Source organism: Phocaeicola paurosaccharolyticus JCM 15092 (assembly GCF_000613805.1).
Lineage (GTDB): Bacteria > Bacteroidota > Bacteroidia > Bacteroidales > Bacteroidaceae > Phocaeicola > Phocaeicola paurosaccharolyticus.
In genome coordinates, this window is record NZ_BAJR01000002.1 from 1 (window position 1) to 57,671 (window position 57,671).

The following is a 57,671-nucleotide window of genomic DNA, read 5'->3' on the forward strand; positions in this document are numbered from 1 at the left end:
TTCCGGAGGATTTTTTGTTTATATACCCTTCCTGAGAACACTGATAAATTCCATAATCATACCATTTTTATATTCAACCAAATGGAATCAAAAATCAGCCTCACCAAATAATTGGCAAGGCTGGACTTTTTATGATTGATAAAGGATAATCTATATTATTCCTTTTCTCCAAATGCTAGATCACCTGCATCACCTAATCCAGGAATGATATATGAGTGTGCATTGATTTCCGGATCAATTGCAGCGCACCATATTGTAGTAATATCTTCAGGAAAGGATGATTTGATGTAATCAACAGCTTTTTGACTTGCTATAATAGAAACCACATGAATTCTTGAAGGTTTCCCTTTTGTAAGCATTGCTTGGTAGCTTAGCTCCATAGAACCACCTGTAGCAAGCATAGGGTCTGTCATAATAAGAATCTTGTTATCAATTCTAGGAGAAGCAATATATTCGATATTAATATCAAATTTAAGTGTGTCCTTGTACTTTCTATAAGCGGATACAAATGCATTTTCAGCTTTATCCAGATAGTTTAGGAATCCTTGGTGAAATGGTAGTCCAGCTCTAAGGATTGTTGCAATTACTGGCTGTTCTGAAGGTACTGATTCGGTAGCTGTCCCAAGTGGTGTTGTAACCTCTATATTATTGTATGGGAAAGTCTTACTTACTTCGTATGCCATTATTTCACCGATTCTTTCAATGTTTTTTCTGAATCTAAGTCTGTCTTTTTGAATATTAATATCTCTGATCTCAGCGATATATTGATTAAGAATGGTGTTATTCTTGCTCAGGTTAATTATTTCCATAAAGTTTTGATTAAATTTACTTTCGGGGTACAAAGAAACAAATAAAAAATCAGATTTGTAATCTGCGAATTACAAAAATGTTATACAAATATAAAACTTTATTTATTAAGGAAATATTTCTCTAATCTGTTCTTTTATTTGAAATAAACCATTAATTTTGTATCGCCATATACAAGGCGATGTTGAACAACATCTTTTTCGGAAAAAACTAATAATAGAAATATTATATTCAATAACTCAATTAAATCATTTACAAATGGCAAAATTAGATTTAAGCAAGTACGGTATTACAGGTACTACAGAGATTATCCATAATCCGTCTTATGAACAATTGTTCGCTGAGGAAACAAAACCAGAACTTCAAGGTTTTGAAAAAGGACAAGATACAGAACTCAGTGCTGTTAACGTAATGACAGGTATCTATACAGGTCGTTCTCCTAAAGATAAATTCCTTGTAAAAGATGCTACAAGCGAAAATACAGTATGGTGGACTTCTGAAGAATATAAGAACGATAACAAACCAGTGACTGAAGGAACTTGGAAAGTTTTGAAAGATTTAGCTACTAAAGAATTGTCAAACAAGAAACTTTTTGTTGTTGATGGTTACTGCGGTGCTAACGCTGCAACTTGTCTTAAAGTACGTTTCATCATGGAAGTTGCTTGGCAGGCTCATTTCGTAACTAATATGTTTATCCGCCCATCTGAGGAAGAACTTGCAAGTTTCGAACCTGATTTCATCGTTTACAACGCTTCTAAAGCTAAAGTTGAAAACTTCAAAGAACTTGGCTTGAATTCAGAAACTGCAGCTGTATTCAACTTGACTTCTAAAGAACAAGTAATTCTTAACACATGGTATGGTGGTGAGATGAAGAAGGGTATCTTCTCTATGATGAACTACTTCAACCCACTTCGTGGTATCGCTTCTATGCACTGTTCTGCTAACACTAACATGGAAGAGACTAGCTCAGCTATCTTCTTCGGTTTGTCAGGTACAGGTAAGACTACTTTGTCAACAGATCCAAAACGTAAACTTATCGGTGACGATGAGCACGGATGGGATGACGAAGGTGTATTCAACTACGAAGGTGGTTGCTATGCTAAGGTTATCAACCTTGACAAAGAGAGTGAACCAGACATCTTCAACGCTATCAAACGTGATGCTCTTCTTGAGAACGTTACTGTTGATGCAAATGGTAAGATCGACTTCGCTGATAAGAGCGTAACTGAAAACACTCGTGTTTCTTACCCAATCAACCACATTACTAACATTGTTAAGCCAGTTTCTAAGGGACCTCACGCTAAACAAGTTATCTTCTTGTCAGCTGATGCATTCGGAGTATTGCCTCCTGTATCTATCTTGAGCCCAGAACAAGCTCAGTACTACTTCCTTTCTGGATTTACAGCAAAATTGGCTGGTACAGAACGTGGTATCACTGAACCAACTCCAACATTCTCTTCTTGCTTCGGTGCTGCATTTCTTTCATTGCACCCAACAAAATATGCTGAAGAGTTAGTTAAGAAGATGGAAAAGACTGGTGCTAAAGCATACTTGGTTAACACAGGCTGGAACGGAACAGGAAAACGTATCTCTATCCGCGATACTCGTGGTATTATCGATGCTATCCTTGACGGTTCTATCGAAACTGCAGAGACTAAGACTATCCCTTACTTCAACTTTGTTGTTCCAACTGCATTGCCAGGAGTTGATCCTAAGATCTTAGATCCACGTGATACTTATGCTGATGCTGCACAGTGGAATGAGAAAGCTCAGGATTTGGCTGGTCGTTTCATTAAGAATTTCACTAAGTTCACTGGAACTCAGACTGGTAAGGATTTGGTTGAGGCTGGTCCAAAATTGTAATCTATCAATTTCAGATAATAAAAAAGGTCTGTCCGATATCCCGGATGGACCTTTTTATTTATGGTATTTATACATAAATGTCAGAGCACCTTCAGTTAATAATAATAAATGAGATCATATAAAAGTTGATAATAAACCGACTAGATTAATCATTATCATAATTATTGAAGTCTAATAATTTTAGAATAGCATAAAATAATGACTTCTGGAAGCTAGTTGCCTCTCTTTATTTTGTTTACTAGAAGTCCCGTTAAGTGTATAGTAATGCTCACTCCTTAACTTTGGAGATTTAACAAATTCTATTTCTTTATGATTAATAATATTATCTTCGCTTCATGCAAAGAAAAGAGAGGATCAATTATTTTCATTGTTTAGAAAATTAATAAAACCGATCATGATTCATTGATTAACCGATCATGATTCATTGATCAATTGATCATGATCTATTCATAAACCAATCATGACAGGTTTTTCGAAACAGATAATAGCCGGTTAATGTACATAAACAGATAAAGGGTCTAACCAATGTCGGTGCTGAATCATCTAATGCAAAACTAAAATTTTTCAGGGTTGCATTCAGAGGAGTTGATGCAAAGTTATACTAATTAAGGGTTTCTAAACCGTATTCTTAGTTTGTTAAATTAATAAGAATAGTAACTGAGCCACAAATAATAAGGGCTGCCCTGAGGCAGCCCTTATTATTTATATGAAGATATTATTATCTGTTAGCTCTCTTTCTTTCAGTTTCGTCAAGTATAACTTTACGCATACGCATACTCTTAGGAGTTACTTCAACATATTCGTCTTCCTTGATATACTCTAATGCCTCTTCAAGTGAGAATACTACAGGAGGAATGATACGTGCTTTATCATCAGAACCTGATGCACGCATGTTAGTAAGCTTCTTAGACTTAGTTACGTTAACAACTAAATCATTATCGTGTACATGCTCACCTACAACCTGGCCAGCATAAACCTCATCCTGTGGGTAGATAAAGAATCTTCCTCTATCCTGTAACTTATCGATGGCATAAGCAAATGCAGTACCGCCTTCCATGGCAATAATAGAACCATTTGAGCGTCTTTCAATATCACCTTTATATGGTTGATACTCTTTGAAGATATGTGACATTATAGCCTCTCCTTGAGATGCTGTAAGGACGTTTGTACGAAGACCAATGATACCTCTTGAAGGCATGTTGAATTCTATGTTTACACGATCAGCCTGGCTCTCCATAGATACCAGTTCACCTTTACGTCTTGTAACCATATCAATCATCTTGCTTGAGAACTCTTCAGGAACGCTTATTGTAAGTTCCTCAATAGGTTCGCATTTCACACCGTCAATTTCTTTGAAAATAACCTGTGGCTGACCAACCTGTAGTTCATAGCCTTCACGGCGCATTGTCTCAATCAATACAGAAAGGTGCAATACACCACGTCCTGACACAATCCATTTGCCATCTTCAGAATCTGTTTTGCGAACTCTAAGAGCAAGGTTCTTATCAAGTTCTTTCATAAGACGGTCGTGTATGTGGCGAGAAGTAACGAACTTACCCTCTTTACCGAAGAAAGGTGAGTCGTTTATAGTGAAGAGCATACTCATTGTAGGCTCATCGATAGCGATAGGAGTAAGTGGTTCAGGGTTTTCGAAATCGCATATTGTATCTCCGATTTCAAAACCTTCAACACCTACGATAGCACAGATATCACCAGAAGATACTTTTTCAGCTTTCTTTCTACCTAATCCTTCAAAAGTATATAATTCCTTAATCTTTGATTTGATGAGACGGCCATCACGCTTAGAAAGAGTGACGTTCATACCCTCAGAAAGAGTTCCTCTGTGAACACGTCCAACGGCGATACGTCCTGTATAAGATGAATAATCCAGAGATGTAATCAACATCTGTGGAGTTCCTTCCAACTGAGTTGGAGCAGGGATGTACTTCACTATAGCATCAAGTAGAGGCAAAATACTATCTGTTGGAGCCTTCCAGTCTTCTCCCATCCAGTTGTTCTTCGCAGAACCATATATCACTGGGAAATCAAGTTGGTCTTCTGTTGCCTTAAGGCTGAACATAAGATCAAATACCATTTCGTAAACCTCCTCAGGGCGGCAATTAGGTTTATCAACCTTGTTTACCACTACAATAGGTTTTAATCCTATCTTTAATGCCTTCTGAAGAACAAATCGAGTCTGTGGCATAGGACCTTCAAATGCATCAACTAAAAGGATACATCCGTCAGCCATATTTAGGACACGTTCAACTTCACCTCCGAAATCGGCATGTCCCGGAGTATCGATAATATTAATTTTTATTCCGTTGTAATTTATAGATACGTTCTTTGAAAGGATTGTTATACCTCTTTCACGTTCTAAGTCATTGTTATCCAGGACCAAATCACCAGTTGCTTGGTCGTTACGGAACAGGTGTCCCGCTAACATCATTTTGTCCACCAGAGTAGTTTTTCCATGATCGACATGGGCAATGATGGCAATGTTTCTAATATCTTGCATATTAACCTATTATATTTGGCTGCAAAGGTACGATTTTCTATTGTATAATGTATTTATTATTAACTATTATTTTGTAGAGTCATATTATCTTTATGCTAATTTGAGTCAAAATAATATGCAAAAAACGTATAAAAGCTGCTTTAGCAATTACATTTGTATACTCTAATAATTGGTGGAATTCTTGCAAAACGAAAAATAATAATAAATAATAATCTCATATTCATTGTATTATAAATAATAATCAATATCTTTGCATCCGCTATATAAAAGATAACATATAAAATTTTTAGAATTATGTATTTAGACGCAGCTAAAAAACAAGAAATCTTTGAAAAGTACGGAAAGTCTAACACTGATACTGGCTCACCAGAAGCTCAGATTGCATTGTTCTCATACCGTATTTCTCACCTGACTGAGCACCTTAAGCTCAACAGAAAAGATTATAGTACAGAAAGATCTTTGACAACATTGGTAGGAAAGCGTCGTGCTTTACTTAACTACCTTAAAGATCGTGATATCAACAGATATCGTGAGATCGTTAAAGAACTTGGCTTACGTAAGTAATTACGAGCTAGCAAGAAAACAAAAAAGGGTATCATTACGATACCCTTTTTTATTGCCTATCGATATCTTAATTATGCAGGATAATTAAGATTCTTGTCTGTAATCTGTTCAAGCACCTCATGGAGGTATTTTGCAGCCTCAAATTTAGCCATAGGAAGGTCATTTAACAGGTAGTTACCGCAGTCTTTTGGAGAAGCTCCTGGAATGTCTCCTTCAAATTCAGCAATGAATCTGAAAGTATCTTTCATAAGTTCTACAATATCTTTTGATTCCAGATCACCCTTCATCAATAGATAATTGCCAGTAAGGCATCCCATAGGCCCCCAATATATAATTTTGTCTGCCCACTTTTCGTTGTTGCGAAGATATGTTGCAGCAAGATGTTCTATTGTGTGCAGAGCACCCTGACCCAATGCCGGTTCACGGTTTGGCTCTTTCATTCTTACGTCGAATGTAGTAACAACATCTCCACCTACACTATCTTTTCTTGATACATAGATCCCTCTTAAAAGATTTAAATGATCTATTGTAAAACTTGGTATTGTCTTCATATTATAAATGTAATTATAGTTTATTTGGGATGGCAGATAAGAATAACTCAGTAACTTTGAAAGAAGTATCTGCAATAGTATCCCAGAAGTTAGTATACTGATCCCAATGGTTATCAGCTCCTGGTGTGTCGCTGATAATTCTAAAACTGATGAATGGAATATCAAATATATGGCATACTTGGGCTATCGCTCCGGATTCCATATCAACAGCAAGTCCTTCAGGGAAGTCTGACTTTATCTTATCCAACTCCTCACGGCTTGTTATGAACTTGTCGCCTGTGCATATCAGCCCGGCATGAATAGCAGTAGGTGAATCAATGCTCATGGCAGTTTGCAGAAGAGTGTCGTTTGCATTAAATAGTAGTGGCAAGCCTTGTACCTGACCATATTTATTCCCCTCTCCACACCATACGTCATGATAAACAATATTGCTGCTTGCAACAACATCCATAACTTTAAGACATTTGTCAATTCCTCCAGCTACTCCTGTACTAATGATACAATCCGGAGAGAATTTATGTATAATGTCTGTTGTACCAGATGCAGCATTTACCTTTCCAATGCCACATTTCATCAGAATGATAGTATTGTTATTGATTTTTCCTTCAATATACTTGAAAGGTCCATCATTAAATTCTTTTTTATCTTCAAGTAAGAGAGCAATTTGCTTATGCTCCAAACTCATTGCAGTAATTACGCCTATTTTCATACAGAGATTATTTTCAAATGCAAATGTACATATTTTATAAGAGTTATAGTATATTTGCAACATTAATAAACATCTTATAGTTATGAACTTACTAAAAAAGATTCTACCCGATGTCGTAGCAATTCTTTTGTTTGCATTAATTTCGTTTGTATATTTTTATCCGGCTGTGCCAGAGGGTAGGATACTCTCTCAGCATGATTCTGTTGCAGGTATAGGTTCCGGAGAAGAGGCGAAAGAGTATTTGCAGAGGACAGGCGAGAGGACTCGTTGGACAAATTCCATATTCGGAGGTATGCCGACATACCAAATGTCCCCAAGTTACAAATCAACTGACACACTGAAAAGTGTTGAGAATCTTTATCATCTATATCTACCACAATATGTTTGGTACGTATTTGTAATGCTTCTAGGATTTTATATTCTATTAAGAGCATTTGATTTTTCAGTATGGCTGTCATCACTTGGTGCCATAATATGGGCATTTTCATCATATTTCTTTATTATTATTGCAGCCGGACATATATGGAAGTTTATCACTTTGGCATATATTCCACCTACCATTGCAGGTATGGTTCTTGCGTATAAGGGTAAATATATTCGGGGAGCGCTCCTTACAGCAATATTTGTAGCTTTCCAAATTATGTCTAACCATGTTCAGATGAGCTACTACTTCCTTTTTGTTATGCTGTTTATGGTTATTGCATATGGCGTATCTGCTTATCAGAAGAAAGAATTGCCGAAATTCTTTAAGGCTACTGCTATTATAGCCATTGCCGGTATATTAGGTGTATGTGTCAATCTCTCTAATCTATATCATACATATGAGTATAGCAAGGAGACTATGCGTGGCAAGAGTGAGCTGGTAAAACCAAATAATGATAATCAGACAAAAGGTGGGCTTGAACGTGATTACATAACTCAGTGGAGCTATGGAATCGGAGAGACGTTCTCACTGCTTGTCCCAAATGTAAAAGGAGGAGCCTCTGTACCATTATCTGCCAATGAGAAGGCTATGGAAAAAGCTGATCCAATGTATGGAGGGATCTATTCTCAGATAGGACAATATTGGGGAGAACAGCCTGGTACATCAGGCCCTGTATATGTAGGTGCATTTGTTATGTTCCTGTTTGTCTTAGGAATGTTTATTGTTAAGGGGCCAATGAAGTGGGCACTTGTTGCTGCTACTTTACTATCTATACTATTATCTTGGGGTAGGAATTTCATGGGATTTACAGATCTATTCCTCGATTATATTCCTCTTTACGATAAGTTCCGAGCAGTATCTTCAATTCTTGTTATAGCAGAGTTTACTATTCCTTTGCTGGCAATGCTGGCACTTAAGGAGGTTCTTTATAAACCTGAGATTATAAGAGAGAAGAAACGTGAGTTTATAGCAAGTTTTGTACTTACAGGAGGTATTGCACTGCTATTTGCAGTTGCCCCTCGTCTTTTCTTCTCTTCATTTGTCTCTACAATGGAGATGGCTGCATTCCAAGACGGAATTCCTCAGGACCAACTTGTTGCATTCCTTACAAATCTTGAGGATATAAGAGTAAGCATATTAACGAGTGATGCCTGGAGGAGCTTCTTTATAGTTCTTGTTGGCGTTGCTATATTGTTTTTCTATTCAAGAAAGAAGATTAATGGTAAGTTGACAGTAATTGCTCTTGTAACTTTGTCACTTATTGATATGTGGAGTGTGAACAAGAGATATCTGTATGATGATCAGTTTGTAGATAAGTCAAAGCAAGAGATAACATTCAACCCTACAGAGACAGATAAATACATTCTTCAGGACAGGACTTTAGATTACAGAGTGCTTAATATGGCATCAAGTACCTTTAATGAGAATAATACTTCTTATTGGCATAAGAGTATAGGAGGTTATCATGCTGCAAAACTCAGAAGATATCAGGAGATGATTGAGTATCATATCTCTCCAGAAATAAATGCACTATTCAAGGAGGTATCCGATGCTTCTGGTGATATAACAAAGGTTGATCCTACTAAATTTTCTGTTATTAACATGCTTAACACACGCTATTTTATTTTCCCTTTACAAGGGGGTAAAACAGTTCCACTGAAAAATCCTTATACTTTTGGCAATGCGTGGTTTGTGAAAGATGTTAAGTATGTCGAGAATGCTAATCAGGAGATAGAGTCAATAAAGGGTGTTGATCTTCAAAAGAGCGCTATTGTAGATAAGAAGTTTGCAGAAGCAATCAAGCCGGTGGATGTTGATCCTATGTCAACCATAAAACTTATAAGTTATGAACCAAATAAGTTGGAGTATGATGTTGATTCTAAAACAGGTGGAGCAGTAGTATTCTCAGAAATATATTATCCGGGATGGAAGTCATTTATCGATGGCAAAGAGGTTGCTCATGGTCGTGCCAACTATATTCTTCGTGCAATGAATGTCCCTTCTGGAAAGCACACGATAACATTCACTTTTGATCCTGACTCTATACATGTAACCGAGACAATTGCTTTTTTAGCTATCGCATTAATTGTTATAATGTGTTTTGCATATATATCTTATATTATATTCAGGAGAGTTAAGAAAAAATAGATAATTATTTATTACTTGGATACCATTGCACTAAGGCTAAGTTAAAGGATAAGAGACTATTATAGACATAAAAGATTGCATTTCGAATAGGAATGCAATCTTTTTTCTTTATATTTATCACTATAACTGTTTTAAACCAGAAGTCCATGAAAACACAAAATTATCCAATCTTTTTATTTTTAATTCTCCTGTTATTGTCAGGAGGTTGCTCATCTAATAAGAGCGAGCTATTTACTCGTAATAATGAGCTTGTATTAAACGATTCAAACTATTTTGAGACTGAGGGATTGAACTACTTTGTATTTAGTAATAAATATGATGCCATGTTCGATGACTCAAAAGTAAGTGCTGTTGAAATTATTCAACATGGAATACGTACGGCTACTAATGGTGATGTACGATTGAACCCTACTCCTGGACAATGGGACAGGATGCCTAAGTTTATTGATCGTATTGTAAACAAAGAGAAAAAAAGTATTGATGTCAAGTTGGAGTATCCCCAGTATGGTTTCAAATATACTCTAAGAGGAGAAGCACGTGATGGTGGTTTCTACTTAAGTATAACAACAGACAAGGCTCTTCCAGATTCATTGGCAGGTGTTGCAGGACTTAATATTGAGTTCTTTCCACCTTTACTATTTGAGCATTCATATCTTATGGATGGAAAGCCAGGCTTTTTCCCAACTTCTTCTGCCGATAATATGACTGTTATAAATGGCATAGTAGAACCTAAGCCATTGTGTACTGGTAAAGAGTTGGAAATTGCTCCTGATGCCCCATTGCAACATATATCTATACAAAATAAGATTGAAGGTAGTGAACTTATGCTTTTTGATGGAAGAGATAAACAACAGAATGGAACATTCGTTGTACGTACTCTCTTACCTGCTAACAAAACCGGCAAGATTGCAGAATGGTTTATCCAGCTACAACTCAGAAAGGTTGGTTGCGCTCTCCAAATATATGCTACTCTCAGGTGGGATATCACCCCTCACAGAGTAAGATGGCTGTAGTTGAACTTGATAAGAATGACCCTGAAGTTTCAAAGATGACTCTTTACAAAGTTGGCAATGATGGGTCCCTTAAAGATGTACTTTCCGGTAAGCCTGAGAGTTGGGGTATCTATACTCGCTATAAATATGTTAGATTCGACTTCTCATCAGTAAATGAATCTGGTATATATAAGTTAGCTTATGGTGATCAGCTATCAGGACCATTCACAATTGACAAAGCAGTATACGACAGAGCATGGTTCCCAACTCTGGATGTATTTATGCCTGTCCAGATGGACCATATGTTTGTACGTGAAGCATATCGTGTATGGCATGGTGCTGCACATATTGATGATGCAAGCCAAGCTCCTCTAAATTACTCTCATTGGGATGGTTGGACGCAGGGTTCTACTACGGATAGCAAATATAAGCCGGGTCAGCATATACCAGGACTAAATGTAGGAGGATGGTTCGATGCAGGTGATTTTGATATCCAAACTCCTTCCCAGCAGGAGGTAGTTAAATCTCTTGTTGAAGTATGGGATGAGTTTGCTCTCAACCATGATGAGACTACTGTAGATCAGAAAGCAAGATATACTGAGATACATCTTCCTGATGGTAAGCCGGACATCTTGCAACAAGTAGAGCAGGGTGCTTTGCAGCTGGTTGCTCAGGTGAAAGCTATAGGTCATGCTATTCCTGGTATAAATGAGTCACATCTATACCAGTACAGACATTTAGGTGATGCACTTACTAAATCAGATGGTATTCCTGGAAATGAAGACGACAGAATGGCATTTACTACTCGTTCATCTTCTTTAAACTATAACTCTGCGGCCTCTTTAGCTGCTGCTTCACGTGTATTGCCGATAATAAATCCTCAACTTGCAAAGGAGTCCTTGCAGATGGCCAAATATATTTGGGATGATGAGCACAAAAACCAGTACAAACAGGATGATGTCCCATTTTTTGTTAGATCAGATTTTAAAGAGAGAGAAGAGAGCAGTGCAGCTTTTGAACTTTGGAGAGCTACTGGAAAAGAGGTTTATAAGTTAAGGTTGGATGAGATATGGCCTAAGTTGATAGAGAAATTTAATATGAATGCTATTTTCCTTATTCAGATAGCTCCATATATGGATAATTCATTCAGAGAGCAGATTAAACCTTTGGTAAAAAGTTATGTTGATGCTCAGATTAAGGCAGAGACACTTAATCCATTTGGTATTAGTATAAGTCTGCATAGTTGGGCAGGTAATGGAATGATACTTCGCCGTGGTATAGTGGGATATCAGATACACAAGATTTATCCTGACCTGGTAGATCCAGAATCTATATATAGCAGTTTGAACTATATATATGGATGTCATCCATATCATAACCGCTCATTTGTTTCAGGTGTAGGAGTTCAGCCTAAAAAAATAGCTTATGGAAATAATAGGGCTGACCATTCTTTTATACCAGGAGGTATTGTTCCAGGAGTACGTCTTTTGAACCCCGATTTCCCAGAGAACAGAGATGATTATCAATTCCACTGGAGCGAGAATGAGTATGTTATCCCATTGGCCCCACAATATATATACTTGGTTAATGCTGTAAAGACTTTGCTTGATAAGCAGATGGAAACAGAAAAGTAGATAGAAGAATATATACTAAAAAAGCCGTATTATTATAATATGACCCACAAAAGTTGGATGGTTAATATTGATTAAGAGGCTCTTATAAATTGAATAAAGCTCGGCGTTTTGATCTGACCCCCAAAAGTTGGACTGATTAATAAAGATATTAAGTGTATAGAGTTCTGTATTGTACCGGACTCTATATACTTATTTTGAGTTTAATTCTATCGTTATTATAGTATTCAATATAATGTCAACTTTTTATTATACAAATCATTAGGATTTTGTTGCAAGTTTGGATTAATAGAAGTTGTATAGTACTTTCCGTTTGGAGCAATTTGGATACTCTCAGGATTATTTGCATACTGATTTTTAATGTCTGAAGTAAAGTCATCTACACTATCCCAATAAACAGTAGTCAGTGGGGTCAAACAAAAGTGTTGGAGCAAGCATAGAACCATAAGCACTCTTATGGCTGATGCTTCCTGATGACCATATCTCAATAGATGTGTTTGTTCCAACCTTTAACCATTTGTATAACTGATAGTCTGCATTAAAAGCTCTGCATGGTATGTCTCCTACAGAATACTTAAAGAAGCATTCATAACAATAAAAAGAGGCCATACTAAAATCTCTTTCAGTATGGCCCTCATGAACTTTACCTAATAATACCTCTTATTATTAGGTATCGTTCTGATTAAATTATGAATATTGTTTTTATTATTTTGCCCAACCGCGTACTTGATGCATTTGGTCGTTGATTTCGATTACATTTTGTGGGAGTGGCCAGTATTCGTTCTTGCCCTCAACAAATTTAAGTGTAATACCAGCTTCGGCAAATGGGTGACGTACGACATACACAAGCTTGTGAGGTTTTGTACCATTTGAGGTCCAATATTCATCAGTTTGATAAGGAATGTTATCAAGCACCTTATCATAGCATTGCTTAGCAATACCCCAACGAACGATGTCGTTCCAACGGCAACCTTCAAACCAAAGTTCATATTCCTTTTCGTCTTGAAGCACTTTTAGGTCAACAGTTTCAGATACAGTTTTTGAACCTGCACGTTCTTGAATCTTATTGATATACTTCTTAGCTTCAGCGGGATTAGTAGAGAGACATGCTTCTGCATAAATCAGATAAGCTTCACCCAAACGAGCAATACAGAGGTTTGTATTGTTACAGTTGTCACCTACAGAGAGGTCAGCGTCGTTAGGATGCATCATCATCTTCACTTCCATCACGTCACTACGAGAGAATGAACCAGTAGTCTTGGTGATACCACGGTCTGGGTCAAATTCTTTTTGTGCGCGAGTAGTGAGAGTAGCATCGCTTTTCCAACCGCAGAGTTTTTCATCGTATAAGAATTCGTCGGAAGTCAAGAAAGTAGCTTTACGACGATAGCTGTCACCATCGTTTGCTAACATTTTGTGAGCAAACTCATGATTGATAGAGCCACCACCCCAACCACCGGTTGAGCAGATTTTTGGGCCCGTACCACCACCTTTAATATCATCACCACGCCAGTTGATTACGTTAGCAACCATCCAACGGCCACGATTATTACCACCTCTCCATGCCTCTGCACCACCTGCAGCTGCTGTATTAGTGATATAGTTGAATTCGAAAATCTTTTCTTCACAACCATCACCTTCTACGTGGAACAAGTCGCGGAAACGTTCACCCGGAACGAGGGCATAGTTTTGAGACTCTACAAGGGGTTTCATTACGCTAATCACCTTAGCATTATCACCTGCAAAAAGAGCAGACTTACCGGCTACGAATTGAGCGAAACCTTTAGTTACAACCCATGCACCTTCTTTATCATTCTTACCATTACGCTCTGGCAAGTTAGGAAGAGCTTCTTCACATTCTTTCACGCACCAGTCAAAGATAGCCTTTTGTGATTCAGCATTAACCGGTTTTTCATTGGTGATGAGGTGGTCAATCAAAGGAGGTTGATAATACACCTGTGCAGCCAACATGTGTGCCCAAGCACGCATAACCTTAGCTTCGGCAACAGCTTGTTTCTTAATAGGAGTATCGGCTGTTTCACCGAAATAGTTAATTACCAAGTTGGCAGAATATATTGCCTTATATATGTGATTATAAAGTGTACCGATAGGGCTAGAGCTAGCATCATAACGGAACTCATTAAGGATACGGAAATCTGCGTGGTCGTTAATGTCACCACCAGCTGCAAATACGTCGTCGGCAGAGTAGTTAAGACCCATGATATATGCATTCCAGATACCTTCAGTGGCACCAATTTCTCCGATGAAAGTAGCGTACATGGCTGTCAACGCAGATTTGGCATCCGCATCAGTCTTGTAGAAGCTATCAGTATTGCTGGTTGCTTTCTGTTCAACATCAAGCATGTCATTGCACGCAGTGAACATCATACTTGAAAGCAAAGCGATTGATAAAAATATTTTTTTCATATCTCTTTCGAATAATTAAATTAGAATGTAACACTTACGCCAAATACCATCTTGCTCATGTTAGGATATGCACCCTTGTCGAGACCCGGACAGTTGTATTCATTAGTACAAGTTTCAGGATCGAGACCCGGATACTTGGTGAATGTGAAGAAGTCGTCCAATGATACGTAAACACGTGCATTTTCAATGAACGCTAGCTTGGTGATATTCTTAGGCAATGTGTAACCAAGTTGAATTTGCTTAATCTTGAAGAACGATCCATCGTAAACCATGGCAGATGAACGCCAGAATGTACCACTACCTGCTACAGAAGCTGCCTTAGGAAGTTTGCCAGACTTGAAGTCTTTATAAACATCTTCTGAGATGTTGTTGTAGCCTGTACGATAGAGACCGTAGTAGATATCGTTACCGGTAGCACCAGTACCGAACAAAGTGAAGTCGAATCCCTTGTATTCAGCATTCAAGGTAATACCGTAAGTCAAAGTAGGAAGACCGGAACCTATGTTAGTCATGTCTTCGGCTTGTGGGTCGTTAGTCAATTGACCATCTTTGGTGTAGTATTGTGCAGTACCGTCATCAGCAACTCCTGCATACTTATAACCGCGCATGTACCATACAGGTTCGCCTTGTTCGAAGTAGCAACGAACAACTTCAGGAGATGCACCTTCAACAGTTGCACCAGAGATACGTTCGATAGATGGATCGAGGTAAGTCACTTCGTTGTGAAGAGTTGCCATGTTAGCAGATATGCCATATTTGAAGTCACCGATATTGTCTTTCCAATTAAGTTCTACTTCGAAACCGCTGTTTTCAATCTCACCAGCGTTAATAGTCATAGAAGAAACACCTGATTCAGGCAAAGTTGGAGCACTTACAAGCAAGTCCTTAGTTTTCTTCTTGTACCAGTCGAGACCAACGGTCAATCTATCGTTCAAGAAACGGAAGTCAGCACCCAAGTCGATTTGTTCTGAAGTTTCCCAAGTCAAGTTAGGGTTGGCAATACCACTAGGCATTGAACCTAAAGTAACGTCTTTTGTTTGACCATAGTTATAGAATTGTGAGTTTGTACTAATACCAGCTATGTATGCATAGTTGTTCAATACATTTACGTTACCATTCTGTCCCCAAGATGCACGGAGCTTACCGTATGACATGATGCTTGGATTGATGTTATCTTTGAAGAAGTTTTCGTTTGAGAATGTCCAACCTGCAGATGCAGAGAAGAACTTACCCCAACGGTTATCTTTCGAAAGTTTAGAAGAATCGAATGCATCGGCACGGAAGTTAGCCTGAACGCTATAGCGGTTGTCGTAGCTATAAGTCAAACGACCGAAGTAAGAGAGTGCACGAGTTGTATTTGGTACGCCGCTGAAGCTCTTTACTGTTTTAGCATCACCATTTACACAATCGAGGTAGATGAAGTTAGGAGAATAAGCTTTAAGGATGTCCGGACCAGAAGCATTAGCGCTAACACCATTTGAATCGCTTTGGCGATATGACATACCGGCCATAGCACCTACAGCGTGTTTGTCAGCGAAAATATCGTTATAGTTAGCGAAGTTTTCCCATTGATACCAAGTAGAGTTGTTGCTACCACCTGAGATTGTGTAGTTGTCACCTTTGCTTTGACCATTGAGGTAGTATGGGTATTGCCAGTCAGAGCTATTGCTGAATGAGAGACGATAACCCAAACGAGAAGTTAAAGTCAATTGCTTGATAGGAGTAACGTTCATGTAAGCAGTACCATTAACGTTTACACCACTGTTGCGTGCTTCAGAACGATCGCGTTGTGAAAATGGGTTACCACCGGCAAGACGTTGGTTGAAGTATGAAGTAGCATAGTAGCCATTTTCATCACCAAAGAGAGTGTAGTTAGAGTTACCTGCCTGAATTTTGTCGTAGTAGCTACGATATTCACCCAACATTTGTTCTGGTTTTGTCCAATAGAGCGGAGTCAACGGGTCAATCAAAAGAAGCATTTCGAATGAAGAACCATAACCTTGTTCAGATATGCCACGAGAGCTCCATTTTTCAATAGAGGTGTTGGTACCTACTTTCAACCAATCCTTAATCTTATAATCGGCATTGAGTTGAGCAGTAAGACGTTCGTACTTATCTTTGCTACCCTTAACGATACCGTCTTGGTTAACATAGTTAACGCTCATGAAGTATGAACCACGGTCGTTACCACCTTGTAAAGTAAGGTTGTGTTGTTGAGCCCAAGTATCTTCGAAATAAGCATCCATCCAGTCAGTATCTGTATTAGGGTCCCATCCGTATTGAGTTTGAGCATCAGCCAAAGTGCCATTAACTGTTTCAGCACCAAGCTGCATGGTCATCCAATCTTTGAATTTGGTACCGTTAAGAAGGGTGGGCACGTTACCGAGTGATTGGTTAGTCCACTTAGCGCTATAAGTAATAGATCCTTGTCCTTTCTTACCTGATTTAGTAGTGATAAGAACAACACCGTTACCGGCTTCAGCACCATAGATAGCAGCCGAAGCAGCATCCTTCAATACTTCCATTGATTCAATCATAGAAGGATCGAGGTATTGGATAGAGCTAACTTGCAAACCATCAACAATCAACAAAGGACCGATGTTGCTTGAGTTTGAAGAATAACCACGAACGCGGATTGATGCGCCTTGACCTGGTTTACCAGAACCATTCAAAATTTGTACACCTGATGCCTTACCTTGCAAAGCAGCAGCAGCATCGGTGGTTGACAAACCTTTCAGTTCATCAGCCTTTACAGAAGCTACCGAACCGGTAAGGTCACTCTTCTTCTGGATACCATAACCTATAACGACAACTTCGTCGATAAGCTTAGTGTCTTCTTCCATACGGATGTTAATTACGTTACGACCATTGACTTTAATAGTCTGTGTCTTGTATCCTACATAGGATACTACAAGGGAAGCATTGTTATTCTTTACTTCAATAGAGAAGTTACCATCAAGATCGCTGATACGACCATTGTTAGTTCCCTGTTCAAGAATAGCAACACCAATCATTGACTCAGAATCTTTGTCTGAGACAATAGTACCCTTGATCTGGATTTGTGCTAATGCTGTTGTGCAGCAAAATGCTACAAAACTTAGCAAAAACAAAATTCTTGTTTTCATAAGCATAGATTGGTAATGTTAAATAAATAATGTAATAATAATAAATGTAATAATGAATAAAATGTAATAATGTAATTTTTGATAGTGGTCTCCAGTGTATACACTAGACAACTTGTTTAATGTGGTTTAATCTTTCTAATTTTTTTCATATAGAAATTATTAATGTTAACAAAGTGAACTATAAATGCTCAATATGCTTGTCTGGTTAATACAAGTTTATTGGCAATTATTTTTAGATTATAAGGTGCTTGTTTTTCGGTTTCAAATTTGAGTATTATAAAATCTATACGCTAAGGTTTATGTTACATATATTAGACTATATGTTACAAGTTTTTAGCAATAGTAGGATATTTTCACATTTGTCGATATTGAATTATCTGTAATATAGTCTTTTAGTCTTTTTGTATACCTTTTTTAACCAAAAAGGGCAATATCTTAAATTGAAAATATCGGATTGTATGCTATGTGAGATACAAAATTATGAAAGAAGTATAGAGTCTTTTTTTACAAAACTCTTTATTGAAGCTAGATTTTGAGTATGTATAAAATTTATTGCCTCTGTTTTAGACAATAATAATCAATGTATGATTGTTCATTTCACTAGGGGATTGAATATTATACTGGTAAAAGATTTTGAGAATTATATATATATATTGTTATATATGCTATTTCTTTATTATTGCCCTCACGAAAAACCAAATATGATATAGCGAAGTAGATAGAATTCCATAGTGTTTGCACATAATTCTGAATCTCTCTTTAAGAGAAGCTCTATGGTTCTGAGTTGTCATACCTTCGTTAAGGTAATCTATTATAGTAACATTAGTGTTGTGAAGAGTTTCAGACTTTTTCATAACGCGTATGCACCAGTCGAAGTCAGCTGAGAACCTGTACTTCAGATTATAAGGTTCTGTAATAGCTATCTCTCTTTTCGCAAAGAAAGCCTGATGACAAACTAACATACCATTTTTGAAACTCTTCCAATTCAACTTCTCTGGTGTGGAGAGCCTTCTCATGTGTAAAAAATGCCTTTCACTATTTACAATAGCTGTCTCACCATATAGTACATCAGGCAAATAATTCTTATTTACACTTTTGACCATCAGAGCTAATGTCTCATCTTCGTGAAGACAATCTCCAGCATTCAGGAAGCATACGTAATCGCCAGTGGCAAGTTTAAACCCTTTATTCATAGCATCATACAGACCATTATCAGGTTCACTGATAACCTTAGAGATAAGATTTTTATACTTATCAATTATGTTTAGTGTATTGTCTTTAGATCCGCCGTCAATAATTATATACTCTACATTTTTATAAGTCTGATTTATAATACTCTGTATAGTATCTTCAATAACCTTCCCTGCATTATAGGTTACTGTGATTATTGAGAATCGTGGGTGTATGTGAGTTCCGTTATGCATGTTTTCCTGTTACATTATTGTAAACTTCAATATATTTTCTAGCTATAGTGTTCATTGAGTATGAAGATACAGCCTTTCTATATGCGATTTCACTAAGATTTTTGTAGTTCTCTTTTTTAAGAGTCCACTCTATTCCGTTTGCAAAATCTTCTGAAGATTTATATTGAGCCACATATCCGTTATGAAGATGGTCAATCATTTCAGGTATTCCTCCTGTATTGAATCCTACACATGGTATTCCACAAGCCATTGCTTCAACAATAGTATTAGGAAGATTGTCCTGGAGCGATGGAGTGACATATAGATCTACAGCATTGTAAACATCTACAAGTTTCTTCTCACTATTTATATATTCAAGAGAGTAGATAGGGAAAGGAAAAAGAGATGAGTAGCTGTCAGCTTCCTTGCCAAACACTACAATACCAAGTTCATTACATAATTCAGGATTTTTCTCTTTCAATATTTTGCATGCTTCTACAAGGTAGTCCATACCTTTGCGCTTATCTGTTATCTTCAATGAACCAAAGAGAAGAAGCTTTTTATCAAGAGGGAGTCTGAATTTATCTCTTGCCTCTTTTTTATCCCTTGGTTTGAAGAGATTGGTATTTATTGCATTACAGATGGATGTAATTTTCTGTCCTTTAAGAAGTGTACTCTCTTTAGCTTTGTTTTCAAGCCACTTACTACAAGCTACGAAATAGATTCTAGCATTATTGAGAAGTTTCTCTTTTTTATTGTAAGTACGATATGAGAGATCCTTTGCACTGCCTTTAAAGAGTAATGGGCAACTATTACAATGAGTTTTATAAAGATCACAATCTCCTGAATAGTGGCATATTCCTGTAAAAGGCCACATATCATGCATTGTCCATACAATTGGTTTTCCTGCTTCAGCTATTTTCTTTATGTCATTAAGCGATAACATTCCTTGATTTATCCAGTGAAGATGAACAACATCTGCTTGGATGAACTCAGGAAGTGATGTTATATCTGTACCGGTATTGGCAATATCTACGGCAAACAGATCATTTTTCTTGAAACTGTTTGCCCCCCATATTACTACTCTTTCCCAAATGAACTGCCATACTTTCCACCATGATTTCTTCAACTCAACTACACTCAAACTATCGGTTTGTCTGTCGCGTACCAGCATCATTGCTTTTATTCCATTATCTTTAAGGGCTTCCATAAGTCTGTTAGCTGCAATGGCTGCACCACCAATTCGTTCGGATGTGTTGATAATAAGTACTCTCATAATGATATAAGTTTATACAAAGTTAAATCTTTTCAGGCAAAGGTAATTTATATCTTTAACCCTTTATTTATTATAAACTGGTTTCTTTTCTGAAAAATATTGCCTCGTCTAGCTCTTTTTTGCTATCTCCAGAAGAGACTCAGCTATTTCATGAGCGAAAATTTTAAGGTTGAATCTCTCTTCTGCAAGTTTCCTAGCTCTTTTCCCCATCTCTCTTGCCTCTTCAGGGTGAGATTTTATATAGTTTATAGCTTTTTTCCAACCGCTTACATCACCATACTCCACGGTAATACCTATTCCTTCTTTGTCAATATCTATCTGGAAATTGGGATTTCTGGAACAAATAAACGGCATTCCAAGTGCAAAAGCTTCAACAAGAGTAGTAAGTCCTACTGTATATGGGAATTCAAGGCAGCATATAACAATACATTCCTTTGATGCTACTTTTCTAGCTAGTTCAAGAGGGATAACTCCATCAGTATATGTTACAGATATATTTCCCCCAGGATTAGACGATGAAATTCTCTCTTCATAGTTTATGCTGCCACACTCTTTAGATATATAGATATCAAGATTATTATCTGACTGATTAAAAGCATTAACCAATGTGACAACATCTCTGTTTTCCTTACCAGTTGAGATAAATCCATCTCTATGGCTCTCAGGAATTGATGCTGCTATATGATCGTAGAACTCTATGTCTGGTCCCCAATGTACAAGCTTTAGTTTGGAAGGGTTGACTTTCTCAGATTTCATGGAATCCTCTATCAACTTATCGCTGAATAGAAACATCCGGTCTATACCTTTATAGAAGAGGCGGGATATTGCCTCTTTTATCTTATTTGAGTTTTTTGTTATTGCAGTGTGATGCCAAATAACTATAGGTTTTCTGAAAAGACCGATTGCTCGTAGAAATATAATTAATTCAATACCACGAAAAGATGTTCCATACAGCACATTGAACTTTCTATAGTTGCGCAGAATCTCTTTTGTGGCATACATCATCAGTTGCAATCTCTTTGGGAAGAACTTATAGTTGTGCATTACACATTCTATTCCATCTTTCTCAAATAGAGGCATCCCATAAAGAAGATGACCAGGGAATTTATACTCTTTCCACTCCTGATAACTCTGCTCGGTAACTCTAGTATGATAAAAATATATTCTTGTTGGCATTATTTATGCTGATTCATTTTTAACCATTTCTTTATCCTGTTCATAATAGCACTCTTGATGGTACCAAAGTTACCATACCTCAAATTCAGGAAGAGCTCTTCAAAGGATCGTCCTATTTTAATCCACGGATGTCCCCAGCACATAATTCTATATACGGAATTCTTGTACTCAACATTCTCTATCACATAGCGTGGATGTTTTATTGGGAACTCCATTTCATATCTTTTCATTGTAAAGATACGCCTGTAACCTTTTGGGAGAGTATTCAGTGAGCCACCGAAATGTGTTGAGTCAGCTGTAGCACCTAGATTATTTATCATGTTGCGAGCAGGTATTATCGCTAGACCGGAGTTGAAAAGCATTGATGCATGGAAGATTGTCTCATAGAATGCCTTACCACTATTCTTATGATCCCTGCACATCTTTATAAAATCTTTTCTGTACCTTCTCTCCTTTATCAGCTTCTCAAGCTGCATCATATTTACCTTATCTTCAAGGAATGTGTAGTATTCATCCCATTGGTCAACTACTCTCTTCCAACTTGCCATCCCCATATAGAAAATGTTGAGGCAAAGAAGTAATCATAAGGAATATCTTTTGTGACCTCTTCGTTATTGAATCCGGCGATCATTGTTATTCGATTGTCATTCTCGTATCTGTCGAGCATCTCTTTACAGAATGTGAAGAAAGAGATTGATGGCACATCATCATCTTCAAGAACAATACATTTATCGACGTTCGAGAAGGCCCATTTCTGTGAGATGAATTCAGATGGATCGCATCCGAAGTTCTTCTCCTGATATAGAGTATGTACATCGCATTCCCAGTCTATGTCTTCTATAATCTTTCTGCAATCCTCTATTCCGGGTATATCCTTTTCACCTCTTGGTCCGTCCTGATATAGGAATAGTTTTGAGGGCCTGGCTATTTTTACCTGCTCAAACACCTGAGATAGTTGTTTGGGACGGTTAAAAAATAGTATGAGTACTGCTACATCGACTAGTGCCGGTTTCATAATCATTTAATTAGTTCTGGGTTAATATATATAGCATGGATTTTCTGTTTTTCTTTTGGAGGAATATCCATGTAGTTGCGATAAAGATCTTTCAGGTAAGCATCAGGGTTATGAGGTGCTTTGAACATTTTTCCCTCAAATCCAATCTCAGATATAGGATATACAGATCCTTACGGTGCATTATGCCATATCCATTATTTATTAGTATGTTAGAAAGGTATGTATCCTTTTTATATATCATGCATAGCACTCCCCATATTGCTTTTAAAGCCCAATATTTCGCACCGAAGTAGAAAAACTCTGCAAATGAACGCATCGAGTAATAGTGTTGTGAATTGAGTATAGAGTAGCTTTTTGATATTTCCTTTGTTATCTTCTTTACCCATGTTTTAGGAACACTTGGGTAGTCAATGAATGGGAATATATCAACAAATAGACCTTTCTGGTAGTCTGCGCTGAAATTATCACCCATCTCAATATACATAGAGTTCAAGTCACGTATCTTGATAATTGGCTCTTTGCTTGACGGATCACTCTGAGGAGTCTGTAGGAAAAGTCCTTCAGGCAGTTCAGACTGAGCTATCTCCATGAATTTTTTCAGATCCTCAAGTGGCATGCCTAAGTCGATATCATCATCCATGGGATAAAACCTCCGTGGCGAACAGCACCAAGGATAGAACCTCCATCGAGCCAATAAGTCAGATTATGCTTCTCGCATATTCTGTCTATCTCTTCAAGTATTGAGAGTTGCTTAAGCTGGCAGGCTCTAAGATTTTTTGCTACATATTGTGATAAGTGCTCGTTTTTCATTCATTATCTCTTTTTACGTCTATAACTTGTCCTGTAAATTCTGAGGTAAGTGACTGTACAGTTATTGTAGCCACCTTATCGGCAGAGAGAAGTGAGTCGTCAGGCTCAATACCAAAGTTCTTCACACGCATAGGTGTCTTTGTTCTCTCTGGGTTAATGCAGTTCACTGCAATACTAAATGGTTCCCACTCCTGTGCTATAGCTTGAACGAAGTTTACTATAGCAGCTTTTGTTGATGAATAGATGCTATAGAACGCACGCCCACGAGTATATGAACTTGATGTGAAGAATATAAGTTTACCTTTACTCTCCTTCAGATATTGGAATGAACTCATTGCTACATTCACCGTACCGAGGTAATTTGTGTTTATTGCATTCTGGATAGTCTGATAGTCAGAGCTCATAAGTGGCTCTTTGTTGAGCAGACCTGCGGTAGTTATAACATAGTCTATTCTGTGACTCTTGTCGAATACACTTTTTAGTGCTCTCTCAACATCATCTTTGTTGCCTACATCTACTTTGTTCATGCTTCTGGAGAAGCAGTATACTTCTACCTTTTTCTCTTTAAGCAATTCTGCAATGTTCTCACCAATGCCATAGCTGCCACCGAAGATAACTGCCACTTTCCCATTTAGCATTTCTTCGTCGATAGGTATGTCATTAAGTTCACTCTTGCGTAGTTGGAAGAACTTGTCAAGCAGGTATGTATCCTCTTTGTATGTAAGCTTCATATTGCTCTCTTCACCGTTAACTACAAAAACAGGTACTTCAGGAAGGTATTTTACAACCACACCACAGTCGTCAGTTACCTTGAAGTTCTCATCTTTTAGCGCTATATCGTAAGCTTTGGCAATAGTATCAATATGGAAAGCTTGTGGAGTCTGTCCACGTTTTAGCTTAGAGCGGTCGGGTATATTATTTATAAAGTCTCCTTTAACTTCAATAATTGTATCAGTAGCCGGCATAGCCACATCTATTGCATCGTAGTTCTTCAGAGCATCTATAACATCATTCAATATTCTCTGACTTACTAACGGGCGTACAGCATCATGGAAAATAAGATTCACATCGCTACCTTCGTAAGCTTTTATTGCAGATAGACTGGAGTCGTATCTCTCTTTTCCTCCTTTTAGGATTTTCTTAACCTTCTTCCATCCGTTTTTAATGATTATTGATTCAAAATCGGAAATGAAGAAAGGGTTTGAGACAATGGCAATCTCGTCTATATGTGGGTTACTCTCGAATGTATCGATAGTATGTTCCACTACCATCTTGCCTGCTACTTTGAAGAATTGTTTAGGTGTAGATAGTCCCAAACGGCTGCCTACTCCTCCTGCCAGAATAATTGCTATATTTTTTCTCATCTCTTATATATTCATGAGTATATGCAAAAGTAGTAATAAATTAGTATTTTTTCTCTGCGTTGCTTATTTTTGCCATAAAATATAGAAATACGATGAGTAGAATAACATTTATTCCGGTAGGAGGATTGGCAAACAGGATGAGGGCGATAGCTTCTGCTTTTGATTTGGCAATAAAAACAGAGAGCTCGCTTAATGTAGTCTGGATAAAAGATTGGGCGCTTAACTCTCCTTTTCATGAACTTTTTCAGCCGATTAACGAGGATGTTATCACTCTGAGAGACGCTTCTGTTATTAACAAACTAATGTTAGACAGACCTAGAAGGAAAAATCTCTATTTGCCACACATATACCAGAAACTTTACTTTCAATCGTCACTATATGAACGTTCTATAACTCCTTTGTGCAGAGAAGAATTTGATTTTGTGAATTGGGCAAAAGGTGATAAAGAGCTATATTTTGCATCGTATACAAACTTCATGAATTATGATTTTTCTTTCATCAGCAGACTCTTTGTGCCTGTAGAAGATGTTGAAAAGATGATTGAGAGCTACACATCAAGATTCTCAGAGGAGACTATCGGACTTCATATACGTAGGACAGACAACCTTGATTCAATCAAACAGAGTCCTATAGAACTGTTCTTTAATAAGATAGACAGTGAGATAGAGAATAATGATAAGGTTAATTTCTTCCTTGCTACTGACTCCGAAGAGGTAAAAGTGCAGATGAATGAACGCTATGGTGATAGGGTGTTATTCTCTGAGCAGGTAGCAGATAGAGACTCTATTGAGGGTATCAAGGGTGGTGTAGCTGAGATGTTCATTCTCTCGCGTACAAAGAAGATATATGGTTCTTTCCTGAGTTCCTACTCTGATATGGCATCTCAGATATCTGGAATACCTCTTGAGATTCTTAAGCTATAATAAGTTCTTTCCAAACTTATTCTCTGCTATAGCACATGCTCTATTTACTAGCTTATCAAAAAGAAGTCTTCTGAGAGATTCAATTGCCAAAGTAATAATGATGATAATTGCAGTTCCAGCTAACAGATAGATTATGAAGATATCTTGTTCGGAATTGCTGCGGAAATATGGTGAGAATATTCTTAGGCAGATATCCTGAAGCATATATATTGGGAAGACGAATCCTGCCATATAGTTTATTATAGAGGACTCGAACTTGTAATTCAGAAATTTATAGAATATTGTTACTGCTGCTATAATGATGAAAAAAGAGTTGTCGCGGGCTAACGGCAACATCGCTCCTCCCTTTGCCCAAGATAACAGGTAATTTATAAGAAAGATTATAGCTAGGGATGTTGTGAGGATGAAGGTGCTTCGTTTAACTATAATCTCTGGGAAGCCATAAACCTTAATATACTGACCTATAAGATAAGCAAGTAGGAAATTAATAACTCCTTTTCCACCATCCTGCATAATCTCAAACTTCAATATAGTTGGTGAGATGACAAACAATATAAACATCAATATAAGTAACTTGGTATAATCTCTTCTTGACAATGAAGTAATGATTCGGTTTAGGAAAGGTGCGAAACAGAAGAGGACCATATAACATGTCATAAACCAATATTTTCTGGATAGAATAGGAAAGATAGCTTTTTCAATTCCCTGCAGGGTTATGCCATCGCCTAAATAGAATACGCCAATAAAATAGGATAGGATTGAGTAAAACCAAATTACAGCCATCATCTTTAGAAACTTGCTTATAGTAGGATGAATGCCGAAATATCCGGAAATAAGAATGAACATTGTAACGCCTGTGTTACCTATAGTGTTTATTATAAAGAGCAGGTTATAATTTATCATGTTATCTGTATGATAAGCATTTCCCATTATATGCATCATTATAATCATTAATATGGATATAATCCTTAATGACTCAATACTTGATAGGCGTTTAATACTCATTTTCTTTTAAATATATAGTTGATGCTCTCTCTGAATGTTACCGAGCGGCTTATCCACATAATGAATATATATAGAATTGCAGCGATAATAATCTTACTTGCAATAAGCAGATACATGTTACTAATAGACTCTGTTACAAAATATGTAACCACCATTGTAAATATAGCTGCTGCAGCGAAGAATGATATATCCTTTAAGGCCATAAAAAATGAAATCCTTATCTCTTTCCACACGAAATAGTGCCATATTAACAGCCACAACATATTTATGGTTACATAGATGGACAACATTACGTTGATACCATAGCTATGCAAGCAGGTCATCATGATAATCTGTAATAATCCAAGCGCTATTGTATTCCACATATATATATTCGATTTCCCTTTACTTATGATCAAGTTTGAGTATAGATTTGTAATAGGAATGAATGATGCACCTATGCATAGAATCTGAAGTATTGTAACACTTGGCAACCATTTTGCTTTTATGGTGATGACTATCAGTTCCGGAGCAATGAGTGAAAGCCCTAACATAGCAGGGAAGGCTACAAAAGCAGTGAAGCGGAGCATCTTGCGGAAAACGCGCAGCTGTCTCTCACTGTCATCACTCACACTCAATAACACAGGTTGCGCCACACTGTTTACCATACCCGATACAAGTGAGTGACCCATGTAGTTCCACTTGTTCGCCTGAGTGAAATATCCTACAGTCTTTTCAGTAAAGAACTTACCAAGTATAACGGTAAGTATGTTATTGTTAATATGGTTGAATATGTTAGTTACCAAAAGCTTACTGCTGAATGAAATCATTCCTTTCAGAGGTGAAAAATCGAATGATAGGGTAGGTCTCCATTTAGAAAAATACCAATAGCATATGTCTATTGTTGCAACATACACTATGCTTTGTGTTGCTATTCCCCAATAGGCAAATCCATTGTATGCCATAAAGACACCTATACATCCGGAGATGATAAGTGCTATTATCAGCGAGATAGATTTCTGCTTAACCATAAGGTTGCGGAATAGATAAGCATTCTGCGCTATACCAAGGCTGGCAATAAAGAAACCGAGGAATGAATATCTTGCCAATGCGGTAAGCTCAGGCTTTTCATAGAAATCTGCTATTAATGGTGCACAAAAGAACAGAATTATATAAAGAAATGCACTTAGGAAGGTGCTGAACCAGAAGACAGCGTTGTAGTCCTTATGTGTTATTGCTCGTTTGTTGGCAAGGGCAGCAGTGAAGCCGCTCTCTTGTAAAGATCCGGCAATAAGTGAGAATATGGAGAGCATGCCTACCATACCATAATCCTCTGAATTAAGAATTCGTGCGAGGAATATTCCAAAGAAGAGATTTAGCAGTTGTTGTACTCCGTTGCTGAGTCCACCCCACAACAGACCTTTTGCTGTTTTGTCTTTTAAATTTTCCTCTGCCATATATTAGTTCATTCTATGATATGTAAACAGTGACAAATTTAATCTTATATGGATGATAAATAAAATAAAACGATTGTTTATTTATTGTGAAGCATCTTTGTGATAAAAAATATGGTGACGCTTCTTACGGAGCATCACCATCTTTATGTATTAAATTGATATTTGCTTATTTTACTTCGCTACCAGGCTTAACCTCATTAAGTAAAGAGGTTACAGCTAGTGCACCGTCGTAGTTCTCGGCACTTAGTATCATTCCTTCGCTTACTAGTCCATTCTTAAACTGACGTGGAGCAAGGTTTGCAATGAAGAGTATCTGTTTTCCAACAAGCTCTTCAGGCTTATAGTGCTGGGCAATGCCACTTACAATAGTACGGTTTTCAAGTCCGTCGGCTATATTGAACTTAAGAAGCTTTTTCATCTTAGGAACAACTTCACACTCAAGGATAGTACCTACACGAATATCAAGTTTTTCAAAATCTTCGAATGATACAACAGGCTTGATAGGATTAGCCTTATAGTTGGCTGCTTCATTTGCCTTCTTTGTTGCAAGAAGTTTATCTACCTGCGCTTGAATGACATCATCCTCAATCTTTTCGAAGAGAAGTTCAGCATTGTTAAGCTGATGTCCCTCTTTCAGAAGATCGGTACGTCCCAACTGTTCCCATTCAAAAGATTCCATGTTAAGCATCTTACGAAGTTTATCGCTGCTGAAAGGAAGGAATGGTTCGAAAGCAATGGCTAGGTTGGCTACAAGTTGAAGTGCAATGTTCAATATGGTAGAAACTCTATCCATATCTGTCTTTGCAATCTTCCAAGGCTCTGTGTCTGCTAGGTATTTGTTACCGATTCGTGCAAGGTTCATAGCCTCTTTCTGTGCATCACGGAACTTGAATACATCGAGCAACTTCTCAACTTCAGCTTTTACATCTGCAAACTCTTTAAGAGTCTCTTTATCATAGTCTGTAAGTTCACCGCAAGCAGGAACTTTTCCATCAAAGTATTTCTGTGTGAGAACCAATGCACGGTTTACGAAGTTTCCATAAACAGCTACAAGCTCGTTGTTGTTACGTGCCTGAAAATCTTTCCATGTAAAATCATTGTCCTTAGTCTCAGGAGCATTTGCTGTTAGTACATATCTCAATACATCCTGTTTCCCAGGAAAATCCTGCAGATATTCATGTAACCATACAGCCCAGTTACGTGATGTAGAGATCTTGTCTCCCTCAAGGTTAAGGAACTCATTACTTGGTACATTGTCAGGAAGTATATAGCTACCCTCTGCCTTAAGCATTGCAGGGAATACTATGCAGTGGAATACTATATTATCTTTTCCGATAAAGTGAACAAGGCGAGTCTCTGGATCTTTCCACCAAGTCTCCCAAGTATCAGGAAGAAGTTCTTTCGTGTTTGATATATAGCCGATAGGAGCATCGAACCATACATAAAGTACTTTACCCTCTGCACCTTCTACTGGAACAGGGATACCCCATTCTAGGTCACGACTTACGGCACGAGGTTGAAGTCCCATATCGAGCCAGCTCTTACACTGTCCATAAACATTAGGACGCCACTCTTTGTGATTTTCTAATATCCATTTACGTAACCACTCCTCATGCTTGTCTAGAGGAAGGAACCAATGTTTTGTGCTACGCATTACAGGTTTACTTCCTGAGATAGCACTTTTTGGATTGATAAGATCTGTAGGTGACAGAGAAGTTCCGCACTTCTCGCATTGGTCACCATAAGCACCCTCTGCGTGGCAGTGAGGACATTCACCTGTTATATATCTGTCGGCAAGGAACTGATGTGCCTCTTCATCATAATACTGTTCAGAAGTCTTCTCAATGAACTCTCCCTTATCATAAAGAGTTTTGAAGAAGTTAGAAGCAAGTTCGTGATGAGTCTTTGAGGTAGTACGTGAGTATATATCGAATGATATGCCGAAATCTTTGAATGATTCTTTTATAAGATTATGATAGCGGTCTACTACGTCCTGAGGAGTGATACCCTCTTTCTTTGCACGTATAGTGATGGGAACTCCATGCTCATCAGAACCCCCAATAAAGAGTACATCCTCTTTCTTTAGGCGAAGATAGCGCACATATATATCTGCTGGAATATAAACTCCTGCAAGGTGTCCTATATGTACCGGTCCGTTGGCATAAGGGAGTGCCGAAGTGACTGTAGTACGTTTAAATTTCTTTTCCATATATATTGTCTCTTATTTTTATCCTTAATTAATGCAAAGGTAGCTATTTTTAGAAAGTATATAAAAAAATGAGACGATTTCTTATCGTTGATACTTATCTTTGCGAGTAAAAATACAGCGTCTTTATGAAAATTCTTTGGCTCGATATAAACTCTTCGTATTCACACGCTTCGCTAGCATTGCCTGCACTCCATGCTCAGATTATTGGTACCCCTCTTGATAAGGGTAACTCATGGAATGTGGTACGTGGCTCGACAAAGAGTGATATGGACGAGATTATTGGACAAGTTGAACAAGAGGAGCCGGAAATCTTATTTGCAACACTATGGCTTTTCACCCATGAATTTGTCATTAATATTCTCTCCAGAATAAAAGCGCTGAGGCCCGGAGTGATGATAGTCCTTGGTGGTCCGGAGTTCTTGGGTGAGAATGAAGAGTTCCTAAGACGAAATATCGGAATCGATGCAGTTTTTCGTGGAGAAGGTGAGGAATTTTTAGGCCAATGGTTACCTATATGCCATGAAAAAGGGAAATGGAGTGATGTTAAAGGGTTATGTTTCATACTAGATGGCAACTATATTGATTGTGGCAAGGCTGTGGTAAGTGATTTTGCTTCTTTGAGATATCCTGAAGAGAGTCCATTCTTTGTTTACGACCGTTCATTTGTACAGCTTGAGACAACACGAGGATGTTTCAATTCATGTCAGTTCTGTGTAAGTGGAGCTGATAAACCTGTCCGTTCTCTATCTATAGAGCAGATACGTAGCCGTCTAAACTATTTCGAGAAGAAAAACATAAAGAGCATACGAATGCTCGATAGAACTTTTAATGGAAGTACAAAACGTTGCAAGGAGATGCTTGATCTTATGACTGAGTATAATGGTCGACTTACCTTCCATCTTGAGATTCATCCATCACTACTTAAAGGAGAGCTGCGCGACGAACTCAACAAGATGCCAAAAGGTCTTCTGCATCTCGAGGCAGGGATACAATCACTGCATGATGAGGTACTTAGTGAGTGTACTCGTAATGGTGATGTGGAGAGCGCACTCGATGGACTTGAATTCCTATTTACACTATCCGATAGGATGGAGACACATACCGATCTTATAGCCGGTCTTCCTCTTTATTGCTATAGAGATATTGTTGAGGATGCACGTGTCCTTGTCACGATGAATGCCGGAGAGGTGCAGCTTGAGACTCTTAAGGTTCTGCCTGGAACAAGAATGAGGGAGAGGGCTGAGGAACTCGGTCTGAGATATTCCCCGGTACCACCATATGAGATATTGTCCACACCTCACATCTCATTCAATGAGTTGAGAAGAGCTATGATTCTGTCTCGTCTTCTCGATATTTATTTTAATCATTCTCCTCTAAGAGAATTGTTTCGTGAGATTGCTATGGATGGTTTCGAACTATTCGAAAAGATAGTTGACTTCTTTGATAAAGAGTCAGGTCAGTTATTTTTTCTATCTTTGGAAAATAAGACCAAGAAGCTTTATTCATTCATAGAGAAGTTTGATCCTAAGCACATTGCTCAGTTTCAAAGGATATGGATAGAGAATGGTATTAATATGAATACACTTCCAGGACTTAAAAGCGTTGAACCTATCCAATACAGCTCTTCTGATGAGAAACATATACGCTCATATCGTGTATCAACAGATAAAGGGTGTTGGATTGTAAGATATGACAGATCTGTAAGCCAATCTGTTCCTATTGAAATACTTGAAAACTAGTAAAATAATATCGTTATGAAAAACATTTTTATTATGACTGTTATGTCAATTTTGCTTGGAAACTTTGAGGTGAGTGCACAAAAGAGTGTAGCTCTGACATTTGATGATGGCCCAAATACCACTACCACGCCAAAAGTATTGGACAAACTTGAAAAGTATAATGTTGTAGGTTCTTTCTTCGTTATAGGTGATAATATAAATGAAGAGTCTGCAAAGGTTATGAAGAGAGCTTCGGATATGGGTTGTGACATTGAGAACCACTCTAAGAGTCATCAGCATATGAGTAAACTCACAGAGGAGCAACTAAAGAATGAGATAAGCTATACAACTGAGAAGATTGAGAGCGCTATCAGTAAGAAGGTGAAATTCTTCCGTCCTCCTTATATCGATACCAATGAACTTATGTTTAAGGCTATAGACCTGACATTTATCTGTGGCCAAGGTGCTGAAGATTGGGTAAAAGAGGTTACCAGTGCTCAAAGAGCAAAAAAGATTCTTGATACAATAAAAGATGGAGATGTCATCTTACTTCATGATTTCGATAATAATGATGCCACTGTTGACGCTCTAGATGAGATTATCTCTACTCTTAAAGAGAGAGGATATAAGTTTGTTACAGTAACCGAACTCTTTAAGGAGAAGGGAATTACTCCTCAAAAAGGTGTAATGTATACTAATCGCAGTGACGATAAAAAAATGTACAATTAGGTCCATATCCCATTATAATGGGACTGGTATTCATTAAATGTATATAGGCGAGAGGGTTTATCTATACAATAAATAAAATCTGTTCTTGATTTGTTTTGTATACAAGATGAAAGAAAGGTGCCCGGATAAGTTCTTTAAAGAATTATCCGGACATATTATAATATAGTGCCTTAATCAAATAAATAATAGCGCCCCATTTACTATTCCTGTGGATTTAACAGATTAAGCATATAGTTTAGTAGCCCTGAAAGATTAAAATCTGTCGTGATCGGATGGTTAACCAATCATGATCGGTTAATCAATGAATCATGATCGGTTGTGCAATGAATCATGATCGGTTGAACAGTTTATCATGACTCATTTATGATTTTTGCTCAATAGACTTTTCCCTAAAATAAATAGGGAAAATCCTATCAGATTATAGGAAAAATCATTATCTGTTTTTCATGCAAATTAATTCCTTTGCTATTGAAACAAAGATAAACATAAATAATAAAAGTCATGAAAAAGATTATTCTAACAACAGTCGCAATTGTACTATCATTGTCTTTTAGTACATTATCTGCACAATCTCGTCGTCATCATAACGACAGACGTTCACACAGAATCGAGCAAGGTTCCGTAGAGTATCTTAATTCAATACCTTCAGTAAGTGTTGGTGTAGATTTTGGTGGAGTGCATCTTTGGTATAACTCTGGAGTTTATTATAGAGAGCATGATAGATCACGCTATGAAGTGGTACGTCCACCGAGAGGATGATGGTTCATAAGATATATAAGGCAAGGTCTTTCCGTGATCGTGGAGAGAAATTCTATGTATCTAATGGTGTTGTTTACCGTAAAGTAAAGACCCCACGTGGAAAAATGTATGAGGTAGTATCTTATAGAGACCCTTATTCTTTCAGAAGATAAACCAGTACAAGCGTTATTTTTATAACGGCTTGTTTTTTTATGTTATCAATTTGTTTTTATTATTAACTTTGTATGGCTTCTATCTCTGGATGTTTATAACATTAAGATAAGTGAAGTTCTTATAATGTTTAGCCTTTAAAATAATAACCCAGCTGCTGATTTAGGTATCCAATAAAATTATGTTTTTGCCAAAATGTGTATAAAACGACTGATTACTTTCATTGTTTGTTTGCTATTCGTTTGCTTGGCTTTTGCTCACAATCATAAGTTCCATGCTCTTGGCAAGGCCGAAGCTTAGTGATATGTTTGTGTTGCACATCACGCAGATGAAAGATGGTGGCATAGCCGTGACATCGTGGAACAATGTGGATATCATAAATGGCAAAACGGTCAAGTCGTATAGTAAAGATAGCTCTACGGTAATGACGCTTAATGGTTACAAAGGAGCATATCATGCATATGTGGACAAGAATGGTAGACTATGGGTGAAAAACTACAAGTCTGTTTGGTGCTATGATAAGGATATGAAGCCACAATACGGATGCATCCCGGACAGTTGTGACGATTTGTTTGTTGATGAACAAGGCGAAGTATTCTTTGTAAAGCAGCAGGATAACGCTATTCTTGACTTGGTAACGATGAAAGGGCTTAAATATGAGTTCCGCAATAATGGCGTTATGACATGTATGGATGGAGTGCATAAAATATATGACATAGCTTTGCCACTTGACTCAATAGCCAAGACCTCACTTGTTGTTTGCGACACAATACATGAACGTTTATACCAGTTGATAGATAGTCGTTTGTGCATAGAATATGATGTAAAATCAAGAAACTGGACTGAGATATTTCGGTCCGATCACCTACATACCATTTCGCTTGTTGACAATAAGACTGCTTATATCGTTAGTAATAACGGACTGTGGATGATTGATCTTAAGTCCAGGAAGGTCGAAATGGTGGGACAGGTTCAAATGGATGATGGTTCATACATTTCGTCGAGCAGAATCAATTCTGTATTTGCAGATAGGGATGGAAATATATGGTTTGGCACATATGATCACGGAGTTTTGAAGAGTTGTGATGATGAAAGCTATGCTGCATATTGGATGGGTGTGGCTGCAGTATTACTCGTTTCAGGAGGTATAGGATGGAGTCTACGAAAAAGATATAAAAAGAAAATTTCTGAGCAGAAAAGTAATGGTGGTGAGCAAGATGAATCAATTGTTGACAACGAGATTACAAGCAACTCGTATGTTGATAACGAATTTGTAGATAGGGTTCGCCTTACAATAGAGCAAAATATTGCGACACCTAATTATACAGTAGAACGATTGGCGCAGGATCTGTGCATGGAGCGCACCGGCCTATACAAGAAACTTGTGGCAATGACAGGGATGACTCCTACGACGTTCGTACGAATGATAAAGGTAGAGCGTGCCGAGAGTCTTATACGCAGCGGAAAGTATACTATTACTCAGGTCGCAGAATTAACAGGATTCAGTTCGTCTAGTTATATGGCTAAGTGTTTTCAAGAAGAGAAAGGAATAAAACCATCGGAAATAAAGGATTTCAACGATACTACTCTGTTGAATCAACAATAGTGGTGTACTCTTTTTGGTAAACTACCATACCTTTATGACAGTTTATTCATAACCTTAAAAAGTACATAGATGAAAAAAAGAATCTTTGCAGCCCTACTGTCGATGGGCATCTTTTCTCCATTCACATGGGCTCAACAAGTAACATTCTTCACACCAAGTACAGTACGTATTGTGAAGGATGCACCCAACTATCAGAAACGTACTGGAGACGATCTCTCGCTCGTAGTAACAGCTAAGCCATCGAAAGTAGCAGTTAAAATCTTGACACAGGATAATGCAACAACTTACTCCACTTCGGCACTAACAGTAAAGGTAGAACCAAAGATAGGTCGTGTGACCTTCTTAGATAAGAAGGGAAATGTGCTTATGCAAGAGGGTAGCTATGACTTCAAACGAATTGCTGATGGCCCGGACCAGGGTCGCTTCAAGGTTAGTCAAACATTTGCTCTTGAAAAGGACGAGCCAATATATGGTGTGGGACTTCTTCAAAATGGCAAGATGTCTCAACGTGGCGAACATCGCCTTATGATTCAGACCAACCTAGAAGACTTTGCACACTTCTTCCAGTCGGTAAAGGGATACGGTATTTATTGGGATAACTATTCACCAACCCGTCTTGACGATGATAATGTGCTAAAACTTGAGAGTCAGGTAGGCACAAAAGTTGACTATTACTTTATGTATGGTGCAATGCCGATGGAGTAATTAAGGAGATGCGTCAGCTCACAGGTCATGTGCCAATGCTTCCACTATGGACTTATGGTTTCCATCAGAGTCGTGAACGCTACAAGACTTCTCAAGAACTACTTAATGTTGTTGATACATATCGCAAAATGAAGATTCCATTCGACGGTATAATTCAGGACTGGCAATACTGGGGAAGCAATTACTTATGGAATGCAATGGATTTTCTCAACGAAGATTTCAGCAATTATCGCCAGATGATTGACCATGTTCATGGCATCAATGCTCATCTCAGCATAAGTATCTGGGCTAGTTTCGGCCCTCAGACACTTCAGTTCCGTGAACTTAAAGATAAGAATCTTCTATACGACTTCATGACTTGGCCCAACAGCGGTCTCTCATCTTGGCCACCTAATATGGACTATCCTTCAGGCGTTCGTTGTTATGATCCTTATAGCAAGGATGCTCGCGAGATCTATTGGAAGCACCTCTCTCGTCTTCATAAGGCAGGTGTAGACGCTTGGTGGATGGACTCAACAGACCCGGATCATAACTTCAAAGATTCCGATCTCGACCAGGTTCGTGCCATCACCGATCCTGCTACAGGAAAGGACTTCGATGGTTCATGGCGCTCAGTTCGCAATGCCTATGCGTTGGCTTGTGTAGAAGGAGTTCATGACAATCAAATCAAGGCGGATTCTTCGCGTCGTCCATTCATACTCACACGCAGTTATTTCGCTGGTCAGCAGCGCACAGGTGCAAACACCTGGTCGGGCGATATTAGCTCTTCGTGGGATTCCTTTCGTAAGCAAGTGCCTATCTGCCTGAACTATACACTTACAGCTAATCCTAACGTCAATACTGATATCGGTGGTTTCTTTGCAAATGCATACAACAAGAGCTATCTTGACAATACAGCAACAAAGAACCCTCTTTATCAGGAACTTTATGTACGTTGGATGCAGTTCGGTGTGTTCTGTCCGATGATGCGTAGCCATGGTACTGAGGTTTACCGCGAACTGTACCATTACGGAAAACCAGGTGAAGTGATTTACGACGCTCTACTCGATGCAGTCAAGATGCGCTACCAGATAATGCCATATATATATAGCCAGAGTTGGAAGGTAAGCAAGAACGATGATTCGTTCATGAGAGCACTCGTGATGGACTTCAAGAATGATAAGGAGACTTGGAACAACAACCGCGAATTTATGTTTGGCCCGTCATTCCTAGTTGCACCAGTAGTAAAAGCTCTCTACACTCCAGAGACAGCCAATATGACTGATGAGATTTCCGGCTGGGATAAAAACAAGAAGTCTCTTTATCAAGAAGGTTTCAAGGCCGATTGGTCTGCAAAGAAGACATACGAAGTATATCTTCCAAAGGGTGCCACTTGGTACGACTATTGGACAGGTACTAAAATTGATGGTGGTCAGATAATAAAGTCTGATGTCACAATTGCTCACAGTCCACTCTATGTAAAGGCTGGCTCAATAATACCAATTTGTACTAAAGAAGTTCAGTATGCTAACATTGCTGACTGGCAGTCTCTCGACATTAAGGTATATCCTGGGGCAGATGGTTCATTCACTCTATACGAAGATGAAGGTGACGGTTACAACTATAAGCATGGTAAGTGCTCAGAGATAAAATTCTCTTGGAATGAAAAGTCGCGTACCCTTACTGTTAATAAGCGCCGCGGTTCATTTGATGGTATGCATGCTAATCGTACCTTCCGTGTAGTGCTTCCTAATGGCGATAGCAAAATTATCAACTATAATGGAAGTAAGTCAACAGTGAAACTATAAGAAAATGAGTTTGTTGCCAATGGGAATAATGAATTCATAATTTATTGATTCCCATGTAGCATTCATTTTGTTTTCGATGAAGATTATCCTGTTAGGTGATTGTTTCATTAATCAGGAAACCGAAAATATATAAAAATAGGCTGAGTGAACTATACTCAGCCTATTTTTTGCCATGTTGATCTGTCCAGGTTTCTGAAGAGAACAGCTTCCGAAATATCTTGTACTGTTATAGATTCACGTCCTGCTAAGTCAGCTATTGTACGTGATATTTTTATTATTCTTTCATATGCTCTTGCCGACAGGTCGAAACGGTTCATAGCATTTCGAAGAAGAGAACGACATTTGTCATCAATTTCAGCATAACGGTCTAAATGTTTGGCACTCATCTGTGCATTGCAGTATATACCAGGCTCATCGGCAAAGCGCTCTTCCTGTATATTACGTGCAGCAATCACACGTTCTCGAATTGCAGCACTAGACTCACTTTTTCGTGTATCAGAAATTTTCTCGAAAGGTACAGGCACAATCTCTATCTGTATATCAATCCTGTCCAGTAGAGGACCTGATATTTTTCCCATATATCTCTGAACTTGTCCTGGGTTACATATACACTCTCGCGTTGGATGGTTATAGTATCCACATGGACAGGGGTTCATTGATGCTACCATCATGAAATTTGTAGGATATTCCAATGAGTATTTAGCTCTAGATATAGAAATTCTCCTATCCTCAAGTGGCTGCCTTAATACTTCGAGTACACTCTTATTGAATTCAGGCAATTCATCAAGGAACAGAACGCCATGATTGGCAAGACTTATCTCCCCGGGTTGTGGCGTAGAACCTCCCCCTACCATTGCAATCTGAGAGATAGTATGATGTGGATTTCTGAATGGCCTGCATGTGATAAGTGAACTGTCTCTACTTAGCTTACCTGCAACAGAGTATATCTTTGTTGTTTCAAGGCTCTCTTTTAGTGACAGAGGTGGCAGAATACTAGGCAGTCTTTTTGCCATCATAGATTTGCCACTTCCAGGAGGGCCAATCATAAGAATATTGTGTCCCCCGGCAGCTGCTATCTCTAGAGCACGCTTAACACTCTCTTGCCCCTTTACCTCTGCAAAGTCATAGGGGTAGTTGGTTTGATTTTTATAGAACTCTTCTCTTGTATTTACAATGGTGGGAGTAATGTCAATCTCTCCATTGAAGAAGTTTATTACCTCTTTTATGTTTCTTACTCCTAATACATCAATTTTGTCAACTACTGCAGCTTCACGGGCATTTTGGATTGGGACTATAACTCCCTTAAAACCTTTCTGACGTGCATTTATTGCAATCGGTAGTGCCCCTTTTATCGGCTGTAGACTACCGTCAAGGCTCAGTTCACCAACAATAATATATTGTGATAGCTTGTCGCTTTTTATTTGGGAAGCAGTAGCCATTATACCTATAGCTAAAGGAAGGTCATAAGAAGTTCCCTCTTTTTTAACATCTGCAGGTGCCATATTTACAACAATCTGTGCAGACGGGAACTTATATCCATTGACTTGTAGTGCTGATATTATCCTCTCGTGGCTCTCTTTTACAGCAGAGTCTGGAAGACCAACAAGAAAGAATTTAATACCTCTGGAACTATTAACCTCAATAGTTATCGTTGTAGCGTCAATGCCTTGTAATGCAGCTGTATAGACTTTTATCAACATGGTTTCTCTATTTTATGACAGTTCTTCCTGCCCAAACTAGAAGAAATCCTAGTGAAAGTGTCAAACCAAGGTATAGAACTAGCATAAAAGTATGTCGTCCCTGAACAAGAATGTACATATCATCACTCATTGAAGAGAATGTAGTGAAACCGCCGCAGAAACCTGTAATAAGGAGAAGGCTCATGTTATGATTTATGAAATGGTATTTTTCAGCCATACCGAATAGTATTCCAATTATAAAACAACCTATTATGTTTACAAGAAATGTTCCAAGTGGGAAAGGGTGGGCCCAAGTATTTTCTAGCCAGTGTGATGATACCTTGCCTACCATATAGCGTCCGCAAGTACCGATAAACCCGCCTAAACCGGCGATAAGCATTGATTTAATCATATCTGTTAATCTTGTGAATATATAATATATGTATCGAATGACTATATTTCATTCGATCTTACTCATTTCTTAAAATGTAAATTGTTGGTTAACGTTCAACGCAATGGTATCATTGCCCCACGCTTATGAACTGATAACCCACACTGATAAATGAAAAAATATCCTAATGCTGTGCTGAATATACTATTTATCACTCTTCTTTATTGCCTGATAAATACAATCTTTCAGCTTTTTTCCATAAATATCGGTTGCTATTATATTCATTTTTCTGTCAAGTAGGATGGTGTATGGAATTTTTGATACTTTATTCTGCTTGATAAAGTTGCTTTGCCATCCTTTAAAGTCGCATAGTTGTCTCCAGTTTACTGAATCCTGAGGCAACCTGCTATTCCAATGAGGTTTGTCTATATCTAGTGATATGCCTACTATCTGAAAATCCTTATTGCTTAATGCTTTTTTCATAGCGGCCAGCGAATCCTGCATCTCTACACTCTCTCTGTCCCAACTAGCCCAGAAATAGAGTAGGGTAACCTTCTCTCTGAGAGCATTCCACTCAGGATATTTCCCATTCTTATCAGGAAGTGAGATTGACTGAATTGTTGTACTGTTGCTTATTCCTCTATCTGTAATAACGTTTTGTATCTCTGCAATTAAAGGTACATCTTTTACCTTCCCATCAAGGTTTGCAAGTATACTTTTTATTCTGTTATAATCAGGTTTTTCCCTCTGTATGAAATATTTGTTCAGAAGATATACGTTTGCAAATGAGCCTGGGTACTTTTTAGAGAATGATTCTATCCACTTCTCAATCCCTGTAGTATCATCTTTCATTTTTCTCTCCATGTCAAAGATCTCGTTCATCTTCATATTATCCTCTTCACCCTCTATAGCTATAGAAGAGAGAGAACCTGAAATATTTGCTTCCCCATCTCTGTATGCAAATACCGGAACTTCTTTGCTGTTGTTTAAAAGGAGAGAAAATAGAGTTGTTGTATCAGCTGGAATGGAGTATTCAAACCTGCCATTCTTTGCCATAATTGTATCAATGCTGTTGTAAGGACTTTGGTAATATACTAAAATTGTATCACTAATTCCCTTGATATCACCATTGAGAGTGAATTTATGATCGTTTTTGCAGCTTGTTAGCAATGTTAATGTGAGTGCTATTATAAAGGCTATCTTTTTCATTGTCATTCAATTTCGGTACTAAATTAGTTATTTTCATTTAATGTGACCTCTTTATATGATTAAAAAAGAAAAGCGGAAGACTTTTAAAGTCTTCCGCTTATAACTTATATAGATAAAGTTTATTCTATATTATTACTTGATAGAGCTTGCAAATTTAGCAAATTCGCGATCGCTAGCAGCTTTTACAGCCATTGTAGGATCTTTTGCAATTGCACTCTTAATGCTGCTGCTTACCAAAGAAGCATTGTTAGTTCTAGCACCAACGATAGCCATTAAGTAATCAGTCATAGCATCTGGATTCTTTATTGCAGAAAGAGTTGATTTTGCCTTGTTGTAATCCTTAGCAAGAATCTGAGCCTGAGCAGCACTGTTTGTTTTAACGTCGCCAAAAGCAGCAACAGCTCTGTCATACTGACCTTGTTTGATGTAAAGGTTACCAAGAGCTTCGTTAACAGCGCTAGCGCCATTAGCTTTACCAAGAAGAGCCTCTGCTTCAGATACGTTACCTTTAGCCAATTGGCAAAGAGCCAAGTTAGCATTTACCTCAGGAGCGTCTGCTTTGATAGAAGCAGCTTTCTTAAGGAATGATTCAGCTTTCTTTACATCACCTGCAGAGAATGCTAATTCACCAAGGTTGTTATATGCGCGGTAATCATTAGGGTAAAGTTCTGTTGTCTTAGTGAAGATAGCCTCTTTACGAGCGTTGTCATCAGTAAGAGTAGCAGCATAAAGTAATTCTTCTACGCTCAATACTTTAGCATCATTGTTAAATGCTTCGTTGATTTCAGCATCGCTACGTCCGATAATATCGTAGTTAGCAGTTAAGCGTGAACGACGAAGTTGAGGAAGGATCTCATCTGCAAGGTTCTTGTAAACAGAAGAGATATTCTTTATTTCAGCTTCTCTCTGTTCTGGTTCAGAATACATAGAAAGAACACGAAGGATCAAGTCTTTATCCTGGAGGTTAGATTTAGAAACTAATTCTTTGAAACCTTCCCAGTCCTGAGCAGTATATTTAGCATCAACGTTAGTCTCAACTTTGCTCTTCTTCAACTGTTTCTTAAGAAATTTCTCAGTGTTGCTCTGACGATCTTCAGCTAAGTTTGTGTTAAGTTTAACACCACCATCAGGAGATGCATAAGAAGAGATCTCAATATTGTTCAACTGGAAGTTCTTAGTGTCAGCGTTAACCTCTTTAACTTTATTCTGGAAATCTTTCATCTCAGCTGAGCTAAGCTGATTAGCACGAAGGTTAGCCTGCTGTATCAAGAACATGATTTTAGCCTCTTGAGCCTGCTTGATTATACGTTGGAAAGCGTCGCTTGAAAGTGAAGCATTAGAACTACCGACTGTTGCAAGTTCAGATGTCGCTATAACACCGTCTGCAATTTTTACAGAAGGGATAGTATAAGTTTTGCTACCTCTTGTAATCTTAAAGTCAAGATATAACTCAGAGTTTGCCATTTCAGGAACATAGTCGAAAGATGCTTTCATTGTATAATCTCCACCCATCTTATATGAGATAGTCTTACCGTTTCCTTCAACTTTTTCACCCTGGAATAGTGCCGACTGGCCTTTAGCTTCTCCGCCTTTCCATCTTAGAACTGGAGTAACCTCTACAGTTGCGTTTTTCTTCATGTACTTTTCAGGGAATTTTCCATTAATTGTAACTGGAACTTTACCTCCAACTGCTTCAAGTACTTCAGGATTTGTCGTAAAATAATCAGACGACAATTCTCCCATTTTGCTGCAAGATGATAGTGCAACTACCAATAAAGCCACTAGTGGCAAATACAACTTTTTAATCATAACTACTTTTATTGTTAAATATTTATAGGTTTTTTTAGATAAAGTGCTCTTTTTGTGAATTTAATCTATTACAAAGATAGAAAAAACTAAGTTATACGATAAGAAAGTGAATATATTTTTAAGAATTAAGATAAAATTTAGAAAGAAATAACTATTTATTCTTTTCTTTTTCTCTGTATTCAATGTTTCTAGGGTGATGTTCAATAATCTCGCTCCTCAGCATATTCTTATCTATATGTGTATAAATCTCTGTCGTTCCGATACTTTCATGTCCCAACATACATTGTATGGCTCGTAAGTTTGCTCCCCCTTCCAGCAGGTGAGTAGCAAAAGAGTGGCGGAAAGTGTGTGGACTTATTGTCTTGGTAAGATTTATTCTTTCTGCAAGTTCTTTGATAATATGGAAGACCATTATTCTGGATATGTTTTTCCCAAACTTGCTGATAAAGAGATAATCTTCATATTCTTTCTTAATATTAAAACCATATCTTTCTTGCAGATAGTAGTTAATTTCCTTTATAGCTCTTTTTGATATTGGGACTAACCTCTGCTTACTTCCTTTTCCCTCTACCTTTATAAATCCCTCATTAAAGTATAGGTCGGATATTTTCAGGGTGCAAAGTTCTGTTACTCGGAGTCCACAGCTATATAGAGTCTCCAAAATAGCACTGTTTCGCAATCCCTCTCTAGTGCTCTTATCTATGCACCCTATAAGGTTGTCTATCTCTTCAAGAGATAGTACTTGAGGAAGGTGTTTTCCCATTTTGGGGAACTCCAACAGTTCTGTTGGATCTTTGTCTAGATAATCCTCTATAATAAGATAGTGGTAGAAGGATTTTATGCCAGAGAGTATCCTAGCCTGAGAGCGTGCACCTATGCCGATGTCGCGTAATCCTGCAGCGAAATTTTCAAGATTTTCTAGGGAAACGTCTAAAAAAGAGATATTTTCAATTTTCAGAAAAGAGAGAAGTTTATCCAAATCGCTTAGATAAGCTTCTATCGTATTGTTAGATAAAGCCTTCTCTAATAATAGATATTGTCTGTACTTCGCTAATATATTGAAAGTTTTATCTTTACTTATCATTTCTTTTTCATAACTTTGTACCCCAAATATAGTGCTATTTTTTATAATAAAAAACGATAATATAAAATGAAAATACAAATTATCAATGGCCCAAACATCAATTTATTAGGTAAGCGTGAACCTTCTATTTATGGGAATGTTTCATTTGATGATTATCTTGTAGAGTTGAAGAATTCCTATCCGGAGTATCAAATTGATTATTTCCAATCAAACATTGAGGGAGAGATGATTGATAAAATTCAGGAGGTTGGATTCGACTATGATCTTATTGTAATGAATGCAGGCGCTTATACACACACTTCTATAGCTTTACAAGACGCTATCAGGGCAATAAAGGCGCCGACTATTGAAGTCCACATCTCTAATGTTCATTCTAGAGAGGAATTTAGACACAAATCAATGATAGCTTCTGCTTGTCTGGGGGTAATCTGTGGTTTTGGATTAGATTCATATAGATTGGCTATAGAAGGTGGAATGAGTAATATAAACAGATAAAAAGAAAAAGGTAAAAAGATTATGATGTTGAAACAGACAAAAATTGTTGCTTCTATTTCAGACCAACGTTGTGAGGTGGAATTTATCAGAGAACTTTTTGAGGCAGGAATGAATGTAGTCAGAATGAATACGGCTCATGCTTCTAGAGAAGGTTTTGACAAATTGATTGACAACGTACGCACCGTGTCCAACAGAATTGGTATTTTAATGGATACTAAAGGACCTGAGGTCCGTACTACAGCATTAGCTGACGGACAACCTATACCTTATGTCACTGGAGAAACCGTGAAGATTTTTGGTGATCCAACAAAAGAGACAACTAAAGAAAATATATATGTATCATATCCAGGATTCGTTAATGACCTTAAAGTTGATGGCGATGTCCTTATTGACGATGGTGATCTTGAACTAAAAGTCATAGATAAGACAGATGAATATCTGTTATGCCGCGTCATGAATGATGCAACTCTTGGAAACAAGAAGAGTGTGAACGTACCAGGTGTACGTATCAACTTGCCTTCACTCACTGAAAAAGATAAAAACAACATTCTTTACGCTATCGAGAAAAACATTGATTTCATTGCTCACTCTTTCGTACGTAATCGCCAGGATGTTGAAGACATTAAAGCAATTCTTGATGCTCATAACAGTGACATCAGAATTATTGCTAAGATTGAGAACCAGGAGGGAGTTGATAACATCGACGAGATTCTTGAGGTGGCTGATGGCATTATGGTTGCTCGTGGTGACCTTGGTATTGAGGTTCCACAAGAGAGGATTCCAGGAATACAGCGTATACTTATTAAAAAGAGTATTCTTGCTAAAAAACCTGTTATCGTTGCTACCCAGATGCTTCACACAATGATTAACAACCCTCGTCCTACAAGAGCTGAGGTTACAGATATTGCCAATGCAATATACTACCGTACTGATGCTCTAATGCTTAGTGGTGAAACTGCATATGGAAAGTATCCTGTTGAGGCTGTTAAGACAATGGCTAAAATTACTGCTCAGGCAGAGAAAGATAAACTTTCGGAAAATGACATCCACATCCCATTGGATGATAGCTCAAACGACGTTACTGCATTTTTGGCTAAACAGGCTGTTAAATCAACAAGTAAGTTGAATATCCGTGCTATTATAACAGATAGCTTTAGTGGACGTACTGCAAGAAACATTGCTGCTTTCCGTGGTAAATATCCTGTACTTGCTATATGCTACAAGGAGAAAACAATGCGTCATCTTGCTCTTTCTTATGGTGTAGATGCTATCTACATGCCTGAAGCTGCAAATGGTCAGGAGTACTACTTCGCTGCATTAAGAAAACTTCTCAACGATGGAGTTCTTAATGAAAATGAAATGGTGGCATACTTAAGTAGTGGTAAAGAAGGTACTAATACATCTTTCCTCGAGATAAATGTCGTTGGTGATGTATTGAAATATGCAGGCGACTATGTGTTGCCAAACCGCAACAGATATCTTTAATCTATGAAAGAGACAGATGCTATTGACAAATATATAACTGATCACATTGATAAAGAGCCTGAATATTTGAAGGCTCTTTATCGTGATACAAATGTCAAACTACTTAGGCCAAGGATGGCATCTGGTCATTTGCAAGGACGTATGCTCAAGATGTTTGTCCGGATGATAAAGCCCAAGAATATATTAGAGATAGGCACATATAGCGGATATTCTGCACTATGTATGGCTGAAGGCTTGGAAGATGATGGAAAAATATATACGTTTGAGATAAATGATGAGCAGGAAGATTTTACACGACCTTGGTTCGATAACTCTGCTTATAAAGAGAAGATAAAGTTTTATATAGGTGATGCATTGGATCTTGTACCAAAAATAGATGTGGCATTCGATTTGGCTTTCATTGATGGTGACAAGAGAAAATACATTGAGTATTTCGAGATGGTCATGAAGAAGCTTAATCCAGGCGGTTATATTATCGCTGATAATACATTATGGGATGGTCATGTTATTGAAGAACCAAATAGCAATGATTATCAAACTATAGGTATAAAACAATTTAATGATATGATATCTGATGATGAGAGGGTTGAAAAGGTGATTTTACCTTTACGTGATGGCCTGACAATTATCAGAAAAAAATAAAATTTTTAATTATGGAAACAACCAGACAAAATAAAGTATCTCGCCTTATCCAAAAGGAGTTGAGTGAGATTTTCTTGTTGCAGACAAAATCGATGCATGGTGTATTGGTTTCTGTTAGTGCTGTAAGAATAAGTCCGGATATGAGCATAGCAAGAGTTTATCTTAGTGTTTTCCCTTCAGAAAGAGCTGCAGAGATTGTTAAGAACACTAACGATAATATGAAATCTGTACGCTATGATTTAGGAGTAAGAGTACGTCATCAATTACGTATCATACCCGAACTTAAGTTTTTTGTTGACGATTCTCTCGACTATGTTGACAGAATTGATGAACTTTTAAAAAAATAGAGACATAAGTGAACTTTCCCTTTTATATAGCAAAGCGCTATCTATTATCTAAGAAATCACACAACGCTATAAATGTAATCTCAGCTATCTCGGTATGCGGGGTTGCACTAGCTACTATTGCGCTGATATGCACCCTCTCAGTATTCAATGGGTTTCATGACATGGTAGCTACGCTTTTTACTGCTTTCGATCCGGAAATTAAAATTACCTCGGTAAGAGGTAAGGTGTTTGATGGCAACGATAATAAGATACTTTCAATATCGAAACTGCCTGAAGTAGAGACATACTCAGCCTCTTTGGAAGAGAATGTGATGGCCCAGTACAAAGACAGACAGATTATGGTAACCTTAAAGGGCGTTGAGGATAATTTTGAAAAGCTCAACTCTATAGATAGCATACTTGTAGGAAGGGGAAAATTTATAGTTCATGATACTCTAGCTAATTATGTGGTGCCTGGAGTTGAGATTATCTCAGCTCTGAATTCCGGCATACGTTTTCTTGATCCTTTGACCATATATGCACCAAAGCGTGGTGAGAAAATTAATATGGCTAATCCGGCATCAAGTTTCAACTCTGATGATCTTTACTCAAGTGGTCTTGCTTTTGCTGTAAATCAGAGCAAGTATGATTCATCTTACATGCTTACATCAATTGACTTTGTTAGAAGACTTTATGGATACAACAATGAGGTTAGCTCTATAGAACTTAAACTGAAGAATCCTGAGGATATAGATGAGGTGAAAGATAAGATCAAATCAATTATTGGTCCCGACTACAACGTACTTGATAGATACGAGCAGCAAGCAGATACATTTAGGATAATGAAGATTGAAAAGTTACTTTCGTATGTCTTCCTCACCTTTATCCTTATGATTGCCTGCTTTAATGTCATAGGATCTCTATCTATGCTTATAATAGATAAGAAGAAAGATGTCATTACTCTCCGCAATCTAGGTGCAGACGATAAGTCAATAATAAAGATTTTCCTTTTTGAGGGTTCACTTATAACTTTGGTGGGAGCAACTGTAGGCGTAATTCTGGGTGTCACTCTATGTATCATACAACAGGAGTTTGGCATTATATCACTGGGTGATTCAAATTCCCTTGGTTCATTTGTAGTCGACGCCTATCCTGTCAGCATGCACGTTACCGATGTTGTATTGGTATTCTTTACAGTCCTAATAATAGGAATAGCATGTGTATGGTATCCGGTGAGATACTTCGGTAAAAGAATTCTTCAGTAATTATATTAACTCGTAGCTGCTGTTCTGAATAGGCATATCAAGGTTGTGCAGTACCTTCTCAAGTAAAATGCCGTCACGATTATCATACTCATATCCGAAAGTAGCACGTATTCCCTGAAGAATAAACTGTGTGGCTCTGTCAAGAGCGATAGGTAAGCTGTCACCTTGCATTATTGAACCTGTGACAACACTCGTAAAAGCATCTCCGGTACCTGGGTAGTGTGCCGGTAGGTATGCACATGTAACTTTCCAGTATTTATCTCCTTTTCTGTTATATGCATAAACAGATGTTTTATGTGGATCATCCTTTACCGGAACGCTTGTTATAATAACTACTTCTGGCCCTTTCTCTGAAAGTATACGAAGATACTCTTTCAACTCAGTATCACTGTTGTCGGCCTTATATGGCTTGTCAAGAAGGAAGAATATCTCTGTTAGGTTAGGGGTGATTACATCAGCCTTACTAATAAGAGTTCTCATTTCTGTTATCATAGAGCTGTTGAAGTTTGCATAAAGCTTTCCATTATCACCTAACACCGGGTCGATTATAACCAAGGTATCATCCTTACGGAAGTCATCTATGAAGTTGGATACTATATGTATCTGTCTAGGAGAACCAAGGTATCCGGTGTATATTGCGTCGAATGAGGCTCCTAATCTCTTCCACTCGTCAATAATAACAGGCATTTCGTCTGTAAGATCATGGAAAGAAAAGGTAGGATATTGAGTGTGACTGGATAATACAGCAGTAGGAAGTGGACAAACTTGAAATCCCATAGATGAAAGGATGGGGATTACAACAGTCAGCGAAACCCTTCCCATGCCTGATAGGTCGTGTATAGCTGCAACTTTCTTTACGTTATTAGAATATACCATGATTCTCAATATTAAATAACAACTTAATGCCTCTCTCTCTTACTTAAGGATGATTGACTCTACATCAATTTTCGTATCTTTTATGAATACGGCAGCCGATTCCTTGAACTTTTCAACACTCTCTGTTGTAAGGAATGTTGTTGCTCCTCCCTTAGTACATCTCTCTTCCATATCAGCATGCCTTATAAAGTAATCCTTAAGACTCTTTGCCACAAAGTTTCCCTGAGTTATAAGTTCAATATTGGCAGGTGTATATTTTCTTATTTTATCAATAAGGAGAGGGTAGTGTGTGCATCCCAAAATTATAGAGTCAATCTTAGAATCTTTCTCCATAAGAGCATAAATATATTTCTTTACAAAGTAGTCTGCTCCATCCGATTCAAACTCGTTGTTCTCAATTAGTGGCACCCACATAGGGCATGCTATTCCGCTAACTGTAATATCAGGGAAGAGTTTATTAATCTCAAGAAGATATGATTGAGAGTCTATAGTACCTCTGGTGGCAACTATACCCACATGTCTTGATTTGGTTATATCTCCTATCATTTCTACAGTAGGGCGAATTACTCCTAATACCCTTCTAGTCGGATCAATATTTGGGAGATCATTCTGCTGTATTGAGCGCAGTGCTTTTGCAGATGCAGTATTACATCCTAAGATTACAAGTTGGCAACCCATATCAAATAGCTTTTTTACGGATTGAAGTGTGAACTCGTAAACAATCTCAAATGAGCGGTTACCATATGGTGCTCTTGCATTATCACCTAAATAGAGATAATCGTATTCAGGCATCAGCCTACGTATTGAAGTGAGTATCGTAAGACCTCCATAGCCGGAGTCGAAAATACCTATAGGACCTCTGTTTTCTTTCATATCTATAATAAAACAGAAACGGATTACTTCGGAGTTAAGGAGTATTCCTAAACAACCGGAGTAATCCGTTCAATGAGATAATATCTTTAATTATTTAAGACCTAGTTTAGCCTTTACTTGAGCAGTAACATCTGAAGTAAGAGTGTCGCTCATATAAGGGATATCAGTTCTATTAGTATCGAAGATAAATGTGTAACCACCTGCTACACCAACAGCTTTAATGGCATCTTCAACCTTCTTGTAGATTGGTTCCATCATCGTAGCATATGATTTCTGAAGTTGCTGTTGTGCATCTTGTTGAAACTGCATACCTTTCTCGCTTAGGTCCTGAAGTTCTTTCTGACGTCTGTCTTGAATGTTCTTAGGCAAGTTAGCTTGTTCCTGCTGGAATTCAGTATATTTTTTAGTGAACTCTTCGTTAGCACGCTTGATTTCATCTTCGTACTGTTTCTGCATAGCTTGAATATCTGTTTGTGCTTTTGTATATTCTGGCATTACAGTGACAATATCCATAGATTTGATGTGACCGAATTTCTGCGCAAATACGCTCATAGGAGCGATAAGTAAAAGTAATAAAGCGATTTTCTTAAACATAATACTGTATTTTATTAATTATTCTATTTCTGTTATTGATAATTATAGTGATTGCAAATGTATAAAATTAATTTGAATATCCTAATTGAGACAAAACTTCATTGCTAATATCAATTTTAGGAGATGCAAATATTATATTGTTATTAGATGCTCTGTCAAGTATCATATAATATCCTTTTCTCTCGGCAATAGACTTAACAGCCTGATATATGCTATTATCCAATGGAGCTATAAGGCTCTCTCTCATTTTATACATCTCACCTTCCGGTCCGAAGTATTGTTTCTTCAACTCGGCTACCTCTTTCTCCTTTGCTAGTATTTCAGCCTCCTTCTGGCTTCTAATAGAAGCAGAGGTTTTTGATGCCTGTTTTTGATAATTCTCATATAGAGCCTTAGCTTGATTGCTCTTAGCCTCAATCTCTTTCTGATACTGTTGAGAAGCCTGATTCATCTTCTCATTTGCCTGTTGATAAGCTGGAATCTGTTTTGTGATATATTCCATATCAATAAGAGCGTATTGCTGAGCGTTTGCTTTAAATGCAACACAAAATAGTACAAGAGTAAAAAATAAAAATTTCTTCATAATAAACTTAAATTTAGAATTCTTGTCCCAGGATGAAGTGGAATTGGCTACCACTGTACTGGCTGGAACCACCAATCTTATCGAAACCATATGCCCAGTCAATACCCATCATACCAATCATTGGTAGGAATATTCTCACACCTAAACCGGCAGAGCGTTTAAGGCTGAATGGGTTAAAGTTACCTACATTGTTCCAAGCATTACCACCTTCAACAAATCCAAGTGCATAAATACTTGTTGAGTTCTCCAGCATAAGTGGGTATCTGAGCTCTGCGCCAAGTCTTGCGTAAGCATATCCTTCACTACCGTAAGGAGTAAGCGAGCCGTTCTCATATCCGCGAAGAGCGATAGTCTCAGAAGCATAGCTTGTGCTATAACCTGTCATACCGTCACCACCCATATAGAATGTCTCGAAAGGAGATTTAACATACTTGTTGTAATGACCTAAGATACCAAACTCTGCTCTAGTCATAATAACAGGACATTTGTTGCCGCCTGAAAGAGCTGTATATGTTTTAAGTTTAAATTTCCATTTATGATATTCAATCCAGTTGTAGATACTTGCTGCATCTTTGTAGTTGTCCTTACCATATGTAGCATAGTCTTTCTTTGAGAACAGAGAATATGGAGGAGTGAACTGTACAGAAGCTGTCAACTCAGATCCACGACGTGGGAATATAGGGTTATCACTAGAGTTACGTCCTAATGTAAACGACATACTCAAGTTGTTACAGTTACCTGTAGACATATACTCACCATTGTTAAGACGGATATATAGATAACTCCAATCTTTAAGAACAAATCTCTGGTAAGAGAGTTCAGCTGAGAGAGTGAAGTAGTCATCAGGCCATCTCAAACGTTTACCCCAACCAATAGAAGCACCATACATCTTGATTGATTTGTCAGGGTCATAATATGAATCGTAGTTGTAGTTGTTTCCGTAATAGTTACCATATCCACCATAGAGTGAGTTATAGTAGTTGTTCATATAAGCAGAGTTATAATAGTTGCTGCTTATATCTGACTGTACTGAATAGAATGCAGATACAGAGAATGAATTAGGACGTTTACCTCCGAACCAAGGGTCGAAGAAAGAGACGCTATATGATTGATAATAGCTACCGTTTGTCTGGCCACTGATAGTAAGTGTCTGTCCGTCACCTTGAGGAAGGAATCCTCTGTAGTTATCACTCTTATGGAATAAGTTTGCCATAGAGAAGTTGGTGAACTTAAGACTTAACTTACCGATAACACCTGTTTGTCCCCAACCTGCAGAGAACTCAACTTGGTCGTTTGCTTTTGATTCAAGATCCCAGTTGATATCTACTGTACCATTAGTGTAGTCTGGTTGTACATCGGGTTTAATATTTTCAGGGTTAAAGTGTCCCATCTGAGCAATCTCACGGTAAGAACGCTCAAGAGCCTCCTTACTGAACAAGTCGCCTGGTTTTGTTCTAAGTTCACGGCGTACTACATTTTCATATAGACGGTCGTTACCATTAATTCTAACTTTGCTGATTGTTGCCTGGAAGCCCTCCTCAACACGCATTTCAAGGTCGATAGAGTCTCCGTCTATGTTAACCTCAACAGGATCTATACCTGCTACTATATAACCTTGGTTATAGTAGAAGTTACCTATCGCATCTTCATCACCTGTCAAACGTTCGTGGAGAAGTTTCTGGTTGTATACATCACCCTTCTTCATTCTCAACTGTTGATTCATCCAATCTGAAGAGTATAGTTTGTTACCTACCCAAGTCACATTGCGAAGGTAATACTTACTTCCTTCATCTATTTTCATGTAGATATCGACAGTATTTTCGTCGAAAGGGTATACGCTGTCTACTACAATCTGTGCGTCTCGGTAACCAAGTTCGTTATATTTGTCGATGATATTCTGTTTATCTTCTTCGTATTTATCGTTGATGAATTTCTTTGTCTTGAAGATGTTAAGGAGCTTATTCTTCTCGTTTGTCTTCTTCATTGTGCTCTTAATCTTCTTTGCTGTGAGTGCAGAGTTTCCTTCAATAGTGATTTTGTGAACTTTTACCTTCTCTTTCTTATCAACATCGATAAGAACGTTAACCATCTCTTTGTTATCAGGAATATCTTTCTCAATAATTCTTACATCTGCATTTTTGAAACCTTTATCATCAAAATGTCTCTTGATAAGTAGCTTTGCTCTGTCAATAAGGTTTGGAGTAATCTGGCTACCTTTAACAAGACCTAACTTAGTTTCCAAATCCTCTTTTTCACTCTTTTTGACACCGTTATAACGTATCTCTGCAATACGTGGACGTTGTTTAAGCTTTATGTTTAGATATATCTTATTGCCTACAATCTTCTCAGCTACAATCTGCACATCCGAGAACAGCCCGTGTCTCCAATAGCGTTTTATGGCAGATGTTATATCATCACCAGGTACAGTTATAGTCTGCCCCACTGCCAGTCCAGAAAGACCTATAAGGACATAGTCTTCATAGTTCTTGACACCTTCTACCTTTATACCGCCAATCTCATATTTTTTTGGCGTACCTGAGTATAGAATTACCGGGTTGTTATTCTCTTCGGCATTAATGTCCTGAGCATTGCTGCTATTTGTAAAGCAGAACAGGCAAGTTAGCGTAAGTAATATTTTTAAAAAACGATATTGCATCTTTAAAACTTTATAATTGTTCACTCGTTTTGCCATAACGGCGTTCTCTTTGTTGATAATCACATATTGCTTTGTAAAACTCTTCCTCTTTGAAATCGGGCCAATAAGTGTTACAGAAATATAGCTCTGAATAGCACTTTGCCATAGAAGGTAGTTGCTAAGTCTGAACTCTCCACCAGTCCTTATCAATAAATCAGGGTCAGACATGTATGATGTGGCAAGATGTTGTGATATTGTTTCATCAGTAATCTCTTCCGGCAACATTTCGCCTTGTTTTATTTTTTCTCCAATCTGTCTTACAGCTTCAGTCATTTCCCATCTAGATGAGTAGCTTACTGCAAGAGTAAGGTACATTCCTTTATTAATAGATGTATTATATTCACATCTTTCAAGTCTTTCACGTACCTCAACAGGAAGTTTCTCTCTTTCACCTATGATTTTAAAACAAATATCATTTTTCATGAAAGTTTGCTCTTCGATAGAGTCCATAAGCAGGCTCATCAATGCAGTCACCTCATCGGTAGGCCTATTCCAGTTTTCAGTGGAGAATGTATATAGAGTAAGATATTTTATTCCAATTAGAGAAGCCGCTTCAGCAACAATATGGACAGTCTCAGCACCTGCCTGATGGCCCATGCTTCTTTCCATACCTCTTTGCTTAGCCCATCTACCGTTGCCATCCATAATTATAGCAACGTGCTTAGGTAGCCTATTTATGTCTATTTGCTCCTTATAATGCATTTTATCTTGACACTTTATTTAAAGCCCAATTTATTGATTCTTCCTTTCCAAACTTCATTTGAGTTACTGAATATTATCCAGATGAAGTTATTACTATCTACAGTGCAAGAGTAGTGACCTCCGGCATTCTGGTATAGTGTTGCAAAAGATGTAGGGAATTTAACCAGACTAGATATTGATTTCCAGTTTGCACCATTGTTGTTTGATATATAGAAATTGCTGAACGGTTTCTTTGTCCCATTCTGGCTCTTTCCACCAAAAGCATATAGCGCATCATTGTAATGTATCATGGTTATATTCTCAAGATTTGGGCAATAGTAACCATTATTGTTGTATGTATATTCCACCCAACTATTTTCAGTACTCAGTTTTCCCCATGCGTTATTTACAGAGTCATTTGTAGCACTGTTATTTCCCATTGCAAGTTTTCTATAAATAGAACTGTTGTGAGTGCTGGTAATAGCAGCATATGAGAGATTCTCTGTAGGGAAGTTTGCACTTACCTCATTACCCTCAGTCCAGGTTACTCCATCAGGAGTATCAACAAATCTGTTGTTAGTGCTTATTGCCGAAAGTGAAGCTACAGAAGCGGATTCATAATAGTTTGCGACAAGAGCTTTCAGCAGAGGAGCTCCGCTTACTGCCTGCCATGTATTTCCGTCATTGCTCACGTATAGAGTGTTTGAAGCAAGGATGTATAGTTTCTCTCCCCAAACCATAAGTGATGAGATGTCTACACCTGTCAATGGAATCTCTGTTGGAGTAGTCCAACTCTTTCCATCAGTCATAGATGTTGAGGTCATCATTGCCTTATCTGCTATATTGCATGCAATCAATATATTGTTTTTGAAGAATACTGATTTTTGTTTCTGGACATTAGTTGCAACGATGTTACTTCCAAGTTTTGACCATGTAAGTGAATCCGGAACCTGCTTGTGAACATTGATCTGGGTAGTATATGCATGTCCCAATGTATTGTTCAGTGCAAGAACCTTCATCTGTATAGGGCTCTCAAAGTTGATAGAGTCAGTAGAAACCCAAAGACTATCTTTGTTTGACTCTTTCTGATTTACAATTATTATATAGTTTGAATCAGATGTAATGTTAACTACAACTCTGCTTACATCTGTGCCTACAGGTAAGGAGTCAACATTATATATGAGCCTTCTATTCTGGTCTATAACAAAAGGATACTCGCTTCCAGTAACAGTAACAGTAATTGTAGTGTCTTTGCCGCTTGAAGTTTTAGAAGTATATTTTGTCTCTATGTCATTAATTGAAAAAGCTGTAATACTTGCATTTGGGCTTAGCTCTATGGTTTCTTCATCTTTATTTAAGCATGAAGTAGTAGCAATTGCTGTAATTATCAGACTGCAAAATACAGCCAATGTCTTTATTTTCATTTGTAAAAGAATCTTTTGTTACAAGTCGCAAAAGTAGAAAGATTTTTCTCTTATTTGAACTTTTATGGTAAGTTTTATATTAATTTATAGATAGAATCCCATTTTTTGTAGCTATATTAGGGAATATTATAGAGGTAATTATCTATTTGTGAGATGTATAATTTCTCTATTAAAACGCCTCATATTCTCTCTTTTGTTAAATTTCTTTATCTCTGGAGCCTTCACTCCATCATTAATTACTAAGTCCGAAATCTCAATAAATGCTTCGTCCCATAAGTCCTTGTCTATGAAAGATTGAAGTAGAATTGCTCCGCCCTCAATAATTACTGACTCTAACTTCTCATTATAGAGTATATCCAATATCTGCGGAATAACCTCTGAGTTAAAATCTATCTTCTTCAACGTCAGTCCGTTGCTATCGCCGTCTTTTATCGAATTGAAAACGATTGTATTTACTTTTCCATCAAAGAGATGCAACTCTTTTGGAAGTGCAAGTTTTCTATCTATCACTATTCGTGTTGGGTTCTTACCATACCAGTCTCTTGTAGAAAGAGTTGGGTTGTCCAGTCTGGCAGTGTTAGTACCCACCATGATAGCCATATTTTCGCTCCTATATTTGTGTACAAGCATCCTGGTGAGATCAGAAGAAATCTTAACCGGTTCTCCGCTTTCTCTTTTTATGTCAATAAAGCCATCGGCCGATTGTGCCCACTTGAGCGTTATATATGGTCTCTTCTGAGTGTTGAAGAGGATAAATTTCTTATTTAAATCAAGGCACTCCCTTTCCAGTACTCCCCATTTAACATCTACACCTGCATCTGTCAGTTTCTTTATGCCTCTTCCTGAAACTAATGGGAATGGATCTTTACAACCTATTATAACTCTTGGTATCTTTTTGCTGATAATAAGGTCGGCACAAGGAGGAGTCTTACCATAATGAGAGCATGGCTCAAGGCTTACATAGATTGTCGAATTCTCAAGTTTTTGTTGCTCTTTTACGGAACTTATGGCGTTAACCTCAGCATGTGGACCACCATACTTTATATGATATCCCTCACCGATAATCTTACCATCGCATACAATCACTGCTCCAACCATAGGGTTAGGCGATACGTTACATCTGCCGTTCTTTGCAAGCTGTATGCATCTTGCCATATATTTTTCGTCAATTGTCATTCCAATCTTTTTTCTTATTACTTTTGTGTAAGATATATGAATAAAATGAATCCAATATTTTTCTATATTAAAGATAAGCTCAAGGACCTCTATCAAGAGCGAGAATTGTCGTCAATAATCAAAATAATATTGACCGACATCTTTTCTATGTCAACGATAGAAATCTATGGAGACAAAGATAAAATTTTTTCATCAAAAGAGATGGCCGAGCTAGATGTTATTATCGAGCGCCTAAAGAAAAATGAGCCAATACAATATATACTTGGTTATGAGATATTTTATGGTCTGAAATATAAAGTTACTGAAAATGTCCTTATTCCTCGTCCCGAGACAGCTGAGCTGGTGAAGTGGATTATAAGTTATTCTGAAGGTAAAAGTGGTAAGATAATTGACATAGGTACAGGAAGTGGTTGTATAGCAATTTCACTTGCCGCCAATATTCCTGGAGTATCGGTTGAGGGATGGGATATATCTCAGGAGGCACTTAATGTTGCATCATATAATGCTAAGTTGAACAATGTTGATGTGACTTTTAGAAATGTAGATATCCTCTC

The 57,671-nt window shown here is 37.7% G+C and carries 45 protein-coding genes and 3 pseudogenes (1 of these 48 running past the window's edge); 19 read left to right on the forward strand and 29 right to left on the reverse strand.

Features of this window, described 5'->3' with window-relative positions:
* Positions 1–155 precede the first annotated feature (155 nt).
* A complete protein-coding gene (gene upp / locus JCM15092_RS01375; protein ID WP_024993090.1) occupies positions 156–809 on the reverse strand; it encodes a uracil phosphoribosyltransferase in 654 nt (217 codons plus the stop codon).
* 256 nt (positions 810–1,065) lie between these two features.
* On the opposite strand from upp, the gene pckA reads away from it, so the two are divergent.
* On the forward strand, positions 1,066–2,670 hold the full coding sequence (gene pckA, locus JCM15092_RS01380; RefSeq protein WP_024993091.1) for a phosphoenolpyruvate carboxykinase (ATP): 1,605 nt from the start codon (positions 1,066–1,068) through the stop codon (positions 2,668–2,670).
* A 718-nt stretch (positions 2,671–3,388) separates the two neighbouring features.
* On the opposite strand, the gene typA is transcribed toward pckA, so the two are convergent.
* Positions 3,389–5,188, reverse strand: a complete 1,800-nt coding sequence (gene typA, locus JCM15092_RS01385; RefSeq protein ID WP_024993092.1) for a translational GTPase TypA — start codon at positions 5,186–5,188, stop codon at positions 3,389–3,391.
* Positions 5,189–5,482: 294 nt separating this feature from the next.
* Between typA and rpsO the strand changes: the two genes are divergently transcribed.
* Entirely contained in the window at positions 5,483–5,752 is a 270-nt protein-coding gene (gene rpsO, locus JCM15092_RS01390) for a 30S ribosomal protein S15 (RefSeq protein ID WP_024993093.1), read from the forward strand.
* A 71-nt stretch (positions 5,753–5,823) separates the two neighbouring features.
* On the opposite strand, the gene JCM15092_RS01395 is transcribed toward rpsO, so the two are convergent.
* On the reverse strand, positions 5,824–6,303 hold the full coding sequence (locus JCM15092_RS01395) for an S-ribosylhomocysteine lyase (RefSeq protein WP_024993094.1): 480 nt from the start codon (positions 6,301–6,303) through the stop codon (positions 5,824–5,826).
* A 13-nt stretch (positions 6,304–6,316) separates the two neighbouring features.
* Positions 6,317–7,012, reverse strand: coding sequence for a 5'-methylthioadenosine/adenosylhomocysteine nucleosidase (locus JCM15092_RS01400; RefSeq protein ID WP_024993095.1), 696 nt, complete (start codon positions 7,010–7,012; stop codon positions 6,317–6,319).
* An 82-nt stretch (positions 7,013–7,094) separates the two neighbouring features.
* On the opposite strand from JCM15092_RS01400, the gene JCM15092_RS01405 reads away from it, so the two are divergent.
* From JCM15092_RS01405 to JCM15092_RS14570, 3 genes are all read left to right on the forward strand, one after another.
* Entirely contained in the window at positions 7,095–9,584 is a 2,490-nt protein-coding gene (locus JCM15092_RS01405; protein ID WP_024993096.1) for a YfhO family protein, read from the forward strand.
* A gap of 146 nt (positions 9,585–9,730) precedes the next feature.
* Positions 9,731–10,597: a hypothetical protein gene (locus JCM15092_RS16995; RefSeq protein WP_148296581.1), complete on the forward strand. Its 867-nt coding sequence runs from the start codon at positions 9,731–9,733 to the stop codon at positions 10,595–10,597.
* Entirely contained in the window at positions 10,498–12,210 is a 1,713-nt protein-coding gene (locus JCM15092_RS14570) for a glycoside hydrolase family 9 protein (protein WP_084488402.1), read from the forward strand. Before JCM15092_RS16995 ends, JCM15092_RS14570 begins: the two co-directional genes overlap by 100 nt.
* A 381-nt stretch (positions 12,211–12,591) precedes the next feature.
* On the opposite strand, the gene JCM15092_RS01415 is transcribed toward JCM15092_RS14570, so the two are convergent.
* The 9 genes and pseudogenes from JCM15092_RS01415 to JCM15092_RS01455 all read right to left on the reverse strand — a co-directional run bounded on the left by JCM15092_RS01415 (position 12,592) and on the right by JCM15092_RS01455 (position 24,803).
* Positions 12,592–12,816 carry a hypothetical protein gene (locus tag JCM15092_RS01415; protein WP_024993097.1) on the reverse strand — a complete coding sequence of 75 codons (225 nt, stop codon included), beginning with the start codon at positions 12,814–12,816 and terminating at the stop codon, positions 12,592–12,594.
* A gap of 96 nt (positions 12,817–12,912) precedes the next feature.
* Entirely contained in the window at positions 12,913–14,634 is a 1,722-nt protein-coding gene (locus JCM15092_RS01420) for a RagB/SusD family nutrient uptake outer membrane protein (RefSeq protein ID WP_024993098.1), read from the reverse strand.
* Between the two features lie 20 nt (positions 14,635–14,654).
* Positions 14,655–17,759 (reverse strand): SusC/RagA family TonB-linked outer membrane protein, encoded by a 3,105-nt coding sequence (locus JCM15092_RS01425; RefSeq protein ID WP_439645889.1) that lies wholly within the window; start codon positions 17,757–17,759, stop codon positions 14,655–14,657.
* Between the two features lie 665 nt (positions 17,760–18,424).
* On the reverse strand, positions 18,425–19,183 hold the full coding sequence (locus tag JCM15092_RS01430) for a glycosyltransferase family 2 protein (RefSeq protein ID WP_024993100.1): 759 nt from the start codon (positions 19,181–19,183) through the stop codon (positions 18,425–18,427).
* The gene (locus tag JCM15092_RS01435) at positions 19,176–20,438 is read right to left on the reverse strand and encodes a glycosyltransferase family 4 protein (RefSeq protein ID WP_024993101.1); all 1,263 of its coding nucleotides are present in this window, start codon (positions 20,436–20,438) and stop codon (positions 19,176–19,178) included. Before JCM15092_RS01435 ends, JCM15092_RS01430 begins: the two co-directional genes overlap by 8 nt.
* Before the next feature lie 108 nt (positions 20,439–20,546).
* Complete coding sequence (locus JCM15092_RS01440) at positions 20,547–21,614, reverse strand: glycosyltransferase family protein (protein WP_024993102.1); 1,068 nt, start codon at positions 21,612–21,614, stop codon at positions 20,547–20,549.
* Positions 21,614–22,629 (reverse strand): annotated as a pseudogene (locus JCM15092_RS14575) (hemolysin activation protein). The gene JCM15092_RS01440 and the pseudogene JCM15092_RS14575 overlap by 1 nt, the downstream one beginning before the upstream one ends.
* A 2-nt stretch (positions 22,630–22,631) precedes the next feature.
* Positions 22,632–23,439, reverse strand: a pseudogene (locus JCM15092_RS14580) (LicD family protein).
* Positions 23,436–24,803, reverse strand: a complete 1,368-nt coding sequence (locus tag JCM15092_RS01455; RefSeq protein WP_024993103.1) for a bifunctional cytidylyltransferase/SDR family oxidoreductase — start codon at positions 24,801–24,803, stop codon at positions 23,436–23,438. Before JCM15092_RS01455 ends, JCM15092_RS14580 begins: the two are co-directional and overlap by 4 nt.
* A gap of 92 nt (positions 24,804–24,895) precedes the next feature.
* On the opposite strand from JCM15092_RS01455, the gene JCM15092_RS01460 reads away from it, so the two are divergent.
* Complete coding sequence (locus tag JCM15092_RS01460; RefSeq protein ID WP_024993104.1) at positions 24,896–25,726, forward strand: O-fucosyltransferase family protein; 831 nt, start codon at positions 24,896–24,898, stop codon at positions 25,724–25,726.
* Here JCM15092_RS01460 and JCM15092_RS01465 read toward each other — a convergent pair.
* The 3 genes from JCM15092_RS01465 to metG form a co-directional block, all read right to left on the reverse strand.
* Positions 25,721–26,731, reverse strand: a complete 1,011-nt coding sequence (locus tag JCM15092_RS01465) for an acyltransferase family protein (RefSeq protein ID WP_024993105.1) — start codon at positions 26,729–26,731, stop codon at positions 25,721–25,723. The two genes, JCM15092_RS01460 and JCM15092_RS01465, sit on opposite strands and share 6 nt — an antisense overlap.
* Positions 26,728–28,167 carry an O-glycosylation flippase gene (wzx, locus tag JCM15092_RS01470; RefSeq protein ID WP_024993106.1) on the reverse strand — a complete coding sequence of 480 codons (1,440 nt, stop codon included), beginning with the start codon at positions 28,165–28,167 and terminating at the stop codon, positions 26,728–26,730. Before wzx ends, JCM15092_RS01465 begins: the two co-directional genes overlap by 4 nt.
* A 166-nt stretch (positions 28,168–28,333) precedes the next feature.
* Positions 28,334–30,376 (reverse strand): methionine--tRNA ligase, encoded by a 2,043-nt coding sequence (gene metG, locus JCM15092_RS01475; protein WP_024993107.1) that lies wholly within the window; start codon positions 30,374–30,376, stop codon positions 28,334–28,336.
* Between the two features lie 125 nt (positions 30,377–30,501).
* On the opposite strand from metG, the gene JCM15092_RS01480 reads away from it, so the two are divergent.
* The 7 genes from JCM15092_RS01480 (at position 30,502) to JCM15092_RS14585 (ending at position 37,830) form a co-directional block, all read left to right on the forward strand.
* Positions 30,502–32,115: a B12-binding domain-containing radical SAM protein gene (locus JCM15092_RS01480; RefSeq protein ID WP_024993108.1), complete on the forward strand. Its 1,614-nt coding sequence runs from the start codon at positions 30,502–30,504 to the stop codon at positions 32,113–32,115.
* 15 nt (positions 32,116–32,130) lie between these two features.
* A complete protein-coding gene (locus JCM15092_RS01485) occupies positions 32,131–32,823 on the forward strand; it encodes a polysaccharide deacetylase family protein (protein WP_204367497.1) in 693 nt (230 codons plus the stop codon).
* 501 nt (positions 32,824–33,324) lie between these two features.
* On the forward strand, positions 33,325–33,582 hold the full coding sequence (locus JCM15092_RS01490) for a hypothetical protein (protein ID WP_024993110.1): 258 nt from the start codon (positions 33,325–33,327) through the stop codon (positions 33,580–33,582).
* Entirely contained in the window at positions 33,579–33,734 is a 156-nt protein-coding gene (locus JCM15092_RS17170) for a hypothetical protein (protein WP_159101353.1), read from the forward strand. Before JCM15092_RS01490 ends, JCM15092_RS17170 begins: the two co-directional genes overlap by 4 nt.
* A gap of 278 nt (positions 33,735–34,012) precedes the next feature.
* The gene (locus JCM15092_RS01500) at positions 34,013–35,338 is read left to right on the forward strand and encodes a helix-turn-helix domain-containing protein (RefSeq protein WP_204367498.1); all 1,326 of its coding nucleotides are present in this window, start codon (positions 34,013–34,015) and stop codon (positions 35,336–35,338) included.
* A gap of 69 nt (positions 35,339–35,407) precedes the next feature.
* Complete coding sequence (locus JCM15092_RS17370; RefSeq protein ID WP_235782244.1) at positions 35,408–36,043, forward strand: alpha-glucosidase domain-containing protein; 636 nt, start codon at positions 35,408–35,410, stop codon at positions 36,041–36,043.
* Positions 36,044–36,051: 8 nt separating this feature from the next.
* Positions 36,052–37,830: a glycoside hydrolase family 31 protein gene (locus JCM15092_RS14585; RefSeq protein WP_235782245.1), complete on the forward strand. Its 1,779-nt coding sequence runs from the start codon at positions 36,052–36,054 to the stop codon at positions 37,828–37,830.
* A 155-nt stretch (positions 37,831–37,985) separates the two neighbouring features.
* On the opposite strand, the gene JCM15092_RS01510 is transcribed toward JCM15092_RS14585, so the two are convergent.
* The 5 genes from JCM15092_RS01510 to xerD form a co-directional block, all read right to left on the reverse strand.
* On the reverse strand, positions 37,986–39,530 hold the full coding sequence (locus JCM15092_RS01510) for a YifB family Mg chelatase-like AAA ATPase (RefSeq protein WP_024993112.1): 1,545 nt from the start codon (positions 39,528–39,530) through the stop codon (positions 37,986–37,988).
* Positions 39,531–39,537: 7 nt separating this feature from the next.
* A complete protein-coding gene (gene crcB, locus JCM15092_RS01515) occupies positions 39,538–39,921 on the reverse strand; it encodes a fluoride efflux transporter CrcB (protein ID WP_024993113.1) in 384 nt (127 codons plus the stop codon).
* 183 nt (positions 39,922–40,104) lie between these two features.
* On the reverse strand, positions 40,105–41,109 hold the full coding sequence (locus JCM15092_RS01520) for a thioredoxin-like domain-containing protein (protein ID WP_159101355.1): 1,005 nt from the start codon (positions 41,107–41,109) through the stop codon (positions 40,105–40,107).
* A gap of 132 nt (positions 41,110–41,241) precedes the next feature.
* The gene (locus JCM15092_RS01525) at positions 41,242–42,918 is read right to left on the reverse strand and encodes a tetratricopeptide repeat protein (RefSeq protein ID WP_024993115.1); all 1,677 of its coding nucleotides are present in this window, start codon (positions 42,916–42,918) and stop codon (positions 41,242–41,244) included.
* Between the two features lie 151 nt (positions 42,919–43,069).
* Positions 43,070–44,002, reverse strand: a complete 933-nt coding sequence (xerD, locus tag JCM15092_RS01530; protein ID WP_024993116.1) for a site-specific tyrosine recombinase XerD — start codon at positions 44,000–44,002, stop codon at positions 43,070–43,072.
* Positions 44,003–44,068: 66 nt separating this feature from the next.
* On the opposite strand from xerD, the gene aroQ reads away from it, so the two are divergent.
* Genes aroQ through JCM15092_RS01555 form a run of 5 tightly spaced genes read left to right on the forward strand, consistent with a single transcriptional unit; the run spans position 44,069 to position 48,215 of the window.
* Positions 44,069–44,497 (forward strand): type II 3-dehydroquinate dehydratase, encoded by a 429-nt coding sequence (gene aroQ, locus JCM15092_RS01535; RefSeq protein WP_024993117.1) that lies wholly within the window; start codon positions 44,069–44,071, stop codon positions 44,495–44,497.
* A 21-nt stretch (positions 44,498–44,518) separates the two neighbouring features.
* A complete protein-coding gene (gene pyk, locus JCM15092_RS01540; RefSeq protein WP_024993118.1) occupies positions 44,519–45,982 on the forward strand; it encodes a pyruvate kinase in 1,464 nt (487 codons plus the stop codon).
* 3 nt (positions 45,983–45,985) lie between these two features.
* Entirely contained in the window at positions 45,986–46,624 is a 639-nt protein-coding gene (locus JCM15092_RS01545; protein WP_024993119.1) for an O-methyltransferase, read from the forward strand.
* 11 nt (positions 46,625–46,635) lie between these two features.
* Positions 46,636–46,971: a 30S ribosome-binding factor RbfA gene (gene rbfA, locus JCM15092_RS01550; protein WP_024993120.1), complete on the forward strand. Its 336-nt coding sequence runs from the start codon at positions 46,636–46,638 to the stop codon at positions 46,969–46,971.
* Between the two features lie 8 nt (positions 46,972–46,979).
* A complete protein-coding gene (locus JCM15092_RS01555; RefSeq protein WP_024993121.1) occupies positions 46,980–48,215 on the forward strand; it encodes an FtsX-like permease family protein in 1,236 nt (411 codons plus the stop codon).
* Here the strand turns inward: JCM15092_RS01555 and JCM15092_RS01560 are convergent, their stop codons facing one another.
* From JCM15092_RS01560 to ribD, 8 genes and pseudogenes are all read right to left on the reverse strand, one after another.
* On the reverse strand, positions 48,216–49,091 hold the full coding sequence (locus JCM15092_RS01560) for a pyridoxamine kinase (RefSeq protein ID WP_024993122.1): 876 nt from the start codon (positions 49,089–49,091) through the stop codon (positions 48,216–48,218). It lies immediately after the preceding gene.
* Between the two features lie 39 nt (positions 49,092–49,130).
* Positions 49,131–49,964, reverse strand: coding sequence for a glutamate racemase (murI, locus tag JCM15092_RS01565; protein WP_024993123.1), 834 nt, complete (start codon positions 49,962–49,964; stop codon positions 49,131–49,133).
* A gap of 90 nt (positions 49,965–50,054) precedes the next feature.
* Entirely contained in the window at positions 50,055–50,558 is a 504-nt protein-coding gene (locus tag JCM15092_RS01570) for an OmpH/Skp family outer membrane protein (RefSeq protein ID WP_024993124.1), read from the reverse strand.
* Positions 50,559–50,625: 67 nt separating this feature from the next.
* Complete coding sequence (locus tag JCM15092_RS01575) at positions 50,626–51,141, reverse strand: OmpH/Skp family outer membrane protein (RefSeq protein ID WP_024993125.1); 516 nt, start codon at positions 51,139–51,141, stop codon at positions 50,626–50,628.
* A 13-nt stretch (positions 51,142–51,154) separates the two neighbouring features.
* Positions 51,155–53,797 carry an outer membrane protein assembly factor BamA gene (gene bamA / locus JCM15092_RS01580; RefSeq protein WP_024993126.1) on the reverse strand — a complete coding sequence of 881 codons (2,643 nt, stop codon included), beginning with the start codon at positions 53,795–53,797 and terminating at the stop codon, positions 51,155–51,157.
* Between the two features lie 10 nt (positions 53,798–53,807).
* Positions 53,808–54,538: pseudogene (locus tag JCM15092_RS16755) on the reverse strand (isoprenyl transferase).
* 14 nt (positions 54,539–54,552) lie between these two features.
* The gene (bamI, locus tag JCM15092_RS01585) at positions 54,553–55,941 is read right to left on the reverse strand and encodes a BamI family beta-barrel-assembly machinery protein (protein WP_024993127.1); all 1,389 of its coding nucleotides are present in this window, start codon (positions 55,939–55,941) and stop codon (positions 54,553–54,555) included.
* Positions 55,942–56,079: 138 nt separating this feature from the next.
* Positions 56,080–57,117, reverse strand: a complete 1,038-nt coding sequence (gene ribD, locus JCM15092_RS01590) for a bifunctional diaminohydroxyphosphoribosylaminopyrimidine deaminase/5-amino-6-(5-phosphoribosylamino)uracil reductase RibD (protein ID WP_024993128.1) — start codon at positions 57,115–57,117, stop codon at positions 56,080–56,082.
* Between the two features lie 45 nt (positions 57,118–57,162).
* Between ribD and prmC the strand changes: the two genes are divergently transcribed.
* A protein-coding gene (prmC, locus tag JCM15092_RS01595; protein WP_024993129.1) for a peptide chain release factor N(5)-glutamine methyltransferase crosses the window boundary here: on the forward strand, positions 57,163–57,671 show its 5' portion. 328 nt of this gene lie beyond the right edge of the window; only the first 509 of its 837 coding nucleotides appear in the window; its start codon is at positions 57,163–57,165; the stop codon falls past the right edge of the window.

Coding starts and splice junctions, on each gene's coding strand:
- bamA (WP_024993126.1), bottom strand. CDS start 53,797: ATGCAATATCGTTTTTTAAAAATATTACTTACGCTAACTTGCCTGTTC.
- JCM15092_RS17170 (WP_159101353.1), top strand. CDS start 33,579: ATGATGGTTCATAAGATATATAAGGCAAGGTCTTTCCGTGATCGTGGA.
- JCM15092_RS14570 (WP_084488402.1), top strand. CDS start 10,498: ATGGTTTATCCAGCTACAACTCAGAAAGGTTGGTTGCGCTCTCCAAAT.
- murI (WP_024993123.1), bottom strand. CDS start 49,964: ATGAAAGAAAACAGAGGTCCTATAGGTATTTTCGACTCCGGCTATGGA.
- JCM15092_RS01425 (WP_439645889.1), bottom strand. CDS start 17,759: ATGAAAACAAGAATTTTGTTTTTGCTAAGTTTTGTAGCATTTTGCTGC.
- JCM15092_RS01570 (WP_024993124.1), bottom strand. CDS start 50,558: ATGTTTAAGAAAATCGCTTTATTACTTTTACTTATCGCTCCTATGAGC.
- JCM15092_RS17370 (WP_235782244.1), top strand. CDS start 35,408: ATGAAAAAAAGAATCTTTGCAGCCCTACTGTCGATGGGCATCTTTTCT.
- metG (WP_024993107.1), bottom strand. CDS start 30,376: ATGGAAAAGAAATTTAAACGTACTACAGTCACTTCGGCACTCCCTTAT.
- JCM15092_RS01415 (WP_024993097.1), bottom strand. CDS start 12,816: ATGGCCTCTTTTTATTGTTATGAATGCTTCTTTAAGTATTCTGTAGGA.
- JCM15092_RS01460 (WP_024993104.1), top strand. CDS start 24,896: ATGAGTAGAATAACATTTATTCCGGTAGGAGGATTGGCAAACAGGATG.
- JCM15092_RS01485 (WP_204367497.1), top strand. CDS start 32,131: ATGAAAAACATTTTTATTATGACTGTTATGTCAATTTTGCTTGGAAAC.
- JCM15092_RS01480 (WP_024993108.1), top strand. CDS start 30,502: ATGAAAATTCTTTGGCTCGATATAAACTCTTCGTATTCACACGCTTCG.
- upp (WP_024993090.1), bottom strand. CDS start 809: ATGGAAATAATTAACCTGAGCAAGAATAACACCATTCTTAATCAATAT.
- wzx (WP_024993106.1), bottom strand. CDS start 28,167: ATGGCAGAGGAAAATTTAAAAGACAAAACAGCAAAAGGTCTGTTGTGG.
- JCM15092_RS01510 (WP_024993112.1), bottom strand. CDS start 39,530: ATGTTGATAAAAGTCTATACAGCTGCATTACAAGGCATTGACGCTACA.
- crcB (WP_024993113.1), bottom strand. CDS start 39,921: ATGATTAAATCAATGCTTATCGCCGGTTTAGGCGGGTTTATCGGTACT.
- bamI (WP_024993127.1), bottom strand. CDS start 55,941: ATGAAAATAAAGACATTGGCTGTATTTTGCAGTCTGATAATTACAGCA.
- JCM15092_RS01395 (WP_024993094.1), bottom strand. CDS start 6,303: ATGAAGACAATACCAAGTTTTACAATAGATCATTTAAATCTTTTAAGA.
- JCM15092_RS14585 (WP_235782245.1), top strand. CDS start 36,052: ATGCGTCAGCTCACAGGTCATGTGCCAATGCTTCCACTATGGACTTAT.
- JCM15092_RS01440 (WP_024993102.1), bottom strand. CDS start 21,614: ATGCCAACAAGAATATATTTTTATCATACTAGAGTTACCGAGCAGAGT.
- rbfA (WP_024993120.1), top strand. CDS start 46,636: ATGGAAACAACCAGACAAAATAAAGTATCTCGCCTTATCCAAAAGGAG.
- JCM15092_RS01430 (WP_024993100.1), bottom strand. CDS start 19,183: ATGCATAACGGAACTCACATACACCCACGATTCTCAATAATCACAGTA.
- ribD (WP_024993128.1), bottom strand. CDS start 57,117: ATGACAATTGACGAAAAATATATGGCAAGATGCATACAGCTTGCAAAG.
- pyk (WP_024993118.1), top strand. CDS start 44,519: ATGATGTTGAAACAGACAAAAATTGTTGCTTCTATTTCAGACCAACGT.
- xerD (WP_024993116.1), bottom strand. CDS start 44,002: ATGATAAGTAAAGATAAAACTTTCAATATATTAGCGAAGTACAGACAA.
- JCM15092_RS01525 (WP_024993115.1), bottom strand. CDS start 42,918: ATGATTAAAAAGTTGTATTTGCCACTAGTGGCTTTATTGGTAGTTGCA.
- JCM15092_RS01490 (WP_024993110.1), top strand. CDS start 33,325: ATGAAAAAGATTATTCTAACAACAGTCGCAATTGTACTATCATTGTCT.
- JCM15092_RS01560 (WP_024993122.1), bottom strand. CDS start 49,091: ATGGTATATTCTAATAACGTAAAGAAAGTTGCAGCTATACACGACCTA.
- rpsO (WP_024993093.1), top strand. CDS start 5,483: ATGTATTTAGACGCAGCTAAAAAACAAGAAATCTTTGAAAAGTACGGA.
- JCM15092_RS01455 (WP_024993103.1), bottom strand. CDS start 24,803: ATGAGAAAAAATATAGCAATTATTCTGGCAGGAGGAGTAGGCAGCCGT.
- JCM15092_RS01520 (WP_159101355.1), bottom strand. CDS start 41,109: ATGAAAAAGATAGCCTTTATAATAGCACTCACATTAACATTGCTAACA.
- JCM15092_RS01465 (WP_024993105.1), bottom strand. CDS start 26,731: ATGAGTATTAAACGCCTATCAAGTATTGAGTCATTAAGGATTATATCC.
- JCM15092_RS01405 (WP_024993096.1), top strand. CDS start 7,095: ATGAACTTACTAAAAAAGATTCTACCCGATGTCGTAGCAATTCTTTTG.
- typA (WP_024993092.1), bottom strand. CDS start 5,188: ATGCAAGATATTAGAAACATTGCCATCATTGCCCATGTCGATCATGGA.
- aroQ (WP_024993117.1), top strand. CDS start 44,069: ATGAAAATACAAATTATCAATGGCCCAAACATCAATTTATTAGGTAAG.
- JCM15092_RS01400 (WP_024993095.1), bottom strand. CDS start 7,012: ATGAAAATAGGCGTAATTACTGCAATGAGTTTGGAGCATAAGCAAATT.
- pckA (WP_024993091.1), top strand. CDS start 1,066: ATGGCAAAATTAGATTTAAGCAAGTACGGTATTACAGGTACTACAGAG.
- JCM15092_RS01575 (WP_024993125.1), bottom strand. CDS start 51,141: ATGAAGAAATTTTTATTTTTTACTCTTGTACTATTTTGTGTTGCATTT.
- JCM15092_RS16995 (WP_148296581.1), top strand. CDS start 9,731: ATGAAAACACAAAATTATCCAATCTTTTTATTTTTAATTCTCCTGTTA.
- JCM15092_RS01420 (WP_024993098.1), bottom strand. CDS start 14,634: ATGAAAAAAATATTTTTATCAATCGCTTTGCTTTCAAGTATGATGTTC.
- JCM15092_RS01435 (WP_024993101.1), bottom strand. CDS start 20,438: ATGAGAGTACTTATTATCAACACATCCGAACGAATTGGTGGTGCAGCC.
- JCM15092_RS01545 (WP_024993119.1), top strand. CDS start 45,986: ATGAAAGAGACAGATGCTATTGACAAATATATAACTGATCACATTGAT.